The sequence below is a fragment of the Sphingopyxis sp. genome (genome assembly GCF_016463645.1).
In the GTDB taxonomy this organism is placed as follows: Bacteria; Pseudomonadota; Alphaproteobacteria; order Sphingomonadales; family Sphingomonadaceae; genus Sphingopyxis.
This window is the reverse complement of sequence record NZ_JAEMQX010000015.1, coordinates 3,179-51,930: the sequence shown is the minus strand read 5'-3', so window position 1 is coordinate 51,930 and position 48,752 is coordinate 3,179. Positions and strand designations below refer to the sequence as shown.

Sequence of the window (48,752 nt, the reverse complement as noted above, 5' to 3'; positions counted from 1 at the left end):
CGCCGAGACCCGCCGCAGCCAGCGGAGCGACGGGGGCGGTTTCCTCGTCCTTGCCGGCGTCACCGCCCGGCCCGCTCGCGGCGGCCAGGCTCGCGGCTGCGCCGGCCGCCCCGGCGACACCCGCCGCGCCGCCGAAGAGGCCGAGCAGGCCGAAATGCTGCGCCAGAAGATAATAGACGGTGACGCGGTTCTTCGTCCGGTCTTCCTTCATCCGCTCGCCGACGCCGGCGATCGCGGCATCGAGCGTCGCGTCATCGTCGGTCAACCCCAGCTTCTTTTTGAGGAAATTCTCGCGAACCCGGTCTGTCTCCTTCTTGTCGCTGAAGGAAACCAGCGAGGAATCGCGGTTCCGAAGCGCGATCCCCAGATATTTGACGATCGCCGACACCACCGTCTCGTCGGCGTCCGCGACATATTTCCTGACATCCGCCAGCCAATCTTCTGCCATGCGATTATCCTCCTGCCCGACGCAAGGGTTCGCCGTCAGACGCTCGCACGGGGGGCGAGTCTCGCGTCTTAGGAGACGGAACTTATATCATTTTCCGAAAATGCAAACATCGCGGAGCCGGACATCCGCCCTATCGCTTGCCGAGGTCGCCCTTGCCGACCGTCCCCGATGCCATTTCGAGCATCCGGTCGAGGCTCTTGCGCGCGGCGAGGCGAAGCCCCTCCTCCATTTCGATCTGCGGCTTCAGGTCGCGCAGCGCGATATAGAGCTTTTCCATCGTATTGAGCGCCATATAGGGGCAGATGTTGCAGTTGCAGTTGCCGTCGGCGCCCGGCGCGCCGATGAAATTCTTCTCGGGCAGCGCCAGTTCCATCTGGTGGATGATGTGCGGCTCGGTCGCGACGATCAGCGTGTCACCGGGGAAGCTCTTCGCGAATTGCAGGATACCGCTCGTCGATCCGACATAATCGGCATGATCGACGATGTGCGGCGGGCATTCGGGGTGCGCCGCGACCGGCGCGCCGGGATGCTGTGCCTTGAGCTTCAGAAGCTCGGTCTCGCTGAACGCCTCGTGGACGATGCAAACGCCGGGCCACAGCAGCATGTCGCGGCCGAATTTGCGGTTGAGATAGCCGCCGAGGTGCCGGTCGGGGCCAAAGATGATCTTCTGCTCGGGCGGAATCTGGCTGATGATCGTCTCGGCGCTCGACGAGGTGACGATGATGTCGCTCAATGCCTTCACCGCCGCCGAGCAGTTGATGTAGGTCAGCGCGATATGATCGGGGTGCGCTTCACGGAAGCGTTTGAACTGTTCGGGCGGACAGCTGTCCTCGAGGCTGCAGCCCGCGTCCATGTCGGGCAGGATCACGGTCTTCTGCGGCGACAATATCTTCGCGGTCTCGGCCATGAATTTGACGCCGCAAAAGGCGATGACATCGGCGTCGGTGTCGGCCGCCTTGCGCGACAGCTCGAGCGAGTCGCCGACGAAGTCGGCAAGATCCTGGATCTCCGGCTTCTGGTAATAATGCGCGAGGATGACGGCGTTGCGTTCCTTGCGGAGGCGTTCGATTTCGGCGCGCAGGTCGAGACCCGAGAGATTCTCGCGGACGGGAGCAGTCATGGCGTTTCCTTGTATGGCTTAGCCTTGGCGCCCCCCTACACCCTGCCCCGCGGCAGGGCAATTGACCGCATCAGCCGGCAAGCCGCGTCGCGAGCGCGATGACGGGAGGCGTCATCGACAGGAGCGATATGGCGACGCGCGTTGCGATGACAACCGCCGCGATAGCCCGGGTCGCGGGATGGATCGCGCCGCGGCTACGCCGGTCATAGGTCGCGATCATTGCGACAACCGCCAGTTGGCAGAGCGCGACCGCCGGCTCCGCCCACGGCCCCATTATGGGAATCGGAAGCAGCCGTCCCAGCGCCGGCTCGAGGATGATGATCGTCGCCCCGATCATCAACCGCCGGTGCCAGTCCGTGGCACGCCGCCGCCGGATCGCCCAAGCGACCATCATGCCGAACACGAGCGATTCGGTCACGGTCAGCGCAAGAAAATAGGGCGGCGTAAAAAAGGGCGGAAAACGGTTCAGGATCAGCGAGGCGACGCCGGTGAAGATGCCGAGGCAGGTGATGAAGAGCGCGAGCAGGCCGCCGATCCGCCCGAGCTGACGGTGCCGTACCAGGTTGTCGCGCGAGACGAATGTCGGCTGGGCAATCAGCAACGCGAGCCACGCCAGCATCGCCACACCGTGAACATGAACCCAGAAGGGTGCCGCGACCGGATCGACGAAGCCCCGCAGCGCAAATTGCAGGAAGCCGAAGACAATGAAGATCGCGAGGCCGATCGCCATGCGATGCCAGAAAAGTTCGGCGCGCGCGGCGCCCTCCGCGGTACTGGCCATGCCTGTTCCCCCATCCCGACCCGGGCGCGAGGATAACAAAGCCGCGGACGTACGAAAAGCGGGCTTTTACCCGGACGGTGCGTCGGCGAAGCGCGCCGTGACCTTGGCATCGATCCCCGCGGCCTTCAGCGGCATGGCAAAGCTCTGCTCGACCGCGGCCCGCGCCGCGCCCTGCGCAAGCCGCATCGGGGTCGTGCCTTTCGCCTGCTTGATCAGCTCTTCCTGCGCCGCCTTGCGGTTCGCCGCATCGAGCGCCTGCTCGGCATCGGTCAGTGTCAGCAAAATCTCGCCGTCGCGATATTCGCTGATCGCGTCGATATCGATCTCGGGTCCCGCGAGCCGCAGCGGCGGCAGCGTGACGGTGAGCGCATTGGCCGCGCCGTCCCAGTCGAGATCGGACTGTTTCAACTTGCCGAGATCGAGCTCGTAGCGAACCGTGCCGGGCATGATCAGCGTCTTCTTCGCGCTCAGCCCCAGCCGGCTCTGCGTCGAAGTCACGACCGCGACGTAGCGCGCCGTGAAGGGGACGAGGACATTCTGTTCCTGCAAGCCCTGCAGGCTCGCCGCGACGACGGTTTCGGGGTCATAGCCTTTCTGCCAGCCCTGCCATGCCGTCACCGCCCACCAGACGGCGGCGAGCATCAGGGCGGCCGCAGCGAGCAGGATCAGGCGCGGCAACAGGCGCGGAGCGGGCGAGGAAAAAGGCTGGGTCATGGTGTGGTATAGTCCGAGCAATCGGGCGCCGGCCGGTCCATTTCGTAGCGCGACGTCGCGGGGTTGTAGCGCAGCGTCCGTTCATAGCTGCACAGGGGATCTTTCTCGTGGACGAGATCGCCTGCCTTCAGGCGCTGGCCACTGTTGTCCGCCGAGCGGCGCGACGTGCGCGGATAGGCGGTCGCCACCGCGCGATAGGTGAGCACCGGAAGCTCGCCCGCCTCGGCCGGTCCGGCGGACAATGTTCCGGTGAAACTATAATCGTCGTGGCACGCCTCGCGGCGATCCTTCATATCCTGCTCCGAAAAGCAGGCGCGGATCATCAGCGAGCTGTCCCACACAATATCGAGCACCTCGCCGCCGAGACGCGCGTTCGACGGCGTCGTGTCGAGACGCAGCAGGTGCAGCCGGCTGCCGTTGCCGCCGCCGCCCGAATACATCGTGCTCGTACCGACGAGGATGCCCATCAGATATTGGCGCGCGTCCGGTGCCGCGCCTTCCGGGGAAGGCCCCGCGATCAGGTTCGGCCACAGGTCCAGCGTCTGGCCGTCGCCCTGCGCGAAGGGCAGCGCGAGATCGTCGGCTTCGCCCGTGCCCGGCGCGGTCAGAACGAGGCCGCCATCGCCCGCTTTGGCGCCGGACAGGTCGAGGCACAGGTCCTTGCCGGGAAGACATTTGCGGTCGCCCTCGCCCGTGACGAGAGCGATGACAACGGGATCGGGCGCGGCGGCGGGCGCCGCCGCGGCGATCAACAGCGGCAGCAGCATCAGGCCGGCACCCAGTCGTCGCCTTCGTTGCGCACGATGCCGCGCGTCCGGAGGTCGATCAGGTGGGCAAGCACCGAACGCCCGGCGGCGCCGGTCAGCCGCGGGTCGAGTCCCTTGTACATATGCTTCACCATATCCGGAATCACGCGCGTGCCCTTTTCGAGTTCCCGCAGAATCTGCCGCTCGCGTTGCTTGCGGTGGCCGAGCATCCCCCGGACGAGTTGCCGCGGCTTGGTCACCGCCGGGCCGTGCGCCGGATAATAGACGCGGTCGTCGCGGTCGTGGAGCTTGGACAAACTTGCCATATAGGCGGCCATGTCGCCGTCGGGCGGGCTGACGACGCTCGTCGACCAGGCCATGACATGGTCGCCGGTGAACAGCGCGCCCGTTTCGACGAGCCCGAAACACAGATGGTTCGATGTATGCCCCGGCGTCGCGACCGCCTCGATCGTCCAGCCGTCGCCCGAAATCCGCTCGCCGTCGGTCAGGATACGGTCGGGCGCATAGTCGGCGTCGAACGCCGAATCCGCGCGGGGTCCGTCATCGCTGAGCGCGAGCGGCGCACAGCCGATAATCGGGGCGCCCGTCGCCTGCTTCAGGGGTGCCGCGGCGGGACTATGATCGCGATGGGTGTGCGTGCAGAGGATCGCGGCGACGCGCTGGCCGTGCGTCGCGCGCAGGATCGCGTCGACATGGCCGGCGCCGTTGATGTCGGCGGGATCGCCGATGCTGAGCCCCGATCCGGTCGGGCCGGGATCGATCACCGCAACGTCGCTGCCCGCCCCGACGATCCACGTCTGGGTGCCGGTAAAGGTATAGGGCGACGGATTGGGCGCGAGCACGCGGCGCACCAGCGGCTCATGCTGTTCGCACTCGCCGGCGCGGATCGTGTCGGGCCAGGGCTTTTCTTCGCTCATGCCCGTCATGTGGCATTGCGAACCGCGAAGGAAAAGACGTGCCGGTCAAAAATGACGGGGCGCGAAGAGGGAATAGCGCGAAAAAAGGGAGCGACATGGGCCGCTCCCTTCTCCGCCCCTGCCGCCGGCCCCACCGGGGAGCAAAGACCGGCGTCGAAGCTGGTCGGGCCTCAGTGGCCCGATTTCTCGATGTCCGCGATCGCCTTGTCGATGTCGGCGGCGACCTGAGCCCGAATCTCTTCGGACATCGTGCGCGACCATTTGCTTTCGACAAAGGATGCGCGCGCCTTCTTCAGCGCCGACAGGCGCGCCGCCTTGCCTTCGGCCGTATCGCTGCACGCGAACATCATGACATGGCTGCGCCTGTTGCCGCTGCTCTCGTCGCGGTCGACGATCGGCGCCGCTTTGCCGTCGCCGCATTTGCCCATGACCACCGTCTTGCCGTGGGTCGACCAGGCACCGTGCGGTACCGGCGGGATGGGCGGCATCGGCGGAATCGGCGGAATCGGCGCCATGACCGTGCGGATACGCTCCTTGCGCTTCGCCTCGAGCCTGTCGGCGATCGCGTCGGCCCGCTTGCCGGTGATACCCTGCTCCTTCAGCGTCGCGAGCACGTCGTCGCGCGACAGGCTGCCCGGGGTGCGGATTTCGGCGCGGCGGGCCCTGTCCTTGCCGTCGGCGGGCGCGAACATCACCGCGGGCGCCTTGCCTTCCCCTTCATCGTCGCGGCGGATGACGATCCGGTGGACTTCGCGCTTCTTCTTGCCGTCCACGGTCGTGCTGTCGTCGCTATGTTCGGTGAAGACCATCACCCCGGGCGCATCGAGCGCATCGGGAGCCTCGGGCGGCAACGGCGGTTCGGGTGGGGCCGGCGGCACGGGGATATCGGACGCCTGCGCCTTTGCGACGACGATCCCCGCGGGGACGAGCGTCGCGGTCGCGCCGAGCACCGCGAGCGTCGCACCGCCGATCAGCAGCCGGCCGACGAGACCGCGCTTTTTCGAAATATCCTGCCTCGTCAACATCGTCAGCCTCTCCTGCAGATTATCGTGGACCGCCATCGGGGCGGCGAGCGACAGGCGCGGGCCGACCGCCGCCTTGACGATCGCCGTGGCGTAGCGCGCGGTACGCTCGCCGCGTTCGTCGCCGTCGGCCATCGTCAGCACGCGCGCGTCGCACGCGGCTTCCTGATCGAAACGAAAGGCGCGGATCGCACGCCAGGCGAAGGGATTGAACCATTGCGCGGCGAGCAGCACGAGCGCCGCGCTGTTCGCCCAGAGGTCGCCGTGGCGGTGGTGCGACAGCTCGTGATCGATCGCCAGCGCGCGTTCCTCGGCGACATAGCGCGCGAAGAAATCGTGCGGTACCGCGACATAGCGCTGCCACAGGCCGAAGGCGACGGGGCCGTCGACCGCGTCGGACATCACCAGCCGGATCTTGCCGATCGGTTCGAGCTCGACCGCCTCGCCCAGTACCGCGCGCCGAAAGCGCGCATGCGAGACCATCGCGGTCGCGAGCACGGCGATCGTGCCCGCCGCCCAGACGGCGAAGAGAAGCGGGGTCATATCGGCGAGCGACCAGAGCGGTTCGGCTGCCGTCGCCGGCGCCGCAACGGGCAAGCCGGCCGGTACCTCGATCATGGCTGGCGCCGACCGCTCGGGTACGATCATCGCGGGCTCGGCGAAGGGGAGCGGCGGCAGTATGAGCCGCAGCGCGGGTACCGCCCACAGCGCGTAGGTCAGCCGCGGCCCGAAATGCCGGGCGAAGGGCTTGCGGACGATCAGGATCAGGAGGACGAGGATACCCGTGGTGACGAGCGTGTCGGCCCACGCCTCAAGCAGCACCGCGGCGCTCATGACTTGAGCTTCTTCAAAAGCGCCTCGATCTCGGCGATGTCGGCGTCGGTCAGTGCCTCGCGGTCGGCGAGATGCGCGATCAGCGGGCTGACGCGACCGCCGAACAGCCGGTCGACGAAACGCTGCGATTCCTCGCCGACGGCCTCGGCGCGTTCGATCGCCGGGCTATAGAGATAGCGCCGACCGTCGGCCTCCGCCGTCACCGCGCCCTTCTGGACCAGCCGCGCGAGCAAGGTCTTCACCGTCGCCTGCGTCCAGCCGTTGATCTTGCCGATGCGCGAGGTCAGGTCGGCGGCGGTCTGCGGAGCTTCCTCCCAGAGCGCCGACAGCACCTGCATCTCCGAATCGCTTGCTCGTTCTGCCATGCGGACCCCTCCCACTGGCACCCGTCGATATGATGCGACTACAAATGTAGTCAAAGGGCTGAACGCTTGCTGAACGGCGCTGAACGGCAAGAGTGTCGGGATTTTTGACAAGCGGCAGGCGCGGTAAGGAATCGCTAACCAGCATGTCATGCCGAAATTCGACCGGCGCCGGAACTGGCACGGCAATTGTATGGTATCGGATGTTCCCGAGTGTTCCGCTCAAATGGAGCGGTGGGGGGCATCAGTCTGGTCCCTGATGTCCCCTGCCCCCACCCGGGAAAACCCCACTTGCCCCAATGCAGACGGGGGGCGGAGCGGCCGAAAGGCCCCGCCCCCCGGAAGCTTTTTCAGCTCTTCGAAATTTCCGGCATGCCGAACAGCGCGGCGAAATCCGCGCGCTTTGCGAGCAGGTCGGCGAGACTATATCCGTCGAGCACCTTCAGGAACGCCGCGAGCGCCTCGGCGAGCGCGCCGGTCAGCCCGCAGGCGGGCGCGATGACGCAGCTGCCGCAATCGACGAGGTCGAACCCCTCCTCGGTATGGCGCACGACCGCACCGACATTGATCTCGGCCGCGGGCCGTGCCAGCCGGATCCCGCCGAACCGCCCCCGCGCGCTTTCGAGATAACCCGCGTTCACCAGGTCGTTGACGACCTTCATCAGATGATTCTGCGAAATACCATAGGCGCGCGAAATCTCGGAGATCGGGCTCAGCCGGTCGTCATCCTGCGTGCCCGCATAGAGGAGCACGCGCATCGCATAGTCGGTGTAGCGCGTCAGGCGCATTCTGATCCTTCGAAATTTCCGTCCACCTGTAATATGTATTTTTGTTGCATGTTTCAAATTCCGATCATACATGCGCGCTATATACATGATTGGAGCGAGTCATGACGCAGGACGTCCAGATCGATGAAGCCGCGCTCGAGCGCCTGATCCCGGCATTTTACGACCGCGTGCGCGCCGACGCCGGGATCGGGCCGCTGTTCAACGCCGCGGTGCACGACTGGCCCGGGCATCTCGAAAAGCTCGTCGCCTTCTGGTCGTCGGTGATGCTGACGAGCGGGCGCTACAAGGGCAGTCCGGTCGCGGAACATCTGAAGCACAAGGCGCATATCACCCCCGCGATGTTCGAGCGCTGGCTGGCGATCTGGGCCGACACCACCGGCGAACTGCTCGCACCCGCCGCTGCGGCGGCGCTGCAGGCCAAGGCCGCGCGCATCGCCGAAAGTCTGCAACTCGCCCTGTTTTTCCGCCTCGACGACCCCGACCGCCGGGTAGCTTGACCGAAGGAGAATACCCATGCCCAACGCACCTTTCGTGGACCTCGGCGTCCACCACCGGCCGGTCGGTTTGTCCGACCGCATCGCGCTCGGCTTCACCAGGATGTTGCGCCTCGTCGCCGACACCTTCTTTGCCAAGCGCTACGGCCACCGCGCGATCGTGCTCGAAACGGTCGCCGCTGTTCCCGGCATGGTCGGCGCGACGCTGGTGCATCTCAAGAGCCTGCGCCGTATGGAAGACGACAGGGGATGGATCCGTACGCTGATGGAAGAGGCGGAAAATGAGCGGATGCATCTGATGACCTTTATCGAGATCGCGAAACCGACGCTGTTCGAGCGCCTCGTCATCCTCGGCGTCCAGTGGGTCTTTTACCTCGCCTTCTTCGCACTCTACCTGATCAGCGCCAGGACCGCACACCGTGTCGTCGGCTATTTCGAGGAGGAAGCGGTGATCAGCTACACGCTCTACCTTCAGGAAATCGACGAAGGCCGCAGCCCCGACCTGCCCGCGCCGGCAATCGCCCGACATTATTGGAAGCTCGCCGATAATGCGACGCTGCGCGATGTCGTCCTCGTGGTCCGCGCCGACGAGGCGCACCACCGCGACGTCAACCATGGCTTTGCCAGCGAACTCGCCGGGATCGAACCGGCGGCGCATGTCGCCCCTTATCCCGAACATGCCGACCAACTCCGCGTCGCGGCCTGAACCACACACACTCTCTCTCAACGACAGGATATCAGAATGCGCACCGCTTCCGCCCACGCGATGACTATCGTCAAGGCCACCGCCCCGGCCCTCGAAAAGCACGGCCTTGCGATCACCACCGCGATGTACGCACGGTTGTTCGGGAACAAGGATATCGAGGCGATGTTCGACCGCGCCGCGCAGACGAGCGGCGAACAACCGAAGCGCCTTGCGGCGGCGATCCTCGCCTATGCGAAGAATATCGACAAGCTGCAGAACCTCGGCCCGGCGGTATCGCGCATGGTCGCCCGCCATATCGAGACGGGGGTGAAGGCGGAGCATTATCCCCATGTCGCCGAAGCCCTGCTGCCCGCGATCCGCGACGTGCTGGGCGCAGAGGTCGCGACCGACGACGTGCTGGCGGCATGGGGCGAGGCCTATTGGATGCTCGCCGACATCCTCATCAGCGCGGAAGCGCAGGCATATGAGGATGCCGAGGCGGCTTGAACCCGATGGCCGATAACGACCGAAAGCTGACCTCGCCATCATCGTCACCCCGGACTTGATCCGGGGTCCATGAATTCAGCGCTGCGGTGGATCCCGGATCAAGTCCGGGATGACGAATGTCCGCTTCCCACCCCAAAAACAGACAAACAAAAAGCCCGCCGGCGCCATCGCGCCGGCGGGCTTTTGCTATCCGGCAATCATGCCGCTTATTCGGCGCGCGCCGGAATATCGGTCATCAGCTGGTGAAGCTCGCCCGCTTCCCACATTTCCATCATGATGTCGCTGCCGCCGATGAATTCGCCCTTTACATAAAGCTGCGGGATCGTCGGCCAGTCCGAAAATTCCTTGATGCCCTGGCGGATTTCCATGTCCTGCAGCACATCGACGGTTTCATATTCGATGCCGAGGCGGTCGAGCATCGCGATCGCTCGCGATGAAAAGCCGCACTGCGGGAACAGCGGCGTGCCCTTCATGAACAGCAGGACGGGGTTGTCGCCGACCAGCTTGGCAATGCGGTCGTGGGTGGTGGGGTCGCTCATCTCATGTCTCCGGTGGCGCCATGCGCCGCAAAATTCGTGTCAGCCCCTTATGAGGGGATGGCGGTCGTCAATTGCAAGGCATGAAGTTCACCGCCCATGCGTCCGCCGAGCGCCGCGTACACCGCCTTGTGCTGTGCGACGCGGGTCATGCCGCGGAACGATTCGCTGACGACATGCGCCGAATAATGGTCGTTGTCGCCGGCAAGATCGGTGATCCGGACATCGGCATCGGGAAAGGCAGCGACGATCATCGCCCGCAGATCATCCTCGCGCATGCCCATCGAATGCGCCTCAGTTCTGGCTGTCGATGAACTGGCGGCGCGCTTCGGCGGTCTTGTCGTTCAGCACCGCGCGGATCTCCGCATCGCTGATCTCGACGCTCGCCGCGGTCAGATCGCCCGCGAGCTTGCGGATAACGTCCTCGTCGCCCGCTTCCTCGAAGTCGGCCTGCACGACGGCCTTGGCATAGGCGTCGGTTTCCTCGGGCGTCAGCCCCATACGCTCGGCCGCCCATTCGCCGACGAGCCGGTTGCGGCGCGCGGTGATGCGGAACTGCACCTCCTGGTCACGGGCGAATTGGGCCTCGAAGGCGCGCTCACGATCGTCGAATCCGCTCATTTTATCCTCATGCGAATGAATGTCGCCCTGCAGATAGGTCGCCCGTCCCGGCGGCGCAAGCCGCCTGTGCCGCAGATCACTTCCCTTTCGTATACGAAGGGTTTAGGGTCCGGCCCTAAGGGAATGGGTCGTACCGCAGCAATGAAGACTGTGCCTTGCCGGCATCGCGTCGGCACGGCGCCTTTACGCTTGTGTTTGGGGGATTAGGTGATGACCGCTCGACGTCCGTATCTTGCGCCGGTTCTGGCTGCGCTGGCCTTGTCCGCGCCCGGAACCGCGCTGGCCCAGGGCAATGATCCGACGCTTCGCGACAGTTTCGCAATCGGTGACGAGGGCGGGTCGCTGTGCGAGGTGCAGGCCACTGTCCGCGACGCCGTGGTTCAGGGCATGTTCGAACGCGCCTGGACGATCATCTGCCGTGACGCGAGCCAGCCGGTGGGAACGGTGCGCGAACTCCGCGCCACATCGGCCGAAGCGCTCGCCCGCATCGAACGGGCGCGCACCGGCACGGTGATCTGCGCCTCCGACGGCCATTGCACGCTTGGCGACAGCAATGTCGCCTGGGCGACGCGGGTCGAAACCCGGGGCAAGGTCGCCTATAGCGTCGAGGGGTTCGCCGCTTATGGCGACGCCCTGAATCTCGCCCTCGAATCGATCCGCGAACATCGCGTCGTTCCGGGCGTGATCAAGGTCGCGACGATATCGGTCGGCAGCAACGACGGCTTTGCGCGCACGCTCGCGGGGACGATCGACGTCGACAAGGCGCTGGCCGAGGGATATCGCCGCAACCACAGCGGCGACTATGCCGAGGCCGCCGAATTTTTCGAGGCACTGTCGCGCCGCGCGATCGAGGAACGCGCCGCCGCCGACATCGACCCGACCGAAGTCACGCTGAACCGCGCGCTGCAACGCTCCAACCTCGGCGAATTCGCCGAGGCCGAGCGGCTCTTCACCGAAGTCGAGGCGATTCCGACCGCCGACCCCGTCCAGCTCCGCCTCCGCCGCAATTTCCGTGCGATCAACGCCCTCAACCAGCGCGACTATGACGGCGCCGCGGCGCGGCTTCAGGCGCCGATCCCGCCACTGACCAGCGGCGTCACGGTCGCCGACGGCGCGGTGACGCTGACGCCCGAGATCGTCGCCGGGGTCAACAGCGGCGAGAATGCCCGGGTCGTGCGCCAGAGCAACGATCGCGAGCGCCTGACCCCACCCGAACGCGCGCTGATCATCGACGCGCAAGCGGTTCATCTGCTCGGCACGGTCGAGCGGCTGCGCGGCAATGCGCCGGCGGCCAAGGCCGCGCAGCTCAAGGGGCTGGCGGATGCGGTCGCCGTCCGCGAAGGCCGCGTCACCTCGATCATCCGCCTGCGCTCGCAAATGCTCGGCGAACTCGCGCTCGCCGAGGAAGCGAATGGCGAAAACGGCGCCGCCGACGCGCGCTTCCGCGAATCCGTGAACCTGCTCGCGGTCGAATATCCCGAGACCAACGCCCTTGCCTCGGCGCGCGCACGCTACGCCGCCTTCCTCACCCGGCACGGGCAGGAAGAAAAGGCGATCGGCATCTATCGCGAGGTCGTGACCGCGCTCGCCAATTCGCAGCGCTCGACGGCGGGTATGGCGAATATGATGGCGCCCTATTACCGCATTCTCGCGGCGCGCGCGGCAACCGCCCCCGGGGCGATCGACGATTTCTTCGTCGCGAGCCAGTTGCAGGTCCGCCCCGGCGTCGCCGACACGCAGGCGGTGCTCGCGCGCGAATTGTCGAGCGGCAGCGACGACGGCGCGCGGCTGTTCCGGCAGGCGACGACGCTGAACCGCGATCTCGAGCGCGCGCGGATCGAGGATGCGCGCCTCGCCCAGCTTCCCGAATCGCCCGAAGTCAACGCCTTGCGCGCCGACATCAGGACGCAGCTCGACAATCTGGCGTTCCAGCAGTCCGAAACCGTCGTCGCGCTGTCGGCCTTTCCGCAATATCGTGTCGTCGCGTCGGGCAAGCTCGACCTTCCCGAACTGCAGAAGGTGCTGCGTCCCGACGAGGCCTATCTGAAGATGCTCGTCGTGGGCGAGGGCGTCTATGCGATGCTGATCGAACAGGGTGGCGCGCAGCTCTGGAAATCGGACATCAGCGCCTCGGGCCTCGACAGCGCGGTCGACACGATCCGCTCGACCATCTCGATCGTCGAGAATGGCCGCCGCGTGACCTATCCGTTCGACGCCGCGACCGCGTACAAGCTCTACGGCCAGCTTTTCGGCCCCGTCGCGGCGCGACTGCCGGCGGTGCCGCACCTGATCTTCGAGCCCGACGGCGCGATGCTGCGGCTGCCGATCAACCTGCTCGTCACCGCCGACACCGGCCTCGCCGCCTATGAGCAGCGCCTGCTCGATCCCGACGCCGATCCGTTCGACATGCGCCAGATCGCCTGGCTCGGCCGGACGACGCGACCGAGCACCGCGGTCTCGACATTGGGCTTCCGCAATGCGCGGCAGTCGGCGCCGTCGAAGGCGAGCAACCAATATTTCGGCCTCGGCGAGAATCTGCCCGTCGGCGGACGGCTCCCCTCGCTCGGCACGCGCGGCGCGGCGAGCGCCGGTCTCGACGGCGATTGCCTGTGGGACGCCGCGCAATGGGCGCGCCCGATCTCGGCCGACGAACTCGTCACCGCGCGCAACGCGATGGGCCGCGCCGCGGGCACCCTGCTCACCGGCGGCGCCTTCACCGACACGGCGGTCAAGAACCGCGCCGACCTCGGCGACTATCGCATCATCCATTTCGCGACGCACGGCCTCGTCACCGCACCGCGCCCCGCCTGCCCCGCGCGCCCCGCGCTCGTCACCTCGTTCGGCGGCGCGGACTCGGACGGTCTCCTGACCTTCCAGGAAATCTTCGACCTCAAGATCGATGCCGATCTCGTGATCCTCTCGGCGTGCGACACCGCAGGTGCCGCGAGCGTCGCGGCGACGCGCGAGGCAGGGCTTTCGGGCGGCGGCAACGCGCTCGACGGGCTGGTACGCAGCTTCATCGGCGCGGGCGGCCGCTCGGTGATCGCGAGCCACTGGCCCGCCCCCGACGATTTCGACGCGACCCAGCGGCTGATCGGCGGACTGTTCGCGGTCGATGAAGGCACGAGCGTCGCCGACGCGCTCTGGGCCACCCAGATGCGGCTGATGGACGACAAGCAGACGTCGCATCCCTATTATTGGGCGGGTTTCGCGATCATCGGCGACGGCGGTCAGCCGCTCCTCCACAACGGCGCGGTGACCGCACGGAACGGAGAGGCTGCCGGCCGCGCCGCCCGCTGATCCGATGAACGCACCCGAAACCATCATCCCCGCGGCGGAGCTTCCCGCGTCCGACGGCCAACGCGCCGCGGTGCCGCTGCGCAAGCGCGTGCGGCGGCTGGTCATGCAGCTCGGCCCGTCGCGGATGGCGGCGACGATCGCCTTTCTGCTCGTCGCGATGCTGGTCGCGCGCTTCAGCTGGCAGATGCCGCTGATCGACGCCGCCGAACGCGCGCTCTATGATGCGCGCGCAACGCTGATGGCACCGCATGTCGAGCAGGACAGGCGCATCACCCTCGTCACCTATAATGACGAGACGCTGTTCAATACCGGCATCCGCTCGCCGCTCGACCGCACCCTGCTCGCGAACGCGCTCGGCAATCTCGACCGGATGGGCGCGAAAGCGATCGGCATCGATATCGCCTTCGATTCGCCGCGCCCCGACGACGATGTGCTGAAGGCGCAGCTACGCGCGATGAAGACGCCGACGTGGCTCGCCTATGCCGAGCAGGCGAGCAACCCGAACACCATCTTCTATGAACAGCAAAAGTTCCTCGAAGCCTTTATCGCCGACGTCACGACGGACAAGACGAAGCCGACGAGCGTGCTGTTTCGCAACGACGACGACGACGTCATCCGCAACTGGCCCCACCGGCCAAAGAATTTGCCGCCATTGATGTCGAATGCGCTCGCCCCCGTCGACGCAGCCCATGCGAATTTCCAGGGCAATATCCGCTTCCTCGTCCCCGCGCGCGCCGCGGCAGGGCAGGAAGAGCCGGTCTTCGCGAACATCCCGATCGACACCTTCGCGATGCCGATGGACGCCGATATGCGCGCCGGCTTTTCGGAACTGGTCAAGGGCCGCTACGTGCTGATCGGCGGCGACATCATCGACAACGACCAGTTCAACACGCCATTGAGCCGCTTTCCCGACGCGATCAGCGGGCAGCACGAGACGATGATCGGGCTCGAGGTTCACGCGCATATGCTCGCGCAGCAACTCGACGGCGCGTGGACGCGGCCGATCCCGGGCCCGGCGCTATGGGCGCTCGCGATCCTGATCGTGCTTGCGGGCGGACTCACCAGCCTGATCGATCTTCGCGCGCGCTGGGTCGCGCTCGCCTTTCTCGGCCAGATGGCCTTCTTCATCGCCTTCCCCTTCTGGCTGCAGGGGCGCGGGGTCGACACGACGACGCTGCCGACCTTCGGCTGGGCGGTCGGCTGGCTGTTCGGCTATGCCGCGGTCGGCACCGCCGCGCGTACGATCGGTTCGCGCCAGCGCGCCTTCGCGCAGTCGGCGCTCGGCAAATATCTGCCCGCCGATATCGCGGCGCAGATCATGCGCGATCCCGACCAGCTCTCGCTCCATGGCGAACGGCGCAATATCTTCTGCGTCTTCACCGACCTCGAAGGCTTTACGAAGCTGAGCCATGCGGTGACGCCGGAAACCGTCGCACGGCTGCTCAACGAATATCTCGACCGGCTGTCGGACATCGTGCTCGAACATGGCGGGACGATCGACAAGTTCGTCGGCGACGCGGTCGTCGCCTTCTGGGGCGCGCCGATCAGCCGCGCGGACGATGGCGAAAAGGCGGCGGCCGCCGCGCTGGCCATGTATCAGGCGGGCGAGAAATATCGCGTCGACCTGGCGGCCGAGGATGTGCCGCCGATCGGGATGACGCGCGTCGGCCTGCACGTCGGCGACGCGATCGTTGGCAATTTCGGCGGCGAAGGCCGCATCCAGTATACCGCGCTCGGCGACAGCATGAACACCGCCTCGCGCCTCGAGGCCGCGAACAAGAGCCTCAGGACCGGTGTGCTGATCTCGGCCGAAGCCGCGGCGCGCTCGGGCCGCGACGATCTGGTGCCGATGGGCCGCGTGACGCTGCGCGGCCGCGCGCAACCGGTCGATGCCTTCACCCCGCGCCCCGATCTCGCACCCGACCAGCGCGCACGCATCGCGGCGCTGGTCGAAGCGCACGCCGCGGGGGACAAAAAAACCTGTGTGACCTGTGCCACAGCAATACAGGCGGATTTCGGTCAGGATGCAGCCATCATGTTTCTGATAGAACGCCTCAACGAGACCAAAGAGGGAGAAAGCTATGTCCTTTCCTGACTTCCGGATGCGCCGCCTCGGCCTCGCCGCCGCGGCAACGGTCGCCGCCGTCGCGATGGTCGGCACCGCCGCCGCCCAGTCGATGGTCGTCCGTTCGACCGGCCCGTCGGCGAGCAAATATCCGACCGGCGCGCGGCTCAAATCGACCGACAAGCTGACGCTTGTCGCGGGCGACAAGGTCGTACTGATGCAATCGGGCAAGACCCGCACCCTCTCCGGCCCCGGCAGTTTCGGCGCCACCGGCACGGTGCAGGCAAGCCAGTCGCTCGGCGGCAATGTCACGCGCATGTTGGCGAAAGGTCCGACGATGCGGTCGCGCGGAGGATTCTCGCGCGGCGACACACCCGAAGCGGGCGAGGCGCGTGCGCCAAACCTGTGGCTGCTCGACTATCGCGAAGCCGGCACCTTTTGCGTTCTCGATCCCGCGGTGCTGATGCTGTGGCGTCCGAACATGGAAGGCGACACCGCGCTCGAAATCGAAAGCGCGGGCAAGAAGACGACCGTCGCGATCGTCGACGGCGCCAATTTCCGCAAATGGCCGACCGACGTCCTGCCGGTGCAATATGGCACCGACTATCGCCTGTCGGGGGGTGGCCTCGCCAAGCCGGTGACGGTGCGTTTTGCCGCGATGGAAAATGCCCCCGATACGGTCGAGGGATCGGTCGACGTGCTGATGGCGAAGGGCTGCACGCCGCAGCTCAATCGCCTTGTCGACACGATGTCGGAAGCCGAGGCGGGATGAAGATGGTGGATGGGGCGGTAATCATTGTGACTGCCCTGTCCGTCTGATATTTATCCAAGGAAATTCCGTCGGTCGCGTGATGGAACATTTCCTTGGGTCGAGATTTGCGCTGCCGCTTGCGGCAGCGCCGGTTGGGTTGGCAGGCCGCTCGTCGTGGCATGCCGTACACAAGGGGTGGTGATGACGGTGTCGGGGGATAGCGGACATGGTGCAATCGCGCGGCCGAAACAGGGCGATATTCGCCGGATACTGATCGGTTCGGCAGGGCTGGTCGCTGCAGCCTTGCCCGCGGCCGCATGGGCCCAGGCAACGCCGCAAGTCCCGACGCGCGAGGAAATCCAGCGGCCGGCGATCGCGCCCGCGGTTCAGCCGGACGAACAGATCGTCGCGGTCGACGACGGCATAGAGCGCGCCCCGTGTCCGCTCGCCAGTCCCGAATTCGCCAATATCCGCTTCACGCTGCGCGCGGTCGAGTTTTCGAGCGTCGAGGGTATCGACAATGCGATCCTCGCGCCGAGCTGGTCCGACCGCGTCGGACAGGAGCTGCCGATCTCGGCGGTGTGCGACATTCGCGACCGCGCCGCGACGCTCCTGCGCAGCCGGGGCTATCTGGCCGCGGTGCGCGTGCCGCCGCAGACGATCGGCGATGGCGTGGTCCGGCTCGACATTCTCTCCGCGCGGATGTCGCGTATCGAAGTGCGCGGCGATGCCGGCGCCAACGAGGGGCTGCTCCAGCGTTATCTCTCGCGCCTCGACGACCAGCCCGTGTTCAACATTGTCGATGCCGAACGCTACCTGCTGCTCGCGCGCGATATTCCGGGCATGGACGCGCGACTGACGCTGCGCCCCGGCGCGGTTCCCGGCGAGGTCGTCGGCGAAGTCACCGTCGCGCGCACCCCCTTCACCTTCGATTTCAATGCGCAGAATTTCGGTTCGCGCGATGTCGGTCGCTGGGGCGGGATCGCGCGCGCACGCTTCGCCGGCCTCACCGGCATGGGCGACCTCACGACGGTCAGTTTCTACGCCACCCCCGATTTCGACGAGCAGAAGGTCATCCAGGCCTCGCACGAGTTCCGCGTCGGCGGCGAAGGACTGCGCTTCGGCGCCAGCTATACCTACGCCTGGACGCGCCCCGACATCATCGGCTTTCCCGTCAGGTCGAACACGCAGGTCGTCAGTCTTTACACCGCCTACCCGCTCGTGCTGACACAGGCGCGGCGCGTGACGATCGGCGGCGGGCTCGATTTCATCGATCAGGACATCGGTCTGGCCGGCATCCCGATCAACGAGGACCGGTTGCGTGTCTTCAACCTGCGCACCGATGCAAGCTGGGTCGACCCCGCCTCGATCGCCGGTCGCGGCGGCTATAGCCCGAGCGAGCCGCGATGGTCGCTTGCCACTTCGTTGGAAGCGCGGAAAGGCGCCTCCTTCCTCGGCGCCAGCGATGATTGCGGCCCCGGCGGCGCGGCCTGTTTCCTGCCGGGCGCGGTACCGCTGACGCGCGTCGAGGGCAAACCCGACGCCTTCCTCGTCCGCGCCAACGCGCTGGCGGAATGGCGACCCGCCAAGCTCTTCACCCTTTCGGCGGCGCCGCGCGCGCAATGGTCGAATGACCCGCTGCTTGCCTATGAGGAATTTTCGGGCGGCAATTTCACCGTCGGACGCGGTTTCGATCCGGGCACGATCATCGGCGACAGCGGCGTCGCGGTCGCGCTGGAAGCGCGTTACGGCTCATTCGTCCCCGCCAATACCGAAAGCCTTGCCTTCCAGCCCTTCGCCTTTTTCGACGCCGCATGGGTGTGGAACAAGGATACGGCCTTCGACGGGCTCGATCCGCAAAAGCTCTATTCGGCCGGCGGCGGAGTGCGCGTCGCCTACGGCGACTTGGCGCGGCTCGACATGACGCTGGCAGTACCGCTCAACCGCGGCGGCTTCCTGACCAAGAAGCCCGATCCGCGGTTTCTGGTGTCGCTGACCACCCAGTTCGGCGTGAGGGCGCGCTGACCATGACTTTTGCTTCGAGGACGACCGCCATGCGTGCCACCGCCACCCCCTCGCCTGTCAGCAAAGACAAACGGCGCCTGATGACGAGCTGCGCGATCGCCGCCGGCATGGCAGCGCTGGCTTATGGCGGACCGGCGCTGGCGCAGGTCAACGGCAACGCCGTTCCCGTCACCGTCGGAGCGGGGAGCAGCGTCTCCAGCAACGCCGGGACGAACACGACCACCGTCACCGTCACACAGGCGCAGAGTGTCTACAACTGGGTTCCCACCGACACCGCCCCGACGGGCGGCGCGATCGACTTCCTCCCGGTCGGCGAAAACTGGAACTTCGTCGGCACGGGCGATTACACCGTTCTCAACCGCTTCGTGAACGGCGCCGGCGGATCGCTCAGTCGCCAGATCGCGCTCAACGGCACGGTCAATTCCTATGTCGGTTCGACCACCGGACCGCGCGGCGGCAATATCTGGTTCTATAATGCCGGCGGCATCCTGATCGGCGCAAGCGGCGTGATCAACGTCGGCAGCCTCGTGCTCACCACCAACGACATCGTCACGACGGGCGGATTGTTCGGCGCGGGCGGCGAAATCCGCTTTCGCGGCGCTGCGGCCAGCACGTCGGGCGTCACGGTCAACGGCGCCATCAACGCCAACAATGTCGGGAGCCCGGGCAGCAGCTATATCGCGCTCGTCGCGCCGCGCGTCGTACAGGCGGGCGCGGTCCGGGTGGACGGATCGGCCGCCTATGTCGCGGGCGAACAGGCCGATATCCGTATCAACGGCGGGCTGTTCGACATCAACGTGCTCGTGGGCGCCGAAGGCGGCAACGCGATCACCCATACGGGGACCACGACCGGCCCCGCGCATCTCGACGCCAACGGCAACCAGAGCCGCATCTATATGGTCGCCATTCCGAAGAACGATGCCGTGACCATGCTGGTCAGCGGCGCGATCGGCTATGACGATGCCCTGTCGGCGCAGGTCGATCCCGACGGCGCGGTGCGTCTGTCGGCGGGCTATAATGTCGTCGGCGGCGAACTCGCGGCAACGCCCGCCAACACCACCGCGGCGAATATCACGGCGGGCGACACGCTGTTCCGCAGCAACACGGTCGCGCGCGCGAGCGGCGCCTTCGTCGCCACGCCGACGCAGACATTGCCGGTCTCGCCCTCGCCGCTGTCGTCGGAAGGCCAGTTCTTCGTGCAGGGCAACGGAACGTTCACCGGCGATGCCAGCGCGACGATCAATATCGGTACCGACCAGTCGGGCGGCGCCACCGGCACGTTCACGGTCCAGTCCGGCGGCCGGGGCGGTGTGCCCGGAAGCGCGGCGGTCAACGTCACCGGCGGGTCGCTCTCGGCTCCCGGCGCGCTGACGATCCGGGCCACGGGAACTCCCGACGCCGTGACCGGCGACAGCCAGGGCGGCAGCGCCAGCCTGATAATCACCGGCGGCAGCGTGACGACCTCGGGCGTCACGGTGGAAGCGAACGGCACTTCCGACGAGGGGTCGAGCGGCGCTACCGGAAGCGGGCGCGGCGGCAATGCCGGCATCACGGTCAGCGGTACGGGCGGTTCGCTGACCGCCGGAAACATTTTCATCAACGCGATCGGGCGCGGAGACAATAATTTTGTCAGCGGACCGCCCGCCGTCAACGGCGACGGCATCGGCGGCACAGCCAGTCTGACCGTCTCGAACGGCGGCGCGGTCGGACCGGCCGCGCTGCTTTCGATCGACGCGCGGGGGATCGGCGGGATCGGCCTGACGCAGTCGGGCGACGGCACCGGCGGCACGGCGCGCATCGACGTATCGGGTCCGGGATCTTTCCTGTCGACGACGCAAAGCTTCGTGCAGGCCGGCGGCGACGGCGGCGGAAATATCGCGGGGTTCGGGATCACGCAGAATGGCGGCGACGGCACGGGCGGAACGGCCGAGGTGCTGATCGACGCCGATGCAGCGTCGACGGTATCGCTGGGCGCCCTCGGCGCGAGCGCGCTTGGCCGCGGCGGCAATGCCGGCGACATTGCGACCGGCGGCGAGAATGCGGTCGGCGGCAACGCGCTGGGCGGCACGGCGACTGTCTCGGTCGACGGCGGCGTCACCGCGCAGTTCACCGCGATCACCCTCAACGCCTCGGCGCAGGCCGGCAGTGCATTCAGCCCGAGCGGCACCAGCGGCCGGTCGGGCAATGCGCAAGCGAACGATGTGACGCTGGCCGCGACGGGCGGCTCGACGATCGACAGCAGCGGCGCCGTCAACCTGTTCGCGGTCGGGATGGGCATCGCCGGCGAAAATTACGGAAGCGGCACCGGTGGCGACGTCAACGTCACCGCGACGGCCGGCGGCAGCGTGATCAGCGGCAACCGGGTGACCGTGCAGGCGATGGGCGGAAACACCTCCAACGCCATCGGCCAAAGCGCGGGCGACGGCACGGGCGGCAATGTCGACTTTGTCGCCGACGGCGGCACCATTCGCGCCGAGGTCTATGACGTCGACGTCAGCAGCAACACGGTCAATGTCAACGGAACCGGCGGCAACGCGCAGGGTGGCACGATCGACCTCTTGGCGCGCGGCGGCGGACAGATCGCCGCGACGCTCGACGCAACCAATATCTTCGACGCGAGCGCGACAACGGGCGCCAGCGCGGCCGGAACGAATGCGACCGGCGGGACGATCCGGCTGATCGCCGACGCGGGCGGCATCAATCTCGCGGTCGGCGCCATCGTTGCGACCAGCGGTGTTTCGGGCGGCGCGACCGCCCCCGGCGGCGACATTCCGGTGGGTCGGGGCGGCTCGATCCTCGTGCGGGTGGCGGCCTCTCCGCTCGACGACAGCGCGATCAGCCTCGGCAGCTTCGACGCATCGGCCGAAGGCCGCACGCAGGTCGACATCGAGAGCGCGGAGGGGCTTCCCCGTGAAACCTCGGGTACCGGTCAGGGTGGCGACATCGACTTCGACATCCAGGGCGGAACGCTGAACGCCGCGTCGATCAACATGTCGGCGAACGGCTATGGCGGCAACGGAGCGGGCGACCGCAGCCTCGGCAGAGGCGGCACGGCGACCTTCACCCAGACCGCCGGCGCAGTGGAGATCAACGACCTGGTCGTCAGCGCCGACGGCTTTGGCGGCGTGGTGCAGGGCCAGTCGGGCGCAGGCTTCGGCGGCACCGCGACGATCGATCTGCTGGGCGGCACGATCAACGCCGCCGACATCGTCGCGACCGCCAACGGCGAAGGCGGCATCGGCTCCTTCGGCAACGACGAGGATCCGCTCGACATCATCCCCGGCGGAGTCGGCGGAATCGGGAGTGGCGGCACCGCGACGATCAATATCGAGGGATCAGCCATCGTCGGCGCGAGCGTCATCGAAGCACGCGCCGCGGGCGCGGGCGGCGAAGGCGGCGAGTTCTTCAATTTCTCCAGCTTCAGCGGCGTTCCGGGCACTCCCGGCGCCGGCGGCGACGGGATCGGCGGCGCCGCGACGGTGAATGTCCGCGGCGGCACGACCACCGCGAGCGGCATGATCGCCAACGCCTCGGGGCTGGGCGGCACCGGCGGCAGCAGCTTCTTCTCGAGCAGCAGCGGCGGCGCGACCGGCATCGGCGTGGGCGGCAACGGCGGCGCGGGACGCGGCGGCACGGCGACGATCGCGCTCGAAGCGCCGATCGGCGGCGTCGGGATCGCGAACAGCATCGCGCTCGGGACGGGCGGCGCGGGCGGTACCCACAATGTCGGCGGCAACGGCGGCGACGGCTTCGGCGGCCTGGCGCAGGCGATCGTCACCGGTTTCGAAGCGGGCGAGCTCGCGGTCGCCCTCGATTCGACCGGCACCGGCGGCAATGGCGCCGACGGGCGCGACGGCGCGGGCGGCAATGGCGGCAATGGCGCCGGCGGGACGTCGCGCATGACCGCCGATGGCGCGGGAGCGAGCCTGACGGCCCTCGAGACCAATTTCATCGCCGGCGGCACGGGCGGCAACGGCGGTACGGGCGGCCTGGCCTTTGTCGCGACCCCGGCGGTGGCGCCGAACGGCGGCAATGGCGGTAACGGCCAGGGCGGCACGATCGAAATCGCCGCCAATGAAGGCGGCGCCGTCACCCTCGGCATCCTGACCGGCGACAGCGTCGTGCTGAACAGCACCGGCACCGGCGGCAATGGCGGCAACGGGTCAGACGGCGGCTTCTTCGGCAATTCGACCGGCGGCGACGGCGGCGCCGGCGGCGGCGGCACGGGCGGCAGCGTGCTGCTGCTCGCCACCGGCGGAACGATCACGTCGAACGGCGAAGCCGTCGATATCACCGTCGACGGCGTCTCGGGCACCGCGGGTATCGGGGGCACGGGCGCCGGCACCGGCGGCAACGGCGCGAATGGCGGCCTCAGCGGCACCGCGGGCGGCCGCGTCGCGATCGAGACGGCAGCCGGGGTGTCGGAAGGCGGCCGGATCGACCTCGGCCTGACGCGGATCGCGGCGAACGGCGACACCGCAGGCCGCATCGAAATCCGCGCGGACGGAAACATCGCCTTTGCAGGCCTCGAAGCCGAGGCGCTCGGCTTGGCCGCACCGACGAACAACGACACCGAAGAGGCGCTTTCGGGTATCTTCATCGCGCCGACCGGCGGGACGATATCGAGCCAGGGCGACGTCACGCTGACCACCGACGGATCGGTCGGCGTCTACGCCCGTTCGAACGGCCTGCTCGATGTCGATGGCGTGCTGACGATAGCGGCGGGCGACCAGATCGATATCCGGCACGATTTCCGCGAGGGCGCCGCACCGACGATCCGCGCGAGCGACAGCCTGATCGCGTCGGCCGCGACCAGCATCGGCGCCGCGCCGGGCAGCTCGATCAGCGCGGGCGACCTGTTGTCGCTGAGCGCGACCGGCCCGACGGGAACCATCGGCGTCGATCGCCTCGCGGGGAACACCATCAACCTCGGCAGCCCCGGCGCCGCGAGCGTCGAACATGCCGAAGCGGCGGGCGACTTCATCGCGACGGTCGGCAGTTTCCGCACCGGGCTCAATTCGATCATCACCGGCGGCAACATCCTCGTCACCTCGCCGGGTGCCGTCGATCTCGGCAATTCGACCGCAGGCGGGCTGGTGCAGGTCTCCGGCCAGTCGATCGCCTTCAACAATATCGACGCCGGCCTGTCGATCGGGCTCTCGGCCGAAGGAACCGCGCCGGGCGCCGAAGGCATCCGCGGCGGATCGCTGAGCGCGGGTGGGGACATCAATCTCTTCGCCAACAGCATCGCACTCACCGGCGATGTCGCCGGCACCGCATCCTTCTTCGCCTTCGGTACCGGCGGAGCGGTTTCGGTCAGCAATGCCGACGTCGATGGCACGATTTCGATCTTCTCGGCCGGCGACCTCACCGGCACCTATGTCGCGGGCGGGAATATCTTCCTGAATTCGAACGCCAATATCAACGCGTCGGCGCAGGCCAATGGCGGCTATGTCGATGGCAACGGAATCGGGGCCGAGGGCAATCTGTTCGTTGTCGCCGCGGGAAATGCGACGCTGACCGACAGTGCGGCCGCACGCATGTTCGGCGTCAACGCCGGCGCGGCCGCGTCGATCGATGGCGGCATCGCGGGCGAGGACATATTGGTCCTCGCCGGAACGACGGCGAACCTCGTCGATGTCACGGGCGGCGACGACATCACGGTCAACGCCGCGGGCGATATCGGCGCGGTCAACGTCCGCACCACCGGCGCCGGCGCCGACACGCACATCCTCGGTTTCTCGATGGCATCGGGCAGCCCGACCTTCACCATCGGCACGGGCGAAGGATCGGATGGCATCAACGGCGCCGACATCGTGATGGCGTCCTCTGCCGGCGCGATCGATGCGACGACGCTGTCGGCGGGCGACGACATATTGCTCACTGCGGCGAACAGCATCGCGGTCAACGGCGCGACCACGCTCGGCCTGGGGACGACCGGCGGCGACAGCAGCGTCGGGACGCAGGGCGGCGCGACGACGCTTGGCAATATCGACAGCTTCAGCGACGTCGTCGTCGATGCGTCGGGCGCCGCCAGTCTCGACGGCGCAGTCGCCGCCGGACGCGATGTCACGATCAACGCCGCGTCGGTCGGACTCGCGACGCTCACAGGTCCCGGCGGCGCGATCGATACGCTGACCGCCGATCGCAACATCACGGTCAATTCGGCTGCGGGCATCAGCGGCGGCGGGACGCAGGCGTTCGGCGACATCGCGCTGACCGCCGCGACCGCCATCGACGTCACCCATGTCGGCGGCGGGACGAGCGTCGCGCTCAACGGGGCGAGCGGGATTGCCGCCGGGACCGTCTCCTCGTCGGGAACCACCAGTCTCGACAGCACGGGCGGCGATATCCGGATCGGCGGCCTGGACTCCGGCGGCACGATTGCCGCCAGCGCCGATGCGATCCGTATCGAAGGCGGCGGCAACATGCACTTCACGTTGCTGAACGCCGCCACCGGCGACGCCTATGTCCGTGGCAATGGCGATTTCTCGGTCGACAATGGCAGCGTCGCCGGGACCGCCGACCTCGCGACCAGCGGCGAGGCGATGAACATCATCGCACTGACCGCGGCCAATGCGAATATCGCGAACGACGGCGGCTTCCTCACGCTGAATTCGGTCAATGTGGCGGGCAATCTGGGTGCCTCGGCACGGTCGAACCTCGCCGTCGCCGGCGTGGTGACCGGCCAGTCGATTTCGCTCGAATCCGCCGATATCGCGATCGCTTCCGACGCCCGCGTCGGCACGGCGGGCGTCACGCAGCAGCTGTCGATCGCGAACAATGATGCGGGCCGCCAGACCTTCATTGGCGGTACGGCGGGCCCGAACGGCCCCGACGGCTATCATATCGACGCCGACGAGCTGACGCGTGTCTTCGGCACACGGATCGAAGTCTTCGCGCCCGAAGTTCAGGCTGCGGGCGGGCTCTCGGTCGGGTCGTCCGCGCCGCCAGACGTTGTCGTCGACAGCTTCACGATGACGGGCGGCGCAACCGGATCGAATCTCGGCGCAAATGGCGCGCTGACGATCCGCACGCCGGGCAAGATGCGCGTGATCGGCAACGTCCGGCTGACGGGACTCTCGGACGCCAATGCGTTGAACCTGATCGCGAACGACGCGCTCGAAGTCATTCTGGGCCAGGGCACCGTCCGCCTCACCGGTGCGAACGACGCCCCGGGCGGTCAGCTCAACCTCGAGTCCGACGACATCATCGTCGCGACGCAGGCGGCGATCACGGCGGTCGGCGCGGCGACGGGCATGGACGCGATCAACGCCCGGCTTGGCGAGAACGATGGCATCATACTCGACGAGGGCGCGCTCTTCGCGCGCGGGATTCGCGCCGACGTGTCGGGCGGCTTCTACGTCCAGAACAGCGGTGCGGGTACCGACTTCACGCAGCGGCGCGGGCTGACCTTCGGCGCCGGGGGGCTCGATGTGCTGACCGGGGGGCAGTCGCGCATTGCGATCAACGGCGTGCAGCTCGGGCCGAACGGCCAGATCACCGGCCTCGACGCGCTCCAGCTTCTGACGATTGCGGGCAGCGCGCCGGTACCGGGGACTTATGACCGACGGTCGACCTTCAACGGCTGTCTCATCGCCAGCCCGACGGCGTGCACCACCATAAGCTTCGACTTTGAAAACAGCTTCCCGGTGCAGGACGTGATCGAGGAGGAGATCAAGGGTGACGAGGACGGCGGCGGCGACGGCAACAACCTGCCGCAGCCGCTGATCACGATGCGCGACATCGATCCGATGACCGGCGAGCCGTTGCTCGACGATCCGGTGACCGGCGCGGGCAACGACGATCTGTGGACGCCGCCGGCGCAATAGCGAGCGTTTCGGTTGACGGAGCGCCCCGGCGCAAGGCATGGGCGCGGTTATGACCGATGTCTCTGCCTCACCGCTAAGGCTGTTCAACAGCCTGACGCGCAGCCTCGAAAATTTCGAGCCCGTCCACCCCGGCGAAGCGCGCGTCTACAGCTGCGGACCGACGGTCTACAACTATCCGCATATCGGCAATATGCGCGCCTATGTCTTTGCCGACACGCTGGGACGCACGCTGTCGTACAAGGGCTACAAGCTGACCCATGTCATCAACATCACCGACGTCGGCCATCTGACCGACGACGCCGATGCCGGCGAAGACAAGCTGGAGAAGGCGGCGGCCGAGAAAGCCCAGTCGATCTGGGATATCGCGAAACACTATACCGAAGCCTATTGGGCCGATGTGAAGGCGCTCAATATCCGCCAGCCCGCGCACTGGTCGATCGCCACCGACTATGTCCCGCAGATGATCGAGTTCGCCAGGGCGATCGCCGACAAGCATTGCTACGAGCTTGAAAGCGGCCTCTATTTCGACACGACCACGGTCGCCGACTATGGCCGCCTCGCGCGCCACGGCACCGACGAGGGCGAAAGCCGCATCGACCCCGTCGACGGCAAGCGTGCACCCGCCGACTTCGCGATCTGGCGCAAGACGCCCGCGGGCGAGACGCGCCAGATGGAATGGGATTCACCGTGGGGCCGCGGCGCGCCCGGCTGGCATCTAGAATGCTCGGTGATGTCCGAAGCCCTGCTCGGCTTTCCGTTCGACATCCACACCGGCGGCATCGATCACCGCGAGATCCACCATCCGAACGAGATCGCGCAGAATCAGGCGCACAGTTGCAGCGACGCGAGCGGCGCGCGCTTCTGGATGCACAATAATTTCCTCGTCGAACGCTCGGGCAAGATGTCGAAATCGAGTGGCGAGTTCCTGCGCGTCCAGCTCCTCATCGACAAGGGCTACCACCCCCTCGCCTATCGCCTGATGTGCCTGCAGGCGCATTATCGCAGCGAGCTGGAGTTTTCGTGGGACGGTCTTGGGGCGGCCCTGACCCGGCTCAAGCGGCTGGTGATGGCGGCCGCACCCGTGCGCGATGCGGAACCGGCCGAACCGGTCGACCGCCGCCTCACCGAACTGCTGGCGAAGTTTGATGCCGCGATGTCGGATGACCTCAACACGCCGGTCGCGCTGACGCTGCTCGAAGAGGCGGCGGCGATGAAGAAGATCGACGCCGGCCAGAAGCGCGGGGCGCTCGCCGTGATGGACGCGGTGCTCGGCCTCGACCTGCTGACGATCGACCGCGCCGCCCTGCGTGTCCGGCCCAAGGCGGCAACGATCACCGAAGAAGAAATCGAAGCCATCCTCACCCGCCGCAAGGAAGCGCGCGCGGCAAAGGATTTCGCTGCCTCCGACGCGCTGCGCGACGACCTCATCGCCGCGGGGGTCGAGGTCATGGACGGCGACCCGCTGGGCTGGGACTGGCGGCTGGAGGCGTAGGAATATCCTCCCCATCGACTTGCGATGGGGAGGGGGACCGCCGCGAAGCGGTGGTGGAGGGGCAACGACGATGCGTCCTGAAAAACCCGCCAAATCGGTGCGCCGCGCCAAGCGGCTCCGCCGCAATCTCAGCCTCCCGGAAGCCATGCTCTGGCAAATCCTGCGAACCTCGCCCGGCGGATATAAATTCCGCAAACAACATCCAGCCGGCCCGTACATTCTCGACTTTTTCTGCGCGCGCGCCAACCTTGCGATCGAAGTCGACGGGATCGCCCACGACATGGGCGGACGACCGGCCCACGACGAACGCCGCGATCAATGGCTCCGCGCCAATCGTATTGACACGCTGCGCATCTCGGCCCGCGATGTGCTGGACAGCGTCGGAACGGTAGCCCAATCTATTGTGGACATCGTCGAACACCGTTTGACCGCGTTCGGCAAAGCCCCTCCGTCATCGCTTCGCGATACCACCTCCCCATCGCAAGTCGATGGGGAGAATCCAGAAGGATTCTGAATGTCCAAAACCGTCACCGTCCTGTCCGGGCTGATCCGCCCGCTCGTCGAAAACCGTCTGCCCGACTGGGTCGAGGCGCGCTTCTTCCAGTCGAAGGAAGAGGCTCTCGAACTCGCGCCGCAGGCGGAGATCGGCTGGTTCGACATGTACGACAAGAAGGACATGGCCGCGGTCATTTCCGCCGCGACGCAGCTCAAATGGCTGAATTCGATCTACGCCGGGGTCGACGGCATGCCGCTCGACCTGCTTGCCGGGCGCGGCACGGTCGTCACCAACGGCGCGGGTATCAACGCGATCACTATCGCCGAATATGTCGTGATGGGCATGCTCACCGTCGCCAAGGGTTACCGCGACGTCGTTCGCGCACAGGAACGCCGCGAATGGCTGATGGACTCGCCGGGCAAGGTCGAACTGTTCGGGTCGAAGGCGTTGCTCCTCGGCTATGGTGCGATCGGCAAGCTGATCGAGGAGCGGCTGAAGGCCTTCGCCGTCGACGTCACCGTCGTGCGTCGCTCACCCGGGCCGAACACGCTGACCCCGGACCAGTGGCGCGCAAGCTTAAGCGATTTCGACTGGGTGATCCTCGCGGTCCCGGCGACGCCCGAAACCGACGGCATGATCGGCGCGTCCGAACTCGCGGCGATGAAGCCCACCGCGACGCTGATCAACATCGCGCGCGGCAGCGTCGTCGATCAGGATGCGCTCGTCGCCGCGCTCGACGGCCGGCAGATCGCCTCGGCCTTCCTCGACGTCACGACGCCCGAGCCGCTCCCCGCTGACGACCCGCTGTGGAGCCTCGACAATGCGCATATCACGATGCACCTGTCGGGCCGCGCACAGGACAAGATGTTCGTCCGCTCGGCGCAACGTTTCCTCGAGAATCTGGGTCGCTGGAAAAAGGGCGAGCCCGTCGAGCCGCGCGTCGACCTGTCGCTCGGTTACTGACCGGGCCGCTCGGCTTTCAACTCGCGCACCAAAGGCTGGAGCCGTTCGTCATATTTGGCGAGCATCGTGTGCGCGCCCGCATGGTCGTAGAAGCTGACGAGCTCGCGCCCGTTCCAGCGGTGGAGCGCATAAGCGGGGTCCTCGGCGACGATCATCGGACGGTCGTCGGGCTTGTTCTCGTCGATCGGGCGGAGGTCGAGCGACACCTGCGGCGCGGTCGACGAGCAGATCGCGACGGTGCGTCCCTCCCACGCCACCGTCACCGAACGGTGGAGATGTCCGCAGATCAGCCCGCGCACCTGCGGGTGCCTGCGCACGACGTCGGTAAAGACCGCGACCCACGGTTCGTCGGGGTCGGTGTTCATCCACTCGATCCCGCTTTCGACCGGCGGGTGATGCATCACGATATAGGTCGGCTTGGTCGTATCCTTCGCCAGTTCGGCATCGAGCCAGGCCGCGCGCGCCGCGCAAAAGGCGCCGCCGTGGCGGCCCTCTTCCAGCGTATCGATCGTCACCAGCCGCAGTTCGGGCAGGTCGATCGCATATTGGACAAAGCCGTTGCCGTCGTCGAAACCCGGAAAGCGCGCGTGGAACGCGTCGCGCAAATCATGATTGCCGACGCTCGGCCACACCGGAAAGGGGCAGCGCGAGAAGGCGGTCGCGAGGCGGCGATAGCTGTCGTCGTCGCCGCGGTCGGTCAGGTCGCCCGTCGCGAGCAACAGGTCGGGGCGGTTCGGCCCCTCGATCAGCACGTCGAGCACCTCGTCGAGGCGCTTGCGGTTATATTCGGCCGGATTGTCCGGATCGAACCCGATATGGATATCGGTGATCTGCGCGATCAGCATATCCGCCCCCTGCTCCCGCCGGTCTGGTCCGGCGACCCAAAACCTATCCGCCCTGCCCTGCCGCGCGCAAGGAAGGTGTGCGCCATGTCACTTCGTAAAGGCCCCGCCCCCCGGTTCCTGTGATCATGCTCACACTATAGGTACCACCCAAGGGTTTATTTGTGATTGCAGCGGTGTTTTTCCTGCGCTGGCGCGGCGGCATCCACGGCTTGCCGCCGTCGGAATGATATTCGTGGCACATCGCGCACGGCGATTCGGTGGCGGTTTCCACCTTCACCACCCGCGCGCCATTCTCGCCGACGTGGCAGTCGCGGCATTGGCGCAGGCCCGGGACGAGCAGGTCGGTCGACGCCTTGGATGCGGGTGCGGCGGTGTGGCAGTCGGCACAGGCCGTCTCCTTGTGCGCATCATGATCGAACCAGCCCTTTTGCAGGTAGCGCGGCGTCTGGCTCACCGCCGCGACGCGCCAGCCGCTCCCCGCCTGCGGTGCGAAGATGGTGTGGCAGTCGTAACACGCCCCGCCCTTCGAGAAGACCGCGCGCACCGCATCCTGCGCGCGGCTCGGCCGGACCGCAACCTCGTTGAAATAGATGTTGTAGACCTGTCCCTCGGCATAGGCTCCCGGCCGCCGCCGCTGCATCCCGCCGAGCTGGAGCGGCCGCGCGGGCGGTGCCGAACGATAATAGGCGGTGAGGTCCGCAACGACCTGATCGGGCTCGCCATGGCGCAAGGTCCGCGTCACCCCGCCGACCGTCTCGAAGGCGAGGCTGTGGCACATCGCGCAGTCGCGCTCCATCTCGACCGGCTTCACGCGCACCCCGTCGGCCTCGACGCGGTGACAGTTCGCGCACTCGAGTTTCTTGCCGAAATCAAAGCGCCCGCGGAAACTCGCCGCCATGCGCGCCACCCCGCCGTCGGCAAGCAAATGCATGTCGTGCGGGAATTTGAGGCCATTATAGTCGACGGTGCCCTTGGCCAGCGTCGTGCGCACCGGCTTGCCGCCCGGTCCCGGCCGGACAAGCGGGCGAAACTCGGGATGACTCGTTCCGAAATCGGCGGCATCGGCCAGCGTCGTCGGATGCCCGGCCGCCTTCAGCCGCGCCGACATGCCGTCGTGGCAATCGGCGCAGAATTTCTGCGGCGTCGCCGCCATCGGCCCCGCGCCCTCATGTTCGGTATGGCACTCGACACAGCGGCCCTGCGGCTTGTTGAAGGTCTTGGCGAACCCGTCGAGAATCCGCTCACCCACTCCCGGCGGATGGCGCGCGGCGAGCAGCATCGCGGTCGGCGCATTCGCGTGCGCCATGCTCATCGCCTTGTGCTCGCCCGTGTGACAGCCCACGCACGCCTTGTCGGTCACCGCGACGAATGGCTCGACATGGCATGACTGGCAGTCGTTCTTCAGGCTCGCGTGCGCACTCGACAACGGCCCTGACAGCCACGCGCTGTCGGCATGATAGCCGTCGGGACGCTCGTTCACATTTTTATAGCTGTACCATGCCCAGATCGGCCCGATCAGGAATGCGAGCAGCATCAGCACGCCGAACAGCCAAGCGCCCATGCGCTTTCCAGGCATGACGCCTTGCAGCGAAAAGGCCTTGGCTTCGTCGACGTCCTTTGACGATTGCGACAGCTCGTCGATCCGCTCGACGAGCAGGATGATCTTCTCATCCTCGCGCGCGATCGTCAGCCGGTGCCCGCCGAAACGCAGCTCGCCGCCCGCAGCGCTGTCGATATCGGCGACGGTCTCGCTGCGCCCGTTAAGGTCGAAGCCCAGCCCCTCCTGCGCCACGACGCGCACCATACGCCCGTCGGCGCTGCTGATCGTCGCATGATGCGGGTTCACCGCCAGATCGGCGACATGGATGGTGTTGCCGGCATCGCGGCCGAGCGTGATCGAGTCGCCCGGCAGCGCCGCATCGCGAATGATCTGCTTGCCCGTCTTGGTCGTCGAGATGCGACGCAGGATGAAGCTCATCGTCCCCGCCTCACCAGTAGAAGAAAACGCTGATGATGTGCGCCGACAGCGCCGCGATCAGCGCAAAGGTCAGCGGTACATGCACATAGAGCCAGATTTCGAGCAGGCCCCGGATACGCAGATGCTGGCGCAGTCGCGCGAGCGCCGCCTCTTTCTGCCTGAGCAGGCCGACGACCTTCTCGCGCGCCTCGCTATCGCTGCTCCGCGACAGGGTGAGCGTACGCAGTGCCGCCGCGGTCGCGCAATCGGGATAGCGCCCGCTCAGCCGCGCAACCACCCCGCCCGCGAACGGATCCTCGTCGAGCGCCGCGAGTACCGGCGCCGTGTCCTCGGGCGTCAGCGGCTGCGCGGCGGTATGAAGCTGGCGATCGAAGGCGCGGATCGCCTCGAGCATCTGCATCTGCGTCATCTGCTCGCGATTGTTCGACAGCGCCTGCGGCAGCGTCGCATAGACGATGACGCCATAGAGGCCCGAGAGGATCACCAGCATCATCAGCGCCCAGGCGAGCGTGTGGACGTTCCAGCCGAGCTGGAACCCCGTGTGCCACGTACCGACGACGATCAGGCCGAGGCCGAGGTAGACATGCGCCGAGGTCCAAGCCTTCAGCGACCAGTGATCGCTCGTCATCTTGCGTTTGCGATAGCCGAGTGCGGTGAGCCACAGGATCAGCGCCGCGCCGATCGTGCCGAGCGTATAGCCGTACCAGCTGCCGCCATTGTGCCGCGGCGTCACGTCGATCAGCGCATAGGAGATGATGACGAGCAGGCAGAGCCCGCCCGAAATCTTCGCCCAGCGGAACCCCGCATAGCGCAGGAACCCCTCGTGCCGCCGTTCGCGGACGCGCTCGACCTGCGTTGCCTTGTTCCGGCGGCGCTGAAAGAGCGAAGCCATCAGTCGGTGTCCTCGTCGAGCCGCGCGATCGACAGGAATTCCTCGGGCGACACGCGGATCGCGGCGCCGGTCGGGCAGGCGCGCACGCATGCCGGACCGCCCGAAATGCCCTTGCACATGTCGCATTTGACCGCGATCTTCTTGGGCTTCTTGTCGCCCAGTTGCTTCTTGGTCCATTTGGGCGATGGTTCGCCCGGCCCCGGACCGAAACCGGTAAGCAGCCAGCGCAGCAGGCTCGGCTTCTGCGGCGGCGCCGCCTCCATGCGGATCACGCCATAGGGGCAGTTGCGCATGCAATTGCCGCAACCGATGCACCCCGGCTCCATGAACACCTCGCCGTCGGGTCCGCGATGGATCACGTTCGGCGGACAGTCGGCCATGCAGTGCGGATGCTCGCAGTGGCGGCAGCTCGTCGGCACATGGAGGTGCGCGAAGGTCTTGCCGGCCTCGCGGTCGAGCCGCGACAGGCCTTCATGGCTGTCGGCGCACGCCTTCTCGCAATTGTCGCAACCGACGCACAGATTCTCGTCGATCAGCAGCGCGTCGGTCGCCTCGCCGAGCCCTTCCTTCATGATGAAGCTCGCGGTGTCCGAATAGAGGTCGACCGCGCTCGAATAGGTCGCCTTGCGCGATTCGATGAAGCTGTTCATCTGCGCGCGTTCGGCAACCGCCGCCTCGGTCGCCTCGCGCACCTGCGGCCGTGCGGCGAGCATCTTGCGGAAGCTTTCGCCGGTCAGCTTGATGACCTCGCTGCCCACCGCCGCCTTCACCGTGGCGTTGCGCGGCTGTCCGCTGAGCACGCCCATTTCGCCGAAGAAGCTGCCGGCGGGCAGATAGCGGAGGAAGATCGGCTTGCCGCCGATATCCTTCTCGACGACCATCGATCCCGACCGGATGACATAGACATCGTCGCCCTGCTCGCCCTCGGTCAGCACGACCTTGCCCGCGGGCACACGCTCGACCTCCGCGGTGTCGACGACGGGACCGAGATCCTCGACCGTCAGCCCGCCCTTGAAGATCTGGAGCAGCTGACGTTCGAGCGAGATGCGGTTGATCGCGCGTTTCGCGCCGGGAACCGACGCCATCAGCTTGAGCGCGGCGGTGCGCGACACCTCGACGAAAATTCCGTCGGCACCGGCACGGATCGTCGCGCCGCGTTTGCGGCCTGAAATCAGGCCGACCTCGCCAAAGATCGACCCCTGTTCGATCGGCACGGTGAAATCGGGGCTGACCTCGACCTCGGCGAAACCGTCGGCGATGGCGAACAGCGACGATCCGGGCTCGCCCTTCTCGAACACGACTTCGCCCTTCCGGTAAAAGACGACCTTCGAATCGAGCATGAATTCACGCATCTGCAGCGGCGAGACGTCGGCAAAGATGCTGACGCGCGTGCGCAGATACTCGAGCCACTCGCTCACCGATTTCTTCTGCGGCAGCCCGGCGAAGATCGCCGCGAGATCCTTTTCGTCGGCGGGCGTCAGGCCGGTGTTGCCGTTGATGAACTCGACGACGTCATAGCCCTGGTTCATGCAATGCTTGATCAGCGGATAGCCCGCGAGCGCGCCGATCACGAAGATGCCGGGAACGGTCGATTCAAAGGTCGGCGACAGCTTGGGAAAGGCTTCGCGGTCCGGCCCCGTAAACTCGATCCCCATCGATTCGACGAAACCGCGCGGCGCGACCGAACCCAGCCGTGCGACGATGACGTCGCACGGGATCCTCTCGTCGCCGTCGGGCGTTTCCAGCGTCAGCCAGCCGGTTTCGACCTTTTTCGGCTGCGTCTCGGTCCGGATGCTCATCAGGCCGTTCTCGCCCGCCTCCATCATGTCGGAGACATTCTTGGCCTTGGCGCGCGCGAAATCCTTCGAGCGGTTGAGGATGGTGACGGTGTTTTCCAGCGCCTCCTCGGCGACGCCGAGCGCATTTTCGATCCCCGCATCGCCCGACCCGACGACGGTGATGTGCCTGTCCTTGAAATCCTCGGGATCGTCGACCTGATAGATGATGTGCGGCAGGTCGGCGCCCTCGCAGCGCATCCGGTTCGGATTGCCCTGCGTCCCGATCGCCAGCACGATATTCTCGGCGTGAAAGACGTCGCCCTTGCCTGTCTTGATCGCGAACGCGCCCTTCGCGCCGGTCACCTCGACGACGTCGGCGTGATACGCGACATGCACCTTGTTGTTCGCGGCGTCCTCGTCCCAGTTGCCGAGGATATATTCGCGCGCTCCCTCGGCGAAACGACAGTCGGAGCGCAGGTCCAGCCGCTCGGGCGTCGCGAGGACGCGCTTGCCCTTCTGATATTTGAAGATCGTGTCGGACAGATGGTCGGTCTTTTCGAGCAGGACATGGCTGAGACCAAGCTGTCCCGCGCGCGACGCCGCGCTGAGGCCTGCGGGCCCCGAACCGATGATCGCGACCTTGACCGGCTCGCTCATGCAGGCGCGCCTTCATGGCCCGAACGGCCATCCGCTATCAAGATGCTGGCAAACGCGTGCACGGGCACCCTTCCCCCTCTCGCCAGCCCCCCGGCGATTTCATAACGGATGCGACCCGGACTTATGTCCTGAACGCGAAGCTATGCCCTTGAAAGCGAGCCAAGGTCAACCGGTGGAGGCGAGAAATCGGCCGTTGCGAGACGTTCGCAACTAGGCGGATTTGCGCGGGTCAGCGCGCCTTTGGCTAACGCGAAGGGCGCACCTGATTGTCGACGCCCTGAACCGAAATCCGCGGCTTGCCTTTCCCGCGGACCTGCCAGGTCACGACATTGTCCACGCCCGAAACGCGAAGGTCGGCGCCGGGCGGCAGGAGGATACCGATCTGGTTGTCGACGCCATTGACCGTCAGGCTGGGGCAGTCGCCGACGAAGTTGATGCGGTTGCCCGAACCCGACACTTCCGCGGGACGCCCCTGACAGTCGATCTCGTTCGCCTGATCGACACCGTTGACCGATGCCCCCTCTCGCGTTCCGGTGCCCTGTCGCGGCTGCGCGGCCGCTGGCGCGGCGGCAAGAGCGAAGCCGGCAGCGAGAGCGGGAAGCAGGAATTTCACGGCGTCTGGATATCGGAACAAAGCCATCTCCTCTGTTCCCCGCCCCGAATTTCCCTTCGCATTCAATGGCCTGTTGCAGGTCCGGCGTCAACGGGGGTCGAGCTTTGCGGCCTCAGGCCAGCTCGAACATCGTCGCGATGCGTTCGGACTGGGTCGGTTCGAAGCGCGACCAGCCGTCGGGGCCGAGCTTTTCGAGCGGACGGAAGCGTGCCTTGTACGCCATGCGCGCCGACCCCTCGATCCAGTAGCCGAGATAGACATAGGGCAGCCCCGCGCGCGCCGCGCGCTGGACATGGTCGGCGATGATATAGGTGCCAAGCCCCTCGCGCATGGGATGGTGCGCATCGAAGAAGCTGTAGATCATCGACAGCCCGTCGCCCTGCCGGTCGGTCAGGCAACATCCGACGAGGCGGCCCTTGCTGCCATCGGCCATCGGCTCGCGATATTCGATCATATAGCTGTCGACCGGGGTCTGTTCGACCATGTCGGCGAAATCCTGCTCGTCCATGTCCGCCATGCCGCCATCGGGGTGGCGCGAGGCGAGGTACGAACGCAGCAGCGAATATTGCTCCTCGGTCGCCCAGGGCTTGCAGGCGGTGGCGACGAGGTCGCCGTTGCGGCGCAGGTTGCGTTTCTGCGAACTGCTCGGCGCGAATTCGGCGGCGCAGACGCGGACCGACACGCAGGCCGAACAATCGGCGCAGCTCGGGCGATAGGCGACCGACTGGCTGCGGCGGAACCCGATGCGGCCCAGCGCGTCGTTGAGCTCGCTCGCATTGTTGCCGCTGAGCTCGGTGAACACCTTGCGTTCGGTCTTGCCCGCGAGATAGGGGCAAGGCGCCGGGCTCGTCACGAAAAAGCGCGGAAAACGGAACGGTGCGGACACGCGGAATGGACCTCCGAAATGGCGATGCGGAGCCCCCCGACGCGGGTCCGACGCGCTACTTGCACCAACTATGCCGCGCAGCGTCAATGGTGCAAAGCGCATTTACCATTTTAGTCCGTCCCGTTCTGAATCAACGGGAAAATTTTGTGAATCGCCCGGTAACTTTTGTGCCGGACTGAATCAGAAATCGGGATTCGCCGCTATTGGCCGCCATCCCGGCGAAGGCCGGATGCCGGACGAAGCGCGAATGAAAGCTCAGCTGTATCCGCGCAGCTCGTCGCCGGTCAGCGTCGCGACGTGGAGGACGTTGGTCGACCCCGGCGTGCCGAACGGAACCCCCGCCATCATGACGAGCTTCGCGCCCGCCTTGCAGATGCCGTGGCGCAGCGCCATGCGCTTGCCCTTGGCGATCATCTCCTCGAAGCTGCCGATGTCCTTGGTCGGCACGGCATGCGCCCCCCACAGCAGTCCCATGCGCCGCGCCGCCTCGCGCTTCGGCGTCAGAACGAGGAGCGGGGCGCCCGGACGTTCGCGCGCGACGCGGCGCGCGGTCGAGCCCGACGCGGTAAAGCAGATGATCGCGTCGGCGGCGATCGTCGTGATGATGCTGCCCGCGGCCTCGGCGAGTGCGTCGGCCGTCGTCGCGTCGGGCGCAGTCTCGGTGAAATGGAGGCGGCGGTAATAATCGGGGTCGCTTTCGACCGAACGCGCGATCGAATCCATCATCGTGACAGCTTCCACCGGCCATGCGCCCGCCGCGGTCTCGGCCGACAGCATGATCGCGTCCGCCCCGTCGTACACCGCCGTGGCAACATCGCTAACTTCCGCGCGCGTCGGCGACGGCGAGACGATCATCGATTCGAGCATCTGCGTCGCCACGACGACGGGCTTGCCCATCCGGCGCGCGGTCGCGACGATCTTTTTCTGCAGCGGCGGCACCGCCTCGGGCGGCAATTCGACACCAAGGTCGCCGCGCGCGACCATCGCCGCATCGGCGAGCTCCAGGATTTCCTCGATCCGCTGCACGCCCGACGGCTTCTCGAACTTGACGAGCAGCGCCGCCTTGCCACCGATCAGCCGCCGCGCCTCGGCGACGTCCTCGGGGCGCTGCACGAACGACAGGGCGATCCAGTCGACATGCTGCTCAAGCGCGAAGGCGAGGTCCTTGCGGTCCTTTTCGGTCAGCGCGGCGAGCGGCACGACGACATCGGGCACGTTGACGCCCTTGCGGTCCGAAATCCTGCCGCCGACCTCGACTATCGTCTCGATACGCTGGGGCGTGACGCTCTTCACGCGCAACACCAGTTTGCCGTCGTCGACGAGCAGCCGCGTGTCGGGTTCGAGCGCGGCAAAGAGTTCGGGGTGTGGCAGGTGAACGCGGTTCGCGTCTCCCGGCGCCTTGTCGGCGTCGAGGACGAAGGGCTTGCCCTTCATCAACTCGGCCGGGCCGTCCTTGAAGGTCCCCACGCGGAGCTTCGGTCCCTGCAGGTCGACGAGGATCGTCGTCGGACGGCCGGTTTCCTTTTCCAGCGCTCGGATCGCGGCGATCACCTTCGCGTGGCCGGCGTGGTCGCCATGGCTCATATTGACGCGAAATGCGTCGGCGCCTGCGCGGTGCAGTTCGGCGATCATCTCCGCATTGGCGCTGGCAGGGCCAAGGGTCGCGAGGATACGGACCTTGCGCTGACGGGGGGTAAAGCTCTGAACCACAAATGCTCCGATGATTGGGGGACGTTAGGGCAATGCCGTCTTGCTGCTGTCTAGGCAACAACCGTATAGCTATTCAATCACCGAACGGAGGAACCATGTCCTGCAGCGACGATCAGACGACGGGCGATGATGCCCTCGATATCCTCGACGATGCCGTCGCCGCAGCGGCCTTCCGCCGCCTCGTCCGCCTGCTGCAGTATCGCAGCGACGCCGCGAACATCGACCTGATGGGACTCGCTGGCTTTTGTCGAAACTGCCTCGGCGACTGGATCGCGGAGGCCGGGAATATGGACAAGGAGGCCGGCCGCGCAATCGTCCACGGCATGCCGACCGCCGAGTGGAAATCACGCTATCACGTCGCCGCAACTCCCGAACAGCTTTCGCTAATGGAAGAAAGCATGGCGAAGAATCCCTGACCCCGCTAGGGACGCGCCCAAGGCGATTCTCGCCAGCAATCATCCAATCTGAGCGGAGTACAAAATGAGCGAAGCCACCGTGTCCGACGAACAGCTGCGTCTTTTCATCGAACGCATCGAGCGTCTGGAAGAAGAGAAGAAGGGCATCGCCGACGATATCCGCGACACCTATAATGAATCGAAGTCGCAGGGTTACGACCCGAAGATCATGCGGCAGATCGTGCGCCTGCGTAAGCTGCCGCCGCACGACCGCAAGGAAATGGAAGCGATCCTCGACGTCTATAAATCGGCGCTTGGAATCGACTGACGCACCCGAACCAACCGGCAGGAGAATGACGATGTTCAGCACCACGACCAATAATGTCGAAGGCCATCCGGTCCGCGAATATCTGGGCATTGTCACCGGCGAGGTGATCGTCGGCGCCAATCTGTTTCGCGACCTGTTCGCCAGCATCACCGATATCGTCGGCGGTCGCTCGGGCAAATATGAGGACGTCCTTGCCCGCGCGCGCAAGGAGGCGATCGCCGAGATGGAGGCCGAGGCCGCACGCCTCGGCGGCAATGCGGTGATCGGCGTCGACCTTGACTATGAAGTGCTCGGCCAGAATGGTTCGATGCTGATGGTCAGTGCATCGGGAACCGCCGTGGTTGTCTGAAACCGCGCTCCGCGCTAGGGGCGACGGCACATTTCCCGTTTGGATGGAGGTAGGCCGTGGCCGGCCATAGTAAATTCAAGAACATCATGCACCGCAAGGGTGCACAGGATAAAAAGCGCAGCAGCCTCTTTTCGAAGCTCAGCCGCGAAATCACCGTCGCGGCGAAGATGGGCCTGCCCGATCCCGACGCGAATGCACGCCTGCGCGCCGCGATCAACGCCGCCAAGGCGCAGTCGATGCCGAAGGACAATATCCAGCGCGCAATCGACAAGGCCGCAGGCGGCGACGGCGAGAATTACGAGGAAATCCGCTATGAAGGCTATGGCCCCGGCGGTGTGTCGCTGATCGTCGAGGCACTGACCGATAACCGCAACCGCACCGCGACCAACGTCCGCACCGCGTTCAGCAAGAATGGCGGCAATCTCGGCACCTCGGGCAGCGTCAGCCACGGCTTCGATCGCCTCGGCATGATCAGCTACGCCGCCAAGGCGGGCGACGCCGACACAGTATTCGAAGCCGCGCTCGACGCCGGCGCCGACGATGTCGAATCGTCGGAGGACGGCCACGACATCTGGACCAGCGTCGACAGCCTGCACGAAGTGGCAAAGGCGCTCGAGGCCAAGCTCGGCGAAGCCGAAGGCGTGAAGCTCGCCTGGCGCCCGACGCTGAAGAGCGAAGTCGCCGACGAGGCGGTCGCGCAGACCCTTTTCAAGCTGATCGACACGCTCGACGACGACGACGATGTCCAGACCGTTTGGGGAAATTATGAGATCCCCGACGCGGTGATGGAGAAGCTCGGCTGATCATCCTCGGTCTCGATCCCTCGCTCAGCTGCACCGGCTGGGGCATCATCCGCGTCGAGGGCAGCCGCATCAGCCATATCGCCAACGGGCAGGTGAAGACCGACGCAAAGGCACCCCTGCCAGACCGGCTAGCGTATATCGACACCGTGCTTGGCGCAGTGATCGCAGATCATGCACCAGCGTGCGCCGCAGTCGAGGAAGTGTTCGTCAACGATAATCCGCAGTCGACGCTGAAGCTTGCGCACGCGCGCGGCGTCGTGCTGCTCGGCTGCGCGCGCGGTGGACTCGCGGTCACCGAATATGCCCCGCGCCTCGTCAAGAAGGCGATCGTCGGCACCGGCGGCGCGGCGAAGGAACAGGTGCAAGCGATGCTGCGCGTGCTTCTCCCCGGCGCGAAGGTCGCAGGAGCCGATGCCGCCGACGCGCTCGCGGTGGCGATCTGTCATGCCAACCACCGCCCGCGACACTGACATCGTTCATCCCGGACTTGATCCGGCATGGCGAAACGGGATGAATTGGTGATGAAACCGGAAATTGATTCCCTTTTCGTTCTCCTCGCGTTAGGCACGAGGCATGATCGCGAAACTGACAGGGCGGCTGGATTCGAGCGGCGCAGGCCATGCGGTGATCGACGTCGGCGGCGTTGGCTATCTGGTCGAGGCATCGGCGCGGACATTGGACGCCCTCGGTCCGGTCGGCGGTGACGTCACCATCCATACCGAAATGCTTGTCGGCGAGGATTTCCTGCGCCTGCTCGGCTTTGCCAAGGCCGAGGAGCGCGACTGGTTTCGCTTGCTCACCAGCGTCCAGGGCGTCGGCGCGAAGGTCGCGCTCGCAATTCTGTCGGCGCTCGAGATCGGCGACCTGCAGCGCGCGCTCGCCAGCGGCGACAGCGCGATGATCGCGCGCGCCAACGGCGTCGGGCCGAAGCTCGCACAGCGAATCACGCACGAATTGAAGGACAAGGCCGGCGCGCTCGGTGGAATTGCGGGAAGCGGCCCGGCGCTCGCCGCCACGTCCGGCCCGCTCGGCGATGCGCTCGCCGCGCTCACCGGCCTTGGCTTCAAGCCGGCCGAAGCGAGTACCGCGGTGACGGCGGCGAGCGAGGAGCTGGGTCCGGGCGCCAGTCTCGACGCGCTCGTCCGTATCGCCCTCAAGAAGGCGGCGAAATGACCGGCAAGACGATCGCGGTCTACAACCTCAAGGGCGGGGTCGGAAAGACGACGCTCGCAGTCAATCTCGCTTGGGCAGCCGCCACGCTGTCGAGCCGCCGCGTGCTCCTCTGGGATCTCGATGGCCAGGCGGCCGCGACCTATATTCTTGGTCACGACACGGCGGGCAAGAAGGCGCAGGCCGCTATCCGCCGCGATCTCGCGCCCGAAAAGCTCGTCGTGCCGACCGCGACCGATCGCCTGATCCTGCTCCCGGCCGATGCGTCGCTCCACGGCCTCGACGTCGAATTTCACGAACTCGACAAGAAAAAGCGGCTCGCGAAGATCGTCGGCGGCCTTGCCCGCGAATATGACCGGATCCTGATAGATTGCCCGCCCGGCCTCAACGACACGTCCGACCAGATTTTGCGCGCCGCCGATCTGGTGATCGTGCCCGTCATCCCCTCGCCGCTCGCCCAGCGCGCCCTCGACGCGATCACCGATCATATGGGCGGAAAGAAGACACTCCGCGTACCGCTCCTCCCGGTCTTTTCGATGGTCGACCGCCGCCGCGCGCTGCATCGTGCCGCGCTCGCCGCCGCACCCGACTGGCCGGTTGTTCCGATGGCAAGCCTCTATGAACGCATGACCGAGGCGCGCGCGCCGATCGGGGCGATCGCGGGACGCAAGAGCACACCGGTCACGGCGGTCGCGGCGCTTTGGCAGACGGTCGAAAAGCGGCTCGCAGACAAGAAGACATGACCGAAACCGTCCGCCATGCCGCGTGCCGCTGCGGCCATATCCGTATCGCCTGCACCGGCGAGCCGATCCGCGTGTCGGTCTGCCACTGCCGCGAGTGCAAGGCGCGTAGCGGCAGCGCCTTCGCGGCGCAGGTCCGCTTCCCGGCCGAGCAGGTCCGCATCGAGGGCGAGGCGAAAGCGAGAATGTGGCAATATACCGGCGACAGCGGGAACACCGCCGACTTCTTCTTTTGCGAAACCTGCGGTTCGGGCGTCTGGTATCGGGCGCGGCCCTATCATGAAGCCTATGCGATACCGCTTGGAAATTTCGAACCCGGCCACGATTTCGTGCCCGACTATTCGGTTTATGAGGAGCGCAAGGAGCCTTGGGTTTCGATTATCGGCGAGACAATAGAGCATTATGACTGAGCCGGCCCTCACCACCCCCATCCGCACCCCCGAGGATGCCGACGCTGCGTTGCGGCCGAAGTCGCTTGCCGAGTTCGTCGGGCAGGCGGCGGCGCGCGAGAATTTGCGGATCTTCATCGAGGCGGCAAAGACCCGTTCCGATGCACTCGACCACGTGCTCTTCTATGGCCCGCCAGGGCTGGGCAAGACAACGCTGGCGCAGATCGTCGCCAAGGAGCTTGGCGTCGGTTTTCGCTCGACCAGCGGGCCGGTGATCGCGAAGGCGGGTGATCTCGCCGCGCTGCTCACCAATCTGGAAGACGGCGATGTGCTGTTCATCGACGAAATCCACCGCCTGTCGCCGGCAGTTGAGGAAATCCTCTACCCCGCGATGGAGGACCGCGCGCTCGATATCATGATCGGCGAGGGGCCTTCGGCGCGCTCGGTGCGGATCGACCTGCCCAAATTCACGCTGGTCGGCGCGACGACCAGACAAGGCTTGCTGACGACGCCGCTGCGCGACCGGTTCGGCATTCCGGTGCGGCTCAATTTCTATTCGCATGACGAACTCGAACAGGTGATTTCGCGCGCGGCGCGGCTGCTCGCATTGCCGATCGCATCCGACGGGGCCCTCGAAATCGCGAGGCGTTCGCGCGGGACGCCGCGCATCGCCGGGCGGCTGCTACGCCGCGTGCGCGACTTCGCGACCGTCGCAGGTCATGCGGTGGTCGATGCGAAAGCCGCCGACGCAGCGCTCAACCGACTCGAAGTCGATGCGCTCGGGCTCGACGCAATGGATCGCCGCTATCTGACGATGATCGCCGATATCTATCGTGGCGGCCCCGTGGGGGTCGAGACGCTCGCGGCCGGCCTCAGCGAGCCGCGCGACACTATCGAGGATGTGATCGAACCCTATCTGCTGCAGGCCGGTCTGATCGCGCGCACCGCGCGCGGGCGGATGCTCAACGCGAGCGCGTGGAAGCATCTCGGGCTCAATCCGCCGGCGGGATCGCAGGACGGACTTTTCGACCAAGCAAAATAGGCGGTTTTCTGCGACTTTCATTCCACCAAACGGCTCCGATCTGCGACGAACCGTTCAAGAGGGGTTTGCGACGAGTCGTTGCGAGGCTATCGATCGGGACAATGGTAACCGCCCCGCCCCCCTTACTTCCCGGCGCCTTCGTCGGGGCCGAGCATCAGTTCCGGGCGCGCGTCTATTTCGAGGACACCGACCTTTCGGGCATCGTCTATCACGCCAATTACCTGCGCTATATGGAACGCGCGCGGTCGGACATGCTGCGCCTTGCCGGCATCGACCAGCGCGCCGCGATGGAAGCGGGCGAAGGCGCTTGGGCGGTAACCGACCTCGCCATCAAATACCGCAGCCCGGCGAAGCTCGACGACGATCTGCTCGTCGTCAGCACGGTCGAGGCGGTGCGCGGCGCAAGCGTGATCATCGCGCAGCGCATCCTTCGCGGAACTGACACGTTAAGCGGCGAGACATTGACGGACGGGCAAGTGACCGCTGCCTTCCTGTCGCCCGAGGGCCGGCCGCGCCGCCAGCCCGCGGGGTGGGCCGACCGATTTACCGCCATCATGAACGGAGAGACTTTCCCTTGCTAGACAATATCTCGCTGGCCGCCGACGCGGCGACCCTGTCCCCGGTCGCGCTGTTCCTGCAGGCCGATATCATCGTGAAAGCGGTGATGATCGGGCTCCTGCTTGCGTCGATCTATGTCTGGGCGGTGATCTTCACTCACGGCCGCGGAGTCGGCAAGCTGATGGGCGCGTCGGAACGGTTCGAGCGCGATTTCTGGCGCGCCGAGGATATCGACAAATTCTATGACAAGAATAGCGGCGAGGACCTGCCGAGCGCAAAGGTACTTGCGGCAGGGATCGGCGAATGGCGCCGTTCGACCAAGGGCAAGAATGTCGACCGCGAGGGTACGCGCGAGCGCCTCGGCATCGCGATGAATTCGGCGGTGGCCGGCGAAGTCGACCGGCTCGCCGAAAAGATCGGGACGCTCGCGACGATCGGCGCGGTCGCGCCTTTCGTCGGCCTGTTCGGGACCGTGTGGGGCATCATGCGCAGCTTCACAGCGATTGCGGCCGAGAATAACAGCAGCCTAGCCGTCGTCGCTCCCGGCATTGCCGAAGCCTTGTTCGCGACCGCGATCGGCCTGTTCGCCGCCATCCCCGCTGTCATCGCCTATAACGCCTTCTCGCAGCGCCTGAACCGCCTCGAATCGCGCCTCGGCCGCTTCGCCGACGGGTTGCACGCAACGTTCAGCCGCGAACTCGAGGTCGAAGCCTGATGGCGATGAGCGGACCCTCCGGCGGCATGGGCGGACGGCGCGGCCGCGGCGATCGCCGCGCGCCGATGGCCGAGATCAACGTCACCCCGCTCGTCGACGTGATGCTCGTGCTGCTGATCATCTTCATGATCACTGCGCCGCTCCTCGCCTCCGCCGTTCCGATCGACCTGCCCGAAAGCCGCGCCAAACCGGTCGAGACCGAGGATCAGGAGCCGGTGCAGTTGTCGATCAATGGCGACGACACGCTCTATATCGGCGAAGAAGTGGTGCCGGAGGCCGAACTTCCGGCGCGTCTCGACGCGATTGCGCGCGCAAACGAGGGCCTCGACAAGCCGCGCCAGATCATGCTGCGCGCCGACAAGGGGCTCGACTATGGCCGTGTGATGCGCGTGATGGGCGAACTCAACCGCGCGGGCCTGACGCGCATTTCGCTAGTGACGACGGGCTCGGAAGGCGCGACCGACGCCGCTCCCGCCACGGTCACCGACGGTTCAGAAACCCAACCCTAGGTTAAGACGATGGCCGAAACACGGGCAGTTGGGGGGAATGAAGGACGCGGCTTCGCCATCGCGGTGGCGGCGCATGTCGTGATCATCGGCCTGCTTTCGGTCCAGTGGACCGCCGGCGACCGGCGTTTCGACAATCCGCCGATGGAAGTCGACCTGATTGCCGAAACCGCGGTGCGGTCGACCGCTCCGGTGATCAGCGAAACGCCCCCCGCCGCGCGGCTCGGCGAAGAGGATATGACCGACATCGCGGCGCCCGAACCGGTGCCCGCGCCGCCGCTGCCCGAACCGGTCGTGCGCCCGACGCCTGCCCCCACGCCCAAACAGGTCGCGAAACCCAAGGCGGCACCGCCGAAGCAGCAGCCCGCCGCGCAAAAGGCCCAGCCCAAGGCCGCCCCGAAAGCGCCCCCGGCAAAGAATCGCCCCGCGCGCCCGACCGGTCGGCTCGACGGCATCGCCGAAGGCCTGTCGAAGTCGCAGCCCAAATCGCCGTCGAGCAAAGGTGCGCCTGCTGCGGCAACCGCAGCCGAGGTCCGGCGTTCGATCGACGTCAGCATCAAGTCGGCGGTTGCGCCGCGCTGGAACGGCTGCCGCATCTCGGGAGTCGACGTCGACCAGCTCAAGACCGTCGTCAAATTCCGCCTGACCCAGTCGGGCGCGCTGGCGGGCTTCACGTCGGTCACCACGACCGGCGAAAACGACAGCAACAAATTCCAGATCCAGCGCCACCAGGAGTGCGCCAAACGCGCGGTCGAACTGGCCGCTCCTTTCGACCTGCCCGAAGAAAATTACAGCTTCTGGCAGAATTATACGCTCGATTTCATCAAGAGGTAGGTTCCATGCTGCGCCCGATCACCTTTTCGCTCGCCCTGCTGCTGACCACGGCACCGGTACTGGCACAGACGGCCCCCACACCGCCCGCGGTCACTCCGACCGAGCCGCGCGAAACGATCGAGGGCACGCTGTCGCAGGACCGCACCGTCATCGGCGTCCCGCCGCTGGCGACCGCGTCGGTACAGACCGTTGCGGGCCTCCGCACCGACAGCCTCGGGCGCCAGATCGCCGAAGTCATCGCCGCCGACCTCGAACGCAGCGGCCTTTATGAACCGATCGGACCCAATGGAGTCCGTGCAATCACCCGCGCCGAGGTGCAGGCGCCGCGCTTTGCCGAATGGCAGGCGCGCAACGCCGAGAATGTCGTCCACGGCTTTGTCGATGCGGGATCGAACGGCAGCCTGATCGTCGGCTGCTATCTTTACGACACTGCGCTCGGCAGCGAACTGGTGCGCAAGGGATTCGAGATTCAGCCCGGCGACTGGCGCCGCGCCGCGCATAAATGCGCCGATGCCATCTATTCGCGCCTCTCGGGTGAGGCGCCCTTCTTCGACAGCCGCGTCGCCTATATCGCCGAGAGCGGCCCGAAAGGGAACCGCATCAAGCGCCTCGCGATCATGGATTCGGACGGAGGCAACCACCGCTTCATCACCAACGGTCAGGCGCTTGCGATCAGCCCGCGCTTCTCGCCCGATTACAAGAAGATCGTCTACGTTTCCTATCTGAACAACCGCGTCCGCGTGTTCATCTATGACGTCGCGTCGGGATCGCAGAAGCTGGTGACCGAAAGCTCGAACGCCACCTTTGCACCACGCTGGTCGCCCGATGGCACGCAGATCCTCTATTCGATGGCCGTGAACGGCAACACCGACATCTATCGCATCTCGGCAAATGGCGGCACGCCGGTTCGGCTGACGAACACGCCGGGGATCGACGTCGGCGGCAGCTTTTCGCCCGATGGCAGGAAGATCGTGTTCGAAAGCGACCGGTCGGGCGGTCAGCAGGTCTATACGATGAATATCGACGGATCGAACCAGCAGCGGATCAGCTTCGGCGGCGGCCGGGCCGCGACCCCCGAATGGTCGCCGCGCGGCGACCTCATCGCCTTCACCCGCATGGGCGGCGGCGAATTCCGCATTGGCGTGATGACACCGTCGGGCGGCGGCGTGCGGATGCTCACGAACAGCTGGCAGGACGAGGCGCCGACCTGGTCGCCGAACGGCCGCGTCATCCAGTTCTTCCGCACCACCCCGGGTCGTGAAGGTAAATCCAGTCTGTGGCAGGTCGACCTGACCGGCGTGAACATGCGCCGCCTGCCGACACCGCAGGACGGATCGGATCCCAGTTGGGGACCGGTGCTCCCCTGAGGAAACCGGAACCAAAGGGACGCGATCGGGTTCAACTATCGCGTCCTGAACAGGCCAATCGGCCGCACGAATGATTTTCAACAACAAGAGGACAGAGACATGACGATACGAAAAAGCACCGCAATGATTGCGGCGATCACCATGCTTGCTGTTGGCGCCTGCGCGAAAAAGGCCCCCGACACGCTTCCCCCCGCCCCCGAAGGCACCGGCACAGATACGGGCGCCGGAACCGGAACCGGCGTCGTCCCCGGGTCGCAGGAAGATTTCCTCGCCAGCGTCGGCGCAATGGGCGACCGCGTCTTCTTCGATTACGACCAGTATAATGTCGACGCGCAGGATCAGGCGACGCTGCAGACCCAGTCGCAGTGGCTGCAGCGCAATCCCGCAGTTCGCGTAACGCTCGAAGGCCATGCCGACGAACGCGGCACCCGCGATTACAACATCGCGCTCGGCGAGCGCCGCGCTAACGCCGCGAAAAACTATCTCGCGTCACTCGGCATCGACCCGAGCCGCATCAACGTCATCAGCTATGGCAAGGAACGCCCCGCCGAACTCGGCTCGACCGAGGAAGCCTATGCCAGGAACCGCCGCGCGGTAACCGTCGTTATCGGGCAATAAGCGGCCACAGCGGCACCGCCACGAAATGCAGAAACAAGAGCAACAGCAAGAACAACAGC

The 48,752-nt window shown here is 66.3% G+C and carries 45 protein-coding genes; 26 read left to right on the top strand and 19 right to left on the bottom strand.

What is annotated here, in order from left to right; all coding sequences use genetic code 11:
- The 9 genes from JHC57_RS05865 to JHC57_RS05825 all read right to left on the bottom strand — a co-directional run.
- On the bottom strand, positions 1 to 448 hold a 448-nt coding region (locus tag JHC57_RS05865; protein WP_294029068.1), incomplete at its 3' end, for a DUF2853 family protein.
- Between the two features lie 130 nt (positions 449 to 578).
- Positions 579 to 1,568: a quinolinate synthase NadA gene (gene nadA, locus JHC57_RS05860; RefSeq protein ID WP_294029067.1), complete on the bottom strand. Its 990-nt coding sequence runs from the start codon at positions 1,566 to 1,568 to the stop codon at positions 579 to 581.
- Positions 1,569 to 1,638: 70 nt separating this feature from the next.
- The gene (locus tag JHC57_RS05855; RefSeq protein ID WP_294029066.1) at positions 1,639 to 2,349 is read right to left on the bottom strand and encodes an adenylate cyclase; all 711 of its coding nucleotides are present in this window, start codon (positions 2,347 to 2,349) and stop codon (positions 1,639 to 1,641) included.
- 66 nt (positions 2,350 to 2,415) lie between these two features.
- A complete protein-coding gene (locus JHC57_RS05850) occupies positions 2,416 to 3,063 on the bottom strand; it encodes a DUF4230 domain-containing protein (RefSeq protein WP_366928528.1) in 648 nt (215 codons plus the stop codon).
- Positions 3,060 to 3,830 (bottom strand): hypothetical protein, encoded by a 771-nt coding sequence (locus JHC57_RS05845; protein WP_294029065.1) that lies wholly within the window; start codon positions 3,828 to 3,830, stop codon positions 3,060 to 3,062. Before JHC57_RS05845 ends, JHC57_RS05850 begins: the two co-directional genes overlap by 4 nt.
- Complete coding sequence (locus JHC57_RS05840) at positions 3,830 to 4,747, bottom strand: MBL fold metallo-hydrolase (protein ID WP_294029064.1); 918 nt, start codon at positions 4,745 to 4,747, stop codon at positions 3,830 to 3,832. The genes JHC57_RS05845 and JHC57_RS05840 overlap by 1 nt, the downstream gene beginning before the upstream one ends.
- 170 nt (positions 4,748 to 4,917) lie before the next feature.
- Positions 4,918 to 6,603, bottom strand: a complete 1,686-nt coding sequence (locus JHC57_RS05835) for a M56 family metallopeptidase (protein WP_294029063.1) — start codon at positions 6,601 to 6,603, stop codon at positions 4,918 to 4,920.
- A complete protein-coding gene (locus JHC57_RS05830) occupies positions 6,600 to 6,968 on the bottom strand; it encodes a BlaI/MecI/CopY family transcriptional regulator (protein ID WP_294029062.1) in 369 nt (122 codons plus the stop codon). Before JHC57_RS05830 ends, JHC57_RS05835 begins: the two co-directional genes overlap by 4 nt.
- Positions 6,969 to 7,315: 347 nt before the next feature.
- A complete protein-coding gene (locus JHC57_RS05825) occupies positions 7,316 to 7,753 on the bottom strand; it encodes an Rrf2 family transcriptional regulator (RefSeq protein WP_294029061.1) in 438 nt (145 codons plus the stop codon).
- Between the two features lie 101 nt (positions 7,754 to 7,854).
- Between JHC57_RS05825 and JHC57_RS05820 the strand changes: the two genes are divergently transcribed.
- The 3 genes from JHC57_RS05820 to JHC57_RS05810 are packed head-to-tail and all read left to right on the top strand — an operon-like array spanning position 7,855 to position 9,439.
- A complete protein-coding gene (locus tag JHC57_RS05820; protein WP_294029060.1) occupies positions 7,855 to 8,250 on the top strand; it encodes a group III truncated hemoglobin in 396 nt (131 codons plus the stop codon).
- Between the two features lie 16 nt (positions 8,251 to 8,266).
- Positions 8,267 to 8,953: an alternative oxidase gene (locus tag JHC57_RS05815; protein WP_294029059.1), complete on the top strand. Its 687-nt coding sequence runs from the start codon at positions 8,267 to 8,269 to the stop codon at positions 8,951 to 8,953.
- Between the two features lie 36 nt (positions 8,954 to 8,989).
- Positions 8,990 to 9,439, top strand: a complete 450-nt coding sequence (locus JHC57_RS05810; protein ID WP_294029058.1) for a globin domain-containing protein — start codon at positions 8,990 to 8,992, stop codon at positions 9,437 to 9,439.
- Between the two features lie 206 nt (positions 9,440 to 9,645).
- Here the strand turns inward: JHC57_RS05810 and grxD are convergent, their stop codons facing one another.
- From grxD to JHC57_RS05795, 3 genes are read right to left on the bottom strand one after another with little or no spacing between them, the layout of a single operon-like run.
- The gene (gene grxD, locus JHC57_RS05805; RefSeq protein WP_294029057.1) at positions 9,646 to 9,978 is read right to left on the bottom strand and encodes a Grx4 family monothiol glutaredoxin; all 333 of its coding nucleotides are present in this window, start codon (positions 9,976 to 9,978) and stop codon (positions 9,646 to 9,648) included.
- A 47-nt stretch (positions 9,979 to 10,025) separates the two neighbouring features.
- Positions 10,026 to 10,259, bottom strand: coding sequence for a BolA/IbaG family iron-sulfur metabolism protein (locus JHC57_RS05800; RefSeq protein WP_294029056.1), 234 nt, complete (start codon positions 10,257 to 10,259; stop codon positions 10,026 to 10,028).
- Between the two features lie 10 nt (positions 10,260 to 10,269).
- Positions 10,270 to 10,596 carry a DUF1476 domain-containing protein gene (locus tag JHC57_RS05795; RefSeq protein WP_294029055.1) on the bottom strand — a complete coding sequence of 109 codons (327 nt, stop codon included), beginning with the start codon at positions 10,594 to 10,596 and terminating at the stop codon, positions 10,270 to 10,272.
- 210 nt (positions 10,597 to 10,806) lie between these two features.
- Between JHC57_RS05795 and JHC57_RS05790 the strand changes: the two genes are divergently transcribed.
- The 8 genes from JHC57_RS05790 (at position 10,807) to JHC57_RS05755 (ending at position 29,520) form a co-directional block, all read left to right on the top strand.
- Positions 10,807 to 13,896, top strand: a complete 3,090-nt coding sequence (locus JHC57_RS05790) for a CHAT domain-containing protein (RefSeq protein ID WP_294029054.1) — start codon at positions 10,807 to 10,809, stop codon at positions 13,894 to 13,896.
- A 4-nt stretch (positions 13,897 to 13,900) separates the two neighbouring features.
- The gene (locus tag JHC57_RS05785) at positions 13,901 to 15,991 is read left to right on the top strand and encodes an adenylate/guanylate cyclase domain-containing protein (protein WP_294029053.1); all 2,091 of its coding nucleotides are present in this window, start codon (positions 13,901 to 13,903) and stop codon (positions 15,989 to 15,991) included.
- Positions 15,978 to 16,733, top strand: coding sequence for a hypothetical protein (locus JHC57_RS05780; RefSeq protein WP_294029052.1), 756 nt, complete (start codon positions 15,978 to 15,980; stop codon positions 16,731 to 16,733). Before JHC57_RS05785 ends, JHC57_RS05780 begins: the two co-directional genes overlap by 14 nt.
- Before the next feature lie 180 nt (positions 16,734 to 16,913).
- Positions 16,914 to 18,737, top strand: coding sequence for a ShlB/FhaC/HecB family hemolysin secretion/activation protein (locus JHC57_RS05775; RefSeq protein WP_294029051.1), 1,824 nt, complete (start codon positions 16,914 to 16,916; stop codon positions 18,735 to 18,737).
- A 29-nt stretch (positions 18,738 to 18,766) separates the two neighbouring features.
- A complete protein-coding gene (locus JHC57_RS05770) occupies positions 18,767 to 26,569 on the top strand; it encodes a hypothetical protein (protein ID WP_294029050.1) in 7,803 nt (2,600 codons plus the stop codon).
- Positions 26,570 to 26,618: 49 nt separating this feature from the next.
- Positions 26,619 to 28,061 carry a cysteine--tRNA ligase gene (gene cysS, locus JHC57_RS05765; protein ID WP_294029049.1) on the top strand — a complete coding sequence of 481 codons (1,443 nt, stop codon included), beginning with the start codon at positions 26,619 to 26,621 and terminating at the stop codon, positions 28,059 to 28,061.
- Between the two features lie 70 nt (positions 28,062 to 28,131).
- Positions 28,132 to 28,575 (top strand): DUF559 domain-containing protein, encoded by a 444-nt coding sequence (locus tag JHC57_RS05760; protein WP_294029048.1) that lies wholly within the window; start codon positions 28,132 to 28,134, stop codon positions 28,573 to 28,575.
- Positions 28,576 to 29,520: a D-2-hydroxyacid dehydrogenase gene (locus JHC57_RS05755; protein WP_294029047.1), complete on the top strand. Its 945-nt coding sequence runs from the start codon at positions 28,576 to 28,578 to the stop codon at positions 29,518 to 29,520.
- Here the strand turns inward: JHC57_RS05755 and JHC57_RS05750 are convergent.
- The 7 genes from JHC57_RS05750 to pyk form a co-directional block, all read right to left on the bottom strand.
- Complete coding sequence (locus JHC57_RS05750) at positions 29,514 to 30,365, bottom strand: metallophosphoesterase (RefSeq protein WP_294029046.1); 852 nt, start codon at positions 30,363 to 30,365, stop codon at positions 29,514 to 29,516. The genes JHC57_RS05755 and JHC57_RS05750 overlap by 7 nt on opposite strands.
- A gap of 43 nt (positions 30,366 to 30,408) precedes the next feature.
- Positions 30,409 to 32,343, bottom strand: a complete 1,935-nt coding sequence (locus JHC57_RS05745) for a cytochrome c3 family protein (RefSeq protein ID WP_294029045.1) — start codon at positions 32,341 to 32,343, stop codon at positions 30,409 to 30,411.
- Positions 32,344 to 32,353: 10 nt separating this feature from the next.
- The gene (locus tag JHC57_RS05740; protein ID WP_294029044.1) at positions 32,354 to 33,235 is read right to left on the bottom strand and encodes a hypothetical protein; all 882 of its coding nucleotides are present in this window, start codon (positions 33,233 to 33,235) and stop codon (positions 32,354 to 32,356) included.
- Positions 33,235 to 35,670 carry a cyclic nucleotide-binding domain-containing protein gene (locus JHC57_RS05735; RefSeq protein WP_294029043.1) on the bottom strand — a complete coding sequence of 812 codons (2,436 nt, stop codon included), beginning with the start codon at positions 35,668 to 35,670 and terminating at the stop codon, positions 33,235 to 33,237. Before JHC57_RS05735 ends, JHC57_RS05740 begins: the two co-directional genes overlap by 1 nt.
- Positions 35,671 to 35,914: 244 nt before the next feature.
- Positions 35,915 to 36,304 carry a DUF3060 domain-containing protein gene (locus tag JHC57_RS05730; protein ID WP_294029042.1) on the bottom strand — a complete coding sequence of 130 codons (390 nt, stop codon included), beginning with the start codon at positions 36,302 to 36,304 and terminating at the stop codon, positions 35,915 to 35,917.
- Between the two features lie 91 nt (positions 36,305 to 36,395).
- Positions 36,396 to 37,169, bottom strand: a complete 774-nt coding sequence (locus JHC57_RS05725; protein WP_294029041.1) for an arginyltransferase — start codon at positions 37,167 to 37,169, stop codon at positions 36,396 to 36,398.
- Between the two features lie 255 nt (positions 37,170 to 37,424).
- The gene (gene pyk / locus JHC57_RS05720) at positions 37,425 to 38,879 is read right to left on the bottom strand and encodes a pyruvate kinase (protein WP_294029040.1); all 1,455 of its coding nucleotides are present in this window, start codon (positions 38,877 to 38,879) and stop codon (positions 37,425 to 37,427) included.
- 95 nt (positions 38,880 to 38,974) lie between these two features.
- Here pyk and JHC57_RS05715 point away from each other — a divergent pair, with 95 nt between their 5' ends.
- The 15 genes from JHC57_RS05715 to pal all read left to right on the top strand — a co-directional run bounded on the left by JHC57_RS05715 (position 38,975) and on the right by pal (position 48,693).
- On the top strand, positions 38,975 to 39,295 hold the full coding sequence (locus tag JHC57_RS05715) for a DUF1244 domain-containing protein (protein ID WP_294029039.1): 321 nt from the start codon (positions 38,975 to 38,977) through the stop codon (positions 39,293 to 39,295).
- A gap of 64 nt (positions 39,296 to 39,359) precedes the next feature.
- Complete coding sequence (locus JHC57_RS05710) at positions 39,360 to 39,602, top strand: DUF2312 domain-containing protein (RefSeq protein ID WP_294029038.1); 243 nt, start codon at positions 39,360 to 39,362, stop codon at positions 39,600 to 39,602.
- Between the two features lie 31 nt (positions 39,603 to 39,633).
- Entirely contained in the window at positions 39,634 to 39,951 is a 318-nt protein-coding gene (locus tag JHC57_RS05705; protein WP_237836793.1) for a heavy metal-binding domain-containing protein, read from the top strand.
- A gap of 56 nt (positions 39,952 to 40,007) precedes the next feature.
- A complete protein-coding gene (locus tag JHC57_RS05700; RefSeq protein WP_294029037.1) occupies positions 40,008 to 40,754 on the top strand; it encodes a YebC/PmpR family DNA-binding transcriptional regulator in 747 nt (248 codons plus the stop codon).
- The gene (ruvC, locus tag JHC57_RS05695; RefSeq protein WP_294029070.1) at positions 40,751 to 41,224 is read left to right on the top strand and encodes a crossover junction endodeoxyribonuclease RuvC; all 474 of its coding nucleotides are present in this window, start codon (positions 40,751 to 40,753) and stop codon (positions 41,222 to 41,224) included. The genes JHC57_RS05700 and ruvC overlap by 4 nt, the downstream gene beginning before the upstream one ends.
- 103 nt (positions 41,225 to 41,327) lie before the next feature.
- Entirely contained in the window at positions 41,328 to 41,927 is a 600-nt protein-coding gene (gene ruvA, locus JHC57_RS05690) for a Holliday junction branch migration protein RuvA (RefSeq protein WP_294029036.1), read from the top strand.
- Complete coding sequence (locus JHC57_RS05685; protein ID WP_294029035.1) at positions 41,924 to 42,667, top strand: AAA family ATPase; 744 nt, start codon at positions 41,924 to 41,926, stop codon at positions 42,665 to 42,667. Before ruvA ends, JHC57_RS05685 begins: the two co-directional genes overlap by 4 nt.
- On the top strand, positions 42,664 to 43,074 hold the full coding sequence (locus JHC57_RS05680; RefSeq protein WP_294029034.1) for a GFA family protein: 411 nt from the start codon (positions 42,664 to 42,666) through the stop codon (positions 43,072 to 43,074). Before JHC57_RS05685 ends, JHC57_RS05680 begins: the two co-directional genes overlap by 4 nt.
- The gene (ruvB, locus tag JHC57_RS05675; RefSeq protein ID WP_294029033.1) at positions 43,067 to 44,095 is read left to right on the top strand and encodes a Holliday junction branch migration DNA helicase RuvB; all 1,029 of its coding nucleotides are present in this window, start codon (positions 43,067 to 43,069) and stop codon (positions 44,093 to 44,095) included. Before JHC57_RS05680 ends, ruvB begins: the two co-directional genes overlap by 8 nt.
- Before the next feature lie 101 nt (positions 44,096 to 44,196).
- Complete coding sequence (locus JHC57_RS05670; RefSeq protein WP_294029032.1) at positions 44,197 to 44,676, top strand: YbgC/FadM family acyl-CoA thioesterase; 480 nt, start codon at positions 44,197 to 44,199, stop codon at positions 44,674 to 44,676.
- A complete protein-coding gene (gene tolQ / locus JHC57_RS05665; RefSeq protein WP_294029031.1) occupies positions 44,670 to 45,368 on the top strand; it encodes a protein TolQ in 699 nt (232 codons plus the stop codon). Before JHC57_RS05670 ends, tolQ begins: the two co-directional genes overlap by 7 nt.
- Positions 45,368 to 45,877 carry a protein TolR gene (gene tolR, locus JHC57_RS05660; RefSeq protein WP_294029030.1) on the top strand — a complete coding sequence of 170 codons (510 nt, stop codon included), beginning with the start codon at positions 45,368 to 45,370 and terminating at the stop codon, positions 45,875 to 45,877. Before tolQ ends, tolR begins: the two co-directional genes overlap by 1 nt.
- Before the next feature lie 9 nt (positions 45,878 to 45,886).
- Positions 45,887 to 46,708 carry a hypothetical protein gene (locus JHC57_RS05655; protein ID WP_294029029.1) on the top strand — a complete coding sequence of 274 codons (822 nt, stop codon included), beginning with the start codon at positions 45,887 to 45,889 and terminating at the stop codon, positions 46,706 to 46,708.
- A 5-nt stretch (positions 46,709 to 46,713) separates the two neighbouring features.
- The gene (gene tolB, locus JHC57_RS05650) at positions 46,714 to 48,075 is read left to right on the top strand and encodes a Tol-Pal system beta propeller repeat protein TolB (protein WP_294029028.1); all 1,362 of its coding nucleotides are present in this window, start codon (positions 46,714 to 46,716) and stop codon (positions 48,073 to 48,075) included.
- Positions 48,076 to 48,180: 105 nt separating this feature from the next.
- Entirely contained in the window at positions 48,181 to 48,693 is a 513-nt protein-coding gene (pal, locus tag JHC57_RS05645; RefSeq protein WP_294029069.1) for a peptidoglycan-associated lipoprotein Pal, read from the top strand.
- The last annotated feature ends 59 nt before the right edge of the window (positions 48,694 to 48,752 follow it).

Bases quoted from the DNA above. Each gene is read 5' to 3' on its own strand.
- JHC57_RS05795 (WP_294029055.1), bottom strand. From the start codon at position 10,596: ATGAGCGGATTCGACGATCGTGAGCGCGCCTTCGAGGCCCAATTCGCC.
- JHC57_RS05830 (WP_294029062.1), bottom strand. From the start codon at position 6,968: ATGGCAGAACGAGCAAGCGATTCGGAGATGCAGGTGCTGTCGGCGCTC.
- JHC57_RS05715 (WP_294029039.1), top strand. From the start codon at position 38,975: ATGTCCTGCAGCGACGATCAGACGACGGGCGATGATGCCCTCGATATC.
- nadA (WP_294029067.1), bottom strand. From the start codon at position 1,568: ATGACTGCTCCCGTCCGCGAGAATCTCTCGGGTCTCGACCTGCGCGCC.
- JHC57_RS05785 (WP_294029053.1), top strand. From the start codon at position 13,901: ATGAACGCACCCGAAACCATCATCCCCGCGGCGGAGCTTCCCGCGTCC.
- JHC57_RS05840 (WP_294029064.1), bottom strand. From the start codon at position 4,747: ATGAGCGAAGAAAAGCCCTGGCCCGACACGATCCGCGCCGGCGAGTGC.
- JHC57_RS05845 (WP_294029065.1), bottom strand. From the start codon at position 3,830: ATGCTGCTGCCGCTGTTGATCGCCGCGGCGGCGCCCGCCGCCGCGCCC.
- JHC57_RS05750 (WP_294029046.1), bottom strand. From the start codon at position 30,365: ATGCTGATCGCGCAGATCACCGATATCCATATCGGGTTCGATCCGGAC.
- JHC57_RS05770 (WP_294029050.1), top strand. From the start codon at position 18,767: ATGCGTGCCACCGCCACCCCCTCGCCTGTCAGCAAAGACAAACGGCGC.
- JHC57_RS05745 (WP_294029045.1), bottom strand. From the start codon at position 32,343: ATGAGCTTCATCCTGCGTCGCATCTCGACGACCAAGACGGGCAAGCAG.
- JHC57_RS05835 (WP_294029063.1), bottom strand. From the start codon at position 6,603: ATGAGCGCCGCGGTGCTGCTTGAGGCGTGGGCCGACACGCTCGTCACC.
- JHC57_RS05760 (WP_294029048.1), top strand. From the start codon at position 28,132: ATGCGTCCTGAAAAACCCGCCAAATCGGTGCGCCGCGCCAAGCGGCTC.
- JHC57_RS05670 (WP_294029032.1), top strand. From the start codon at position 44,197: ATGGTAACCGCCCCGCCCCCCTTACTTCCCGGCGCCTTCGTCGGGGCC.
- JHC57_RS05685 (WP_294029035.1), top strand. From the start codon at position 41,924: ATGACCGGCAAGACGATCGCGGTCTACAACCTCAAGGGCGGGGTCGGA.
- JHC57_RS05655 (WP_294029029.1), top strand. From the start codon at position 45,887: ATGGCCGAAACACGGGCAGTTGGGGGGAATGAAGGACGCGGCTTCGCC.
- cysS (WP_294029049.1), top strand. From the start codon at position 26,619: ATGACCGATGTCTCTGCCTCACCGCTAAGGCTGTTCAACAGCCTGACG.
- JHC57_RS05810 (WP_294029058.1), top strand. From the start codon at position 8,990: ATGCGCACCGCTTCCGCCCACGCGATGACTATCGTCAAGGCCACCGCC.
- JHC57_RS05820 (WP_294029060.1), top strand. From the start codon at position 7,855: ATGACGCAGGACGTCCAGATCGATGAAGCCGCGCTCGAGCGCCTGATC.
- ruvA (WP_294029036.1), top strand. From the start codon at position 41,328: ATGATCGCGAAACTGACAGGGCGGCTGGATTCGAGCGGCGCAGGCCAT.
- JHC57_RS05850 (WP_366928528.1), bottom strand. From the start codon at position 3,063: ATGACCCAGCCTTTTTCCTCGCCCGCTCCGCGCCTGTTGCCGCGCCTG.
- JHC57_RS05740 (WP_294029044.1), bottom strand. From the start codon at position 33,235: ATGGCTTCGCTCTTTCAGCGCCGCCGGAACAAGGCAACGCAGGTCGAG.
- JHC57_RS05855 (WP_294029066.1), bottom strand. From the start codon at position 2,349: ATGGCCAGTACCGCGGAGGGCGCCGCGCGCGCCGAACTTTTCTGGCAT.
- JHC57_RS05780 (WP_294029052.1), top strand. From the start codon at position 15,978: ATGTCCTTTCCTGACTTCCGGATGCGCCGCCTCGGCCTCGCCGCCGCG.
- JHC57_RS05800 (WP_294029056.1), bottom strand. From the start codon at position 10,259: ATGGGCATGCGCGAGGATGATCTGCGGGCGATGATCGTCGCTGCCTTT.
- JHC57_RS05790 (WP_294029054.1), top strand. From the start codon at position 10,807: ATGACCGCTCGACGTCCGTATCTTGCGCCGGTTCTGGCTGCGCTGGCC.
- JHC57_RS05705 (WP_237836793.1), top strand. From the start codon at position 39,634: ATGTTCAGCACCACGACCAATAATGTCGAAGGCCATCCGGTCCGCGAA.
- tolR (WP_294029030.1), top strand. From the start codon at position 45,368: ATGGCGATGAGCGGACCCTCCGGCGGCATGGGCGGACGGCGCGGCCGC.
- JHC57_RS05775 (WP_294029051.1), top strand. From the start codon at position 16,914: ATGACGGTGTCGGGGGATAGCGGACATGGTGCAATCGCGCGGCCGAAA.
- ruvB (WP_294029033.1), top strand. From the start codon at position 43,067: ATGACTGAGCCGGCCCTCACCACCCCCATCCGCACCCCCGAGGATGCC.
- JHC57_RS05710 (WP_294029038.1), top strand. From the start codon at position 39,360: ATGAGCGAAGCCACCGTGTCCGACGAACAGCTGCGTCTTTTCATCGAA.
- JHC57_RS05755 (WP_294029047.1), top strand. From the start codon at position 28,576: ATGTCCAAAACCGTCACCGTCCTGTCCGGGCTGATCCGCCCGCTCGTC.
- tolB (WP_294029028.1), top strand. From the start codon at position 46,714: ATGCTGCGCCCGATCACCTTTTCGCTCGCCCTGCTGCTGACCACGGCA.
- grxD (WP_294029057.1), bottom strand. From the start codon at position 9,978: ATGAGCGACCCCACCACCCACGACCGCATTGCCAAGCTGGTCGGCGAC.
- JHC57_RS05815 (WP_294029059.1), top strand. From the start codon at position 8,267: ATGCCCAACGCACCTTTCGTGGACCTCGGCGTCCACCACCGGCCGGTC.
- JHC57_RS05680 (WP_294029034.1), top strand. From the start codon at position 42,664: ATGACCGAAACCGTCCGCCATGCCGCGTGCCGCTGCGGCCATATCCGT.
- JHC57_RS05825 (WP_294029061.1), bottom strand. From the start codon at position 7,753: ATGCGCCTGACGCGCTACACCGACTATGCGATGCGCGTGCTCCTCTAT.
- JHC57_RS05735 (WP_294029043.1), bottom strand. From the start codon at position 35,670: ATGAGCGAGCCGGTCAAGGTCGCGATCATCGGTTCGGGGCCCGCAGGC.